59 protein-coding genes, 2 tRNA genes and 3 pseudogenes (2 of these 64 running past the window's edge) are annotated in these 55,758 nt (G+C 66.0%); 36 read left to right on the top strand and 28 right to left on the bottom strand.

Annotated elements, in window-relative coordinates; genetic code table 11:
- The 5 genes in view from GOAMR_RS05795 to GOAMR_RS05775 are tightly spaced (at most 42 nt apart) and all read left to right on the top strand, a layout consistent with a single transcriptional unit that may run on beyond the window.
- A protein-coding gene (locus GOAMR_RS05795; RefSeq protein WP_005184018.1) for a rhamnulokinase crosses the window boundary here: on the top strand, positions 1–974 show its 3' portion. The gene continues 511 nt to the left of window position 1, outside the view; the window shows 974 of its 1,485 coding nt (coding positions 512–1,485); its start codon lies off the left edge, out of view; the stop codon is at positions 972–974.
- Complete coding sequence (locus tag GOAMR_RS05790) at positions 974–2,227, top strand: alpha-hydroxy acid oxidase (protein WP_005184016.1); 1,254 nt, start codon at positions 974–976, stop codon at positions 2,225–2,227. The genes GOAMR_RS05795 and GOAMR_RS05790 overlap by 1 nt, the downstream gene beginning before the upstream one ends.
- 42 nt (positions 2,228–2,269) lie before the next feature.
- Entirely contained in the window at positions 2,270–3,346 is a 1,077-nt protein-coding gene (locus tag GOAMR_RS05785) for a LacI family DNA-binding transcriptional regulator (RefSeq protein ID WP_083836864.1), read from the top strand.
- Positions 3,303–4,769: a flavin-containing monooxygenase gene (locus GOAMR_RS05780; RefSeq protein ID WP_005184013.1), complete on the top strand. Its 1,467-nt coding sequence runs from the start codon at positions 3,303–3,305 to the stop codon at positions 4,767–4,769. The genes GOAMR_RS05785 and GOAMR_RS05780 overlap by 44 nt, the downstream gene beginning before the upstream one ends.
- A gap of 21 nt (positions 4,770–4,790) precedes the next feature.
- Positions 4,791–4,991: a hypothetical protein gene (locus tag GOAMR_RS05775; protein WP_040514479.1), complete on the top strand. Its 201-nt coding sequence runs from the start codon at positions 4,791–4,793 to the stop codon at positions 4,989–4,991.
- A 4-nt stretch (positions 4,992–4,995) separates the two neighbouring features.
- Here GOAMR_RS05775 and GOAMR_RS05770 read toward each other — a convergent pair whose 3' ends face one another.
- Positions 4,996–5,568: an HD domain-containing protein gene (locus tag GOAMR_RS05770; protein ID WP_005184009.1), complete on the bottom strand. Its 573-nt coding sequence runs from the start codon at positions 5,566–5,568 to the stop codon at positions 4,996–4,998.
- Positions 5,569–5,699: 131 nt separating this feature from the next.
- Between GOAMR_RS05770 and GOAMR_RS05765 the strand changes: the two genes are divergently transcribed.
- Genes GOAMR_RS05765 through GOAMR_RS05755 form a run of 3 tightly spaced genes read left to right on the top strand, consistent with a single transcriptional unit; the run spans position 5,700 to position 7,740 of the window.
- Positions 5,700–6,083 (top strand): GntR family transcriptional regulator, encoded by a 384-nt coding sequence (locus GOAMR_RS05765; RefSeq protein WP_005184008.1) that lies wholly within the window; start codon positions 5,700–5,702, stop codon positions 6,081–6,083.
- A gap of 5 nt (positions 6,084–6,088) precedes the next feature.
- Positions 6,089–6,988: an ABC transporter ATP-binding protein gene (locus GOAMR_RS05760; protein ID WP_005183998.1), complete on the top strand. Its 900-nt coding sequence runs from the start codon at positions 6,089–6,091 to the stop codon at positions 6,986–6,988.
- The gene (locus GOAMR_RS05755; protein ID WP_005183996.1) at positions 6,985–7,740 is read left to right on the top strand and encodes a hypothetical protein; all 756 of its coding nucleotides are present in this window, start codon (positions 6,985–6,987) and stop codon (positions 7,738–7,740) included. The genes GOAMR_RS05760 and GOAMR_RS05755 overlap by 4 nt, the downstream gene beginning before the upstream one ends.
- A gap of 99 nt (positions 7,741–7,839) precedes the next feature.
- Here the strand turns inward: GOAMR_RS05755 and GOAMR_RS05750 are convergent, their stop codons facing one another.
- The 7 genes from GOAMR_RS05750 to GOAMR_RS05720 form a co-directional block, all read right to left on the bottom strand.
- Positions 7,840–8,889: an NADH:ubiquinone reductase (Na(+)-transporting) subunit F gene (locus tag GOAMR_RS05750; RefSeq protein ID WP_244427275.1), complete on the bottom strand. Its 1,050-nt coding sequence runs from the start codon at positions 8,887–8,889 to the stop codon at positions 7,840–7,842.
- A gap of 24 nt (positions 8,890–8,913) precedes the next feature.
- Positions 8,914–9,240 (bottom strand): phenol hydroxylase subunit P4, encoded by a 327-nt coding sequence (locus tag GOAMR_RS05745; protein WP_005183991.1) that lies wholly within the window; start codon positions 9,238–9,240, stop codon positions 8,914–8,916.
- 3 nt (positions 9,241–9,243) lie between these two features.
- Positions 9,244–10,809: a YHS domain-containing protein gene (locus GOAMR_RS05740; protein ID WP_005183989.1), complete on the bottom strand. Its 1,566-nt coding sequence runs from the start codon at positions 10,807–10,809 to the stop codon at positions 9,244–9,246.
- Between the two features lie 40 nt (positions 10,810–10,849).
- Entirely contained in the window at positions 10,850–11,137 is a 288-nt protein-coding gene (locus GOAMR_RS05735) for an MmoB/DmpM family protein (RefSeq protein ID WP_005183987.1), read from the bottom strand.
- Positions 11,134–12,120 (bottom strand): ferritin family protein, encoded by a 987-nt coding sequence (locus tag GOAMR_RS05730; protein ID WP_005183985.1) that lies wholly within the window; start codon positions 12,118–12,120, stop codon positions 11,134–11,136. Before GOAMR_RS05730 ends, GOAMR_RS05735 begins: the two co-directional genes overlap by 4 nt.
- Before the next feature lie 41 nt (positions 12,121–12,161).
- A complete protein-coding gene (locus GOAMR_RS05725) occupies positions 12,162–12,557 on the bottom strand; it encodes a hypothetical protein (protein WP_005183981.1) in 396 nt (131 codons plus the stop codon).
- A gap of 163 nt (positions 12,558–12,720) precedes the next feature.
- Complete coding sequence (locus GOAMR_RS05720) at positions 12,721–14,013, bottom strand: MFS transporter (RefSeq protein ID WP_005183979.1); 1,293 nt, start codon at positions 14,011–14,013, stop codon at positions 12,721–12,723.
- 84 nt (positions 14,014–14,097) lie between these two features.
- Here GOAMR_RS05720 and GOAMR_RS05715 point away from each other — a divergent pair, with 84 nt between their 5' ends.
- Positions 14,098–14,682, top strand: coding sequence for a TetR/AcrR family transcriptional regulator (locus tag GOAMR_RS05715; RefSeq protein ID WP_005183978.1), 585 nt, complete (start codon positions 14,098–14,100; stop codon positions 14,680–14,682).
- A 47-nt stretch (positions 14,683–14,729) separates the two neighbouring features.
- On the opposite strand, the gene GOAMR_RS25065 is transcribed toward GOAMR_RS05715, so the two are convergent.
- From GOAMR_RS25065 to GOAMR_RS05690, 6 genes are all read right to left on the bottom strand, one after another.
- A complete protein-coding gene (locus GOAMR_RS25065; RefSeq protein ID WP_005183964.1) occupies positions 14,730–14,885 on the bottom strand; it encodes a hypothetical protein in 156 nt (51 codons plus the stop codon).
- 54 nt (positions 14,886–14,939) lie between these two features.
- Entirely contained in the window at positions 14,940–15,167 is a 228-nt protein-coding gene (locus GOAMR_RS05710) for a hypothetical protein (protein WP_425323644.1), read from the bottom strand.
- A gap of 127 nt (positions 15,168–15,294) precedes the next feature.
- On the bottom strand, positions 15,295–17,022 hold the full coding sequence (locus GOAMR_RS05705) for an ABC transporter ATP-binding protein (RefSeq protein ID WP_005183957.1): 1,728 nt from the start codon (positions 17,020–17,022) through the stop codon (positions 15,295–15,297).
- Positions 17,022–18,017 (bottom strand): ABC transporter permease, encoded by a 996-nt coding sequence (locus GOAMR_RS05700; protein WP_005183954.1) that lies wholly within the window; start codon positions 18,015–18,017, stop codon positions 17,022–17,024. The genes GOAMR_RS05705 and GOAMR_RS05700 overlap by 1 nt, the downstream gene beginning before the upstream one ends.
- Positions 18,010–18,936 carry an ABC transporter permease gene (locus GOAMR_RS05695; RefSeq protein ID WP_005183949.1) on the bottom strand — a complete coding sequence of 309 codons (927 nt, stop codon included), beginning with the start codon at positions 18,934–18,936 and terminating at the stop codon, positions 18,010–18,012. The genes GOAMR_RS05700 and GOAMR_RS05695 overlap by 8 nt, the downstream gene beginning before the upstream one ends.
- Before the next feature lie 84 nt (positions 18,937–19,020).
- On the bottom strand, positions 19,021–20,625 hold the full coding sequence (locus GOAMR_RS05690; protein WP_005183947.1) for a peptide ABC transporter substrate-binding protein: 1,605 nt from the start codon (positions 20,623–20,625) through the stop codon (positions 19,021–19,023).
- Positions 20,626–21,007: 382 nt separating this feature from the next.
- On the opposite strand from GOAMR_RS05690, the gene GOAMR_RS05685 reads away from it, so the two are divergent.
- The 3 genes from GOAMR_RS05685 (at position 21,008) to GOAMR_RS05675 (ending at position 24,252) form a co-directional block, all read left to right on the top strand.
- Positions 21,008–21,796, top strand: a complete 789-nt coding sequence (locus GOAMR_RS05685; RefSeq protein ID WP_005183944.1) for a hypothetical protein — start codon at positions 21,008–21,010, stop codon at positions 21,794–21,796.
- 98 nt (positions 21,797–21,894) lie between these two features.
- The gene (locus GOAMR_RS05680) at positions 21,895–23,025 is read left to right on the top strand and encodes an NAD(P)/FAD-dependent oxidoreductase (RefSeq protein ID WP_005183942.1); all 1,131 of its coding nucleotides are present in this window, start codon (positions 21,895–21,897) and stop codon (positions 23,023–23,025) included.
- A gap of 75 nt (positions 23,026–23,100) precedes the next feature.
- Positions 23,101–24,252 (top strand): YncE family protein, encoded by a 1,152-nt coding sequence (locus GOAMR_RS05675; protein WP_005183939.1) that lies wholly within the window; start codon positions 23,101–23,103, stop codon positions 24,250–24,252.
- 83 nt (positions 24,253–24,335) lie between these two features.
- On the opposite strand, the gene GOAMR_RS23520 is transcribed toward GOAMR_RS05675, so the two are convergent.
- The 4 genes from GOAMR_RS23520 to GOAMR_RS05655 form a co-directional block, all read right to left on the bottom strand.
- The gene (locus GOAMR_RS23520; protein ID WP_138943608.1) at positions 24,336–25,547 is read right to left on the bottom strand and encodes a phospholipase D-like domain-containing protein; all 1,212 of its coding nucleotides are present in this window, start codon (positions 25,545–25,547) and stop codon (positions 24,336–24,338) included.
- Between the two features lie 175 nt (positions 25,548–25,722).
- The gene (locus GOAMR_RS05665; protein WP_005183935.1) at positions 25,723–26,280 is read right to left on the bottom strand and encodes a hypothetical protein; all 558 of its coding nucleotides are present in this window, start codon (positions 26,278–26,280) and stop codon (positions 25,723–25,725) included.
- A 134-nt stretch (positions 26,281–26,414) separates the two neighbouring features.
- Entirely contained in the window at positions 26,415–26,885 is a 471-nt protein-coding gene (locus tag GOAMR_RS05660) for a tellurite resistance/C4-dicarboxylate transporter family protein (RefSeq protein WP_050942598.1), read from the bottom strand.
- 192 nt (positions 26,886–27,077) lie between these two features.
- Positions 27,078–27,755: a TetR family transcriptional regulator gene (locus GOAMR_RS05655; protein WP_005183930.1), complete on the bottom strand. Its 678-nt coding sequence runs from the start codon at positions 27,753–27,755 to the stop codon at positions 27,078–27,080.
- Positions 27,756–27,785: 30 nt separating this feature from the next.
- Between GOAMR_RS05655 and GOAMR_RS05650 the strand changes: the two genes are divergently transcribed.
- The 4 genes from GOAMR_RS05650 (at position 27,786) to cysC (ending at position 32,920) form a co-directional block, all read left to right on the top strand.
- Positions 27,786–28,880 (top strand): DUF1214 domain-containing protein, encoded by a 1,095-nt coding sequence (locus GOAMR_RS05650; protein ID WP_040514472.1) that lies wholly within the window; start codon positions 27,786–27,788, stop codon positions 28,878–28,880.
- Positions 28,880–30,052 (top strand): sulfotransferase family protein, encoded by a 1,173-nt coding sequence (locus tag GOAMR_RS05645; protein ID WP_005183918.1) that lies wholly within the window; start codon positions 28,880–28,882, stop codon positions 30,050–30,052. Before GOAMR_RS05650 ends, GOAMR_RS05645 begins: the two co-directional genes overlap by 1 nt.
- Before the next feature lie 103 nt (positions 30,053–30,155).
- Positions 30,156–31,070 carry a sulfate adenylyltransferase subunit CysD gene (cysD, locus tag GOAMR_RS05640; RefSeq protein ID WP_005183913.1) on the top strand — a complete coding sequence of 305 codons (915 nt, stop codon included), beginning with the start codon at positions 30,156–30,158 and terminating at the stop codon, positions 31,068–31,070.
- Positions 31,070–32,920: an adenylyl-sulfate kinase gene (cysC, locus tag GOAMR_RS05635; protein ID WP_005183910.1), complete on the top strand. Its 1,851-nt coding sequence runs from the start codon at positions 31,070–31,072 to the stop codon at positions 32,918–32,920. The genes cysD and cysC overlap by 1 nt, the downstream gene beginning before the upstream one ends.
- A 140-nt stretch (positions 32,921–33,060) precedes the next feature.
- Here the strand turns inward: cysC and GOAMR_RS25060 are convergent.
- Together GOAMR_RS25060 and GOAMR_RS05630 are read right to left on the bottom strand one after the other, a co-directional pair.
- Positions 33,061–33,153: transfer RNA gene (locus GOAMR_RS25060), tRNA-Ser, on the bottom strand.
- 58 nt (positions 33,154–33,211) lie between these two features.
- Entirely contained in the window at positions 33,212–33,865 is a 654-nt protein-coding gene (locus GOAMR_RS05630; RefSeq protein ID WP_040514471.1) for a hypothetical protein, read from the bottom strand.
- Between the two features lie 138 nt (positions 33,866–34,003).
- Here GOAMR_RS05630 and GOAMR_RS05625 point away from each other — a divergent pair, with 138 nt between their 5' ends.
- The 8 genes and pseudogenes from GOAMR_RS05625 to GOAMR_RS05605 all read left to right on the top strand — a co-directional run.
- Entirely contained in the window at positions 34,004–34,264 is a 261-nt protein-coding gene (locus GOAMR_RS05625; protein WP_005183894.1) for a hypothetical protein, read from the top strand.
- 5 nt (positions 34,265–34,269) lie between these two features.
- On the top strand, positions 34,270–34,449 hold the full coding sequence (locus tag GOAMR_RS24725; protein WP_138943607.1) for a hypothetical protein: 180 nt from the start codon (positions 34,270–34,272) through the stop codon (positions 34,447–34,449).
- A 106-nt stretch (positions 34,450–34,555) separates the two neighbouring features.
- On the top strand, positions 34,556–35,140 hold the full coding sequence (locus tag GOAMR_RS05620; RefSeq protein ID WP_005183892.1) for an antirestriction protein ArdA: 585 nt from the start codon (positions 34,556–34,558) through the stop codon (positions 35,138–35,140).
- Positions 35,140–35,451, top strand: a complete 312-nt coding sequence (locus GOAMR_RS05615) for a hypothetical protein (protein WP_005183891.1) — start codon at positions 35,140–35,142, stop codon at positions 35,449–35,451. Before GOAMR_RS05620 ends, GOAMR_RS05615 begins: the two co-directional genes overlap by 1 nt.
- Before the next feature lie 15 nt (positions 35,452–35,466).
- Positions 35,467–35,634 (top strand): hypothetical protein, encoded by a 168-nt coding sequence (locus GOAMR_RS25055; RefSeq protein WP_005183890.1) that lies wholly within the window; start codon positions 35,467–35,469, stop codon positions 35,632–35,634.
- A 129-nt stretch (positions 35,635–35,763) separates the two neighbouring features.
- Positions 35,764–36,219 (top strand): hypothetical protein, encoded by a 456-nt coding sequence (locus tag GOAMR_RS05610; RefSeq protein WP_005183888.1) that lies wholly within the window; start codon positions 35,764–35,766, stop codon positions 36,217–36,219.
- A gap of 41 nt (positions 36,220–36,260) precedes the next feature.
- Positions 36,261–36,395 carry a hypothetical protein gene (locus GOAMR_RS25730; protein ID WP_259061670.1) on the top strand — a complete coding sequence of 45 codons (135 nt, stop codon included), beginning with the start codon at positions 36,261–36,263 and terminating at the stop codon, positions 36,393–36,395.
- Between the two features lie 149 nt (positions 36,396–36,544).
- Positions 36,545–37,297, top strand: a pseudogene (locus GOAMR_RS05605) (adenine-specific methyltransferase EcoRI family protein); the annotation flags it as partial.
- A gap of 45 nt (positions 37,298–37,342) precedes the next feature.
- On the opposite strand, the pseudogene GOAMR_RS24075 reads toward GOAMR_RS05605, so the two are convergent.
- From GOAMR_RS24075 to GOAMR_RS05595, 3 genes and pseudogenes are all read right to left on the bottom strand, one after another.
- Positions 37,343–38,032, bottom strand: a pseudogene (locus GOAMR_RS24075) (class I adenylate-forming enzyme family protein); the annotation flags it as partial.
- A gap of 145 nt (positions 38,033–38,177) precedes the next feature.
- Complete coding sequence (locus tag GOAMR_RS05600) at positions 38,178–39,824, bottom strand: hypothetical protein (RefSeq protein WP_005183883.1); 1,647 nt, start codon at positions 39,822–39,824, stop codon at positions 38,178–38,180.
- A 98-nt stretch (positions 39,825–39,922) separates the two neighbouring features.
- Positions 39,923–40,876, bottom strand: coding sequence for a DUF7064 domain-containing protein (locus GOAMR_RS05595; protein ID WP_083836863.1), 954 nt, complete (start codon positions 40,874–40,876; stop codon positions 39,923–39,925).
- A gap of 104 nt (positions 40,877–40,980) precedes the next feature.
- Here GOAMR_RS05595 and GOAMR_RS23515 point away from each other — a divergent pair, with 104 nt between their 5' ends.
- The 5 genes from GOAMR_RS23515 to GOAMR_RS05570 are packed head-to-tail and all read left to right on the top strand — an operon-like array spanning position 40,981 to position 46,868.
- Complete coding sequence (locus GOAMR_RS23515; RefSeq protein ID WP_170319114.1) at positions 40,981–41,556, top strand: TetR/AcrR family transcriptional regulator; 576 nt, start codon at positions 40,981–40,983, stop codon at positions 41,554–41,556.
- Positions 41,543–43,741, top strand: coding sequence for a molybdopterin-containing oxidoreductase family protein (locus GOAMR_RS05585; protein ID WP_040514468.1), 2,199 nt, complete (start codon positions 41,543–41,545; stop codon positions 43,739–43,741). The genes GOAMR_RS23515 and GOAMR_RS05585 overlap by 14 nt, the downstream gene beginning before the upstream one ends.
- A complete protein-coding gene (locus GOAMR_RS25795) occupies positions 43,742–44,002 on the top strand; it encodes a 4Fe-4S dicluster domain-containing protein (RefSeq protein ID WP_005183874.1) in 261 nt (86 codons plus the stop codon).
- On the top strand, positions 43,999–45,360 hold the full coding sequence (locus GOAMR_RS05575; RefSeq protein WP_005183871.1) for an FAD-dependent oxidoreductase: 1,362 nt from the start codon (positions 43,999–44,001) through the stop codon (positions 45,358–45,360). Before GOAMR_RS25795 ends, GOAMR_RS05575 begins: the two co-directional genes overlap by 4 nt.
- 23 nt (positions 45,361–45,383) lie before the next feature.
- The gene (locus GOAMR_RS05570) at positions 45,384–46,868 is read left to right on the top strand and encodes a bifunctional phosphatase PAP2/diacylglycerol kinase family protein (RefSeq protein WP_040514518.1); all 1,485 of its coding nucleotides are present in this window, start codon (positions 45,384–45,386) and stop codon (positions 46,866–46,868) included.
- A gap of 167 nt (positions 46,869–47,035) precedes the next feature.
- Here the strand turns inward: GOAMR_RS05570 and GOAMR_RS05565 are convergent, their stop codons facing one another.
- Positions 47,036–47,695 (bottom strand): TetR/AcrR family transcriptional regulator, encoded by a 660-nt coding sequence (locus GOAMR_RS05565; protein ID WP_040514467.1) that lies wholly within the window; start codon positions 47,693–47,695, stop codon positions 47,036–47,038.
- 101 nt (positions 47,696–47,796) lie between these two features.
- Here GOAMR_RS05565 and GOAMR_RS05560 point away from each other — a divergent pair, with 101 nt between their 5' ends.
- Positions 47,797–48,708 carry an oxidoreductase gene (locus tag GOAMR_RS05560; protein ID WP_005183859.1) on the top strand — a complete coding sequence of 304 codons (912 nt, stop codon included), beginning with the start codon at positions 47,797–47,799 and terminating at the stop codon, positions 48,706–48,708.
- Positions 48,709–48,839: 131 nt separating this feature from the next.
- Here the strand turns inward: GOAMR_RS05560 and GOAMR_RS05555 are convergent.
- A tRNA-Ser gene (locus tag GOAMR_RS05555) sits at positions 48,840–48,924 on the bottom strand.
- Positions 48,925–48,995: 71 nt separating this feature from the next.
- Here GOAMR_RS05555 and GOAMR_RS05550 point away from each other — a divergent pair.
- On the top strand, positions 48,996–49,964 hold the full coding sequence (locus GOAMR_RS05550; RefSeq protein WP_040514517.1) for an NAD(P)H-quinone oxidoreductase: 969 nt from the start codon (positions 48,996–48,998) through the stop codon (positions 49,962–49,964).
- A gap of 22 nt (positions 49,965–49,986) precedes the next feature.
- On the opposite strand, the gene GOAMR_RS05545 is transcribed toward GOAMR_RS05550, so the two are convergent.
- Positions 49,987–51,183 (bottom strand): aminotransferase class V-fold PLP-dependent enzyme, encoded by a 1,197-nt coding sequence (locus tag GOAMR_RS05545; protein ID WP_005183852.1) that lies wholly within the window; start codon positions 51,181–51,183, stop codon positions 49,987–49,989.
- Positions 51,184–51,256: 73 nt separating this feature from the next.
- Between GOAMR_RS05545 and GOAMR_RS05540 the strand changes: the two genes are divergently transcribed.
- The 4 genes from GOAMR_RS05540 to glfT1 are packed head-to-tail and all read left to right on the top strand — an operon-like array spanning position 51,257 to position 54,461.
- Positions 51,257–51,787: a bacterial proteasome activator family protein gene (locus tag GOAMR_RS05540; protein WP_005183850.1), complete on the top strand. Its 531-nt coding sequence runs from the start codon at positions 51,257–51,259 to the stop codon at positions 51,785–51,787.
- Positions 51,788–51,841: 54 nt separating this feature from the next.
- Entirely contained in the window at positions 51,842–52,702 is an 861-nt protein-coding gene (gene wzm / locus GOAMR_RS05535) for a galactan export ABC transporter permease subunit Wzm/RfbD (protein WP_005183849.1), read from the top strand.
- 8 nt (positions 52,703–52,710) lie between these two features.
- Positions 52,711–53,556: a galactan export ABC transporter ATP-binding subunit Wzt/RfbE gene (gene wzt, locus GOAMR_RS05530; protein WP_005183847.1), complete on the top strand. Its 846-nt coding sequence runs from the start codon at positions 52,711–52,713 to the stop codon at positions 53,554–53,556.
- Complete coding sequence (glfT1, locus tag GOAMR_RS05525; protein WP_005183845.1) at positions 53,553–54,461, top strand: galactofuranosyltransferase GlfT1; 909 nt, start codon at positions 53,553–53,555, stop codon at positions 54,459–54,461. Before wzt ends, glfT1 begins: the two co-directional genes overlap by 4 nt.
- Positions 54,462–54,485: 24 nt before the next feature.
- Here the strand turns inward: glfT1 and GOAMR_RS05520 are convergent.
- Positions 54,486–54,674: pseudogene (locus GOAMR_RS05520) on the bottom strand (IS1634 family transposase); the annotation flags it as partial.
- Between the two features lie 166 nt (positions 54,675–54,840).
- On the opposite strand from GOAMR_RS05520, the gene GOAMR_RS23510 reads away from it, so the two are divergent.
- Entirely contained in the window at positions 54,841–55,653 is an 813-nt protein-coding gene (locus GOAMR_RS23510) for an NAD(P)-dependent oxidoreductase (protein ID WP_138943606.1), read from the top strand.
- A gap of 101 nt (positions 55,654–55,754) precedes the next feature.
- On the opposite strand, the gene GOAMR_RS05505 is transcribed toward GOAMR_RS23510, so the two are convergent.
- Positions 55,755–55,758, bottom strand: partial view of a hydroxyquinol 1,2-dioxygenase gene (locus tag GOAMR_RS05505; RefSeq protein ID WP_005183839.1) — the 3' portion only. The gene runs 941 nt beyond the window's last position; the window shows 4 of its 945 coding nt (coding positions 942–945); its start codon lies off the right edge, out of view — the gene reads right to left on this strand; it ends in the stop codon at positions 55,755–55,757.

Here is a 55,758-nt window from a genome sequence, read left to right as displayed (position 1 = left end):
TGACCGGGAACCGCGGCACCGAACGCACCAACGCGTCGACCACCGGGCTGCTCGGCGTCAACGGCGAGTGGGATATCGCACTCATGAGGCGACTGGGCCTGCCGCACAACCTGTTCGGCGACCTTGCCGAGCCCGGCACCGACCGCGGCCGGGTGCTGCCCGAGCTGTCAGACAGGATGGGGCTGCCCGGATCAACCCGGGTCACCGCCGTTGCCTCCCACGACACCGCCTCCGCCGTCGCGGCCATCCCCATGGACGCCGACACCGCCGCCTACATCTCCTGCGGCACCTGGGGACTCGTCGGCGTCGAACTCGATTCGCCGAACCTGACCCGCGCCGGCTGGAAGGCCAACTTCACCAACGAGGTCGGCGCCGACGGCCGGATCCGCTACCTGCACAACGTGATGGGCCTGTGGCTGCTCAGCGAGACGATCCGCGAGTACCGGCGCGCCGGCTACCGCGCCGACCTCGGCGAACTGCTCGCCCAGGCCGCCGAGGCGGAGCCCGCCTTCGACGTGTTCGACACCGACGACCCGCGTTTCCTGCCGCCCGGTGACATGCCCGGACGCATCCGCGACTGGTATCTCGAACGCGGCCTGCCCGCGCCGATGACCCGGCCCGAGATGATCCGCGCGATCGTCGAAAGCCTCGCCGCGGCCTTCGCCGGCAGCGTGCGGCAGGCCGCTGAGCTGACCGGAAAATCCGTGGAGACAGTGCACTTGGTGGGTGGCGGCTGCCAGAACCGGCTGCTGTGCCAGCTCACCGCCGACCGACTCGGGCTGCCCGTCCTCGCCGGACCGGTGGAGGCGACCGCCCTGGGCAATGTGCTGATCACCGCGCGTGCCCACAACCTCCTCGACGGCGATCTTGAGGCGATGAGAACTATTGTCGCCAAACATTTCCCGCCCCAACTGTATGCACCCCGCACCCGTGCGCGCCGTCGCACGGTGGTGGGTGCCGGAAAGGCCTGCTGATGACCACACTGCGCAATCCCGCCGCCCGCCGGGTACCGCGGCCGCGTGACCTGGCACCGCTCATGCGGTTCAAGAAGCCCCAATTCGACGCCAGGAAGCGGCGTCTGGACGCCGCGCTCACCATCGAGGATCTGCGGACCATCGCCAAACGGCGCACCCCGAAGGCCGCGTTCGACTACACCGACGGGTCCGCCGAGGCCGAACTGTCCCTGGCACGGGCCCGACAGGCATTCTCCGACATCGAGTTCCGGCCGTCGATCCTGCGGGATGTAGCGAAGGTCGACACCTCGTGCACCATCCTCGGCGGGCGTTCGGAGCTGCCGTTCGGCATCGCGCCCACCGGTTTCACCCGGATGATGCACACCGAAGGCGAATACGCCGGATCCCGGGCCGCGGGCCGCGCCGGCATCCCGTTCTCGCTGTCGACGATGGGCACCGCCTCGATCGAAGACGTGAAGATCGCGAATCCACATGGACGCAACTGGTTTCAGCTGTACATGTGGAAAGACCGGGAACGGTCGATGGCGCTGGTCGACCGGGCGGCCAAGGCCGGATACGACACGCTGCTGGTGACCGTCGACGTGCCCGTCGCCGGGGCCCGCCTGCGCGACAAACGCAACGGCATGTCGATCCCGCCCGCCCTGACCGCCAAGACCGTGCTCAACGCGCTGCCCCGGCCGCACTGGTGGATCGACTTCCTCACCACCGAACCGCTCGCGTTCGCGTCACTGGACCGCTGGTCGGGGACGGTCGCCGAACTGCTGGACACCATGTTCGACCCGACCGTCACCTTCGACGACCTGGCCTGGATCAAGAGCCAGTGGCCCGGCAAGGTCGTCGTCAAGGGCATCCAGACCGTCGACGACGCGGTAGCCGTCACCGAGCTGGGCGTCGACGGGATCGTGCTGTCCAACCACGGCGGCCGCCAGCTCGACCGGGCACCGATCCCGTTCCACCTGCTGCCCGACGTGGCACGCGAGGTGGGTGAGCACTCCGAGATCATCCTCGACACCGGCATCACCTCCGGCGCCGACATCGTCGCCGCCGTCGCGCTCGGCGCACGGTTCACCCTCATCGGACGGGCGTACCTGTACGGCCTGATGGCCGGCGGCGAGGCGGGTGTCGACCGGGCCATCGCGATCCTGTCCGAGCAGATCGAGCGCACCATGCGCCTGCTCGGCGTGGCCTCGCTCGACGAACTCACCCCCGGCCACGTCGTCCAGCTCGAACGGCTGGTGCCCCGGGCACGCTGACCGGTCACGCCGCCCCTGGGGCTGGTCTGGTCCAATGAAGGCATGGGAGCGAGCATGCGTGACGTCGCCGCCGCCGCGTCGGTGTCGGTGGGCACCGTGTCCAACGTGCTCAACTCCCCCGACAAGGTGGCGCCGGCGACGGTCGCGCGGGTTCTCGCGGCCATCGAGAAGCTGGGGTTCGTGCGCAACGACGCCGCGCGGCAGCTGCGCGCCGGGCGGTCCCGCTGCGTGGGTCTGGTGGTGCTCGACGTCGGCAACCCGTTCTTCACCGACATCGCCCGCGCCGCAGAGAAGCGGGCAGGCGACCATGACCTGACGGTACTGCTGGGTACTTCCGACGACGATGTGTCGCGGGAGCAGGCCTATATCGACACGTTCGATGAGCAGCGGGTGTTCGGGCTGCTGGTCACCCCCATCGGCGACGACCTGAGCCGCCTCCACGCGCTGCGCCGCCGCGGCACGCCGGTGATCCTCGTCGACCGAGACGGTACCGGCACACCGTTCGACTCCGTCGCCGTCGATGACATCGCGGGCGGGCGTCTTGCCGTGTCGCATCTGTGCGAGATCGGGCGGCGGCGCATCGCGTACGTCGGCGGCCCGTCGACGCTGCGGCAGGTCGCCGACCGTCGCCGGGGGGCCGAGGGTGCCGTCGCCGAGGTTCCGGGGGCGACGCTCGAGGTGATCGACACGGCCGCGCCGAGCGTGCTTGCCGGACGGGAGGCCGGAGCCGCATTGTTGCGACGCGATCGCGCCGACCGGCCCGATGCGGTGTTCTGCGCCAACGACCTGTTGGCCCTCGGCGTCCTGCAGGCGTTCACCACGGGCGGCGCGTCGGTGCGGGTTCCCGAGGAGATCGCCCTCATCGGATACGACGACATCGCCTTCACCGACTCGGCCGTCGTACCGCTGTCGTCGATCCGGCAGCCCACCGCCCGGATCGGTTCCACCGCAATCGATCTGCTGATAGCCGCCAATACCGCACCGGCCAAGCATGTTCCGTCGAATCCGGTGTTCCAGCCCGAACTCGTGGCCCGGGCATCAACGCTGGGTGACATCTGGGACACAATGTCCCACCATGGAGACCCCCAACGTGGAATTCCCCAAGGCCGAAACCTTTGACGTCCTGATCGTCGGCGCCGGGCTGTCGGGTATCGACGCGGCGTACCGGCTGCGTGAGAAGAACCCCGGCCTGAGCTATGTGATCCTGGAGAACCGCGAACGGATCGGCGGCACCTGGGACCTGTTCACCTACCCGGGCATCCGCAGCGACTCGGACATCTTCACGCTCAGCTTCCCGTGGAATCCGTGGCGGGGGAACCGGCTGATCGCGCAGGGCCACGAGATCCGGCAGTACCTGGAGGACTCGGCCCGCGACTTCGGGATCGCGCCGCACATCCGGTTCCGCACCGAGGTGGTGGCCGCGAACTTCGACACCGGCACCGACTTGTGGACCGTCGACGTGCGCATCGACGGCGAACCGGCCACCTATCAGGCCCGGTTCCTGTACAGCTGCACCGGCTACTTCCGGTACGACGCCGGCTACCTGCCCGAGTTTCCCGGCAGGGCCGACTTCACCGGCACCGTGGTGCACCCGCAGTTCTGGCCGGCCGACCTCGACTACGCCGGCAAGAGGGTGGTGGTGATCGGCAGCGGTGCCACCGCGGTCACACTCATCCCGTCGATGGCCCCGACCGCCGGGCACGTGACCATGCTGCAGCGTTCACCCACCTATCTGTTCCCGTACCCGTGGACCGACCCCATCACCACCGGGCTGCAGAAGGTGTTGCCACGGCAGTGGTCGCACGACATCACCCGCTACCGGAACATGCTGATCACGCTGGGCATCTTCCTGTTCTGCCGTGGTTTCCCGAAGGCGGCGCGGCGGCTGTTCCGCGCGATCGCCCGGCGTCACCTGCCCGAGGGCTATCCGGTGGACACCCACTTCAAGCCCGCCTACCAGCCGTGGGACCAGCGTCTGTGCATCATCCCGGACGCCGACTTCTACAAGGCGATCGCCGACGGGTCGGCCGAGGTGGTCACCGACACCATCGAGACCTTCACCCCGACCGGTATCCGGCTCACCTCCGGCAAGCAGCTCGACGCCGACATCATCGTCACCGCGACCGGCCTGGACCTGATCGCGTTCGGCGGCGTCGACCTGAGTGTCGACGGCGAGGCCGTGCAGCCGGGTGAGAGGTACGCCTATCGCGGCTACATGCTCAACGACGTCCCGAACTTCGCGTGGTCGGTGGGCTACACCAACGCCTCATGGACGCTGCGCGTCGACCTCACCAGCAAGGCCGTCGCCGAGTTGATCGGGCATATGCGAGCGCACGGCTACACCCGCGCCTACCCGACCCTCGACGGCGCGAAGCCGCCGACGCATCCGCTGCTCGAACTCGATTCGAGCTACGTACAGCGGGCCGGGTCGCGGCTGCCGAAGGCCGCCGACACCGCGCCCTGGCAGGTCCGGCACAACGCGATCATCGACGCCGTCGACGCCCGCCGCTACGACGTCACCGAGAAGATGGTCTTCGCCTGAGACACTGCCTACGATGACCGTGTGGTCGATTCGGATGATCCCGTGGAGACGCTGCGGCGCTGGACCGACGTCGGTGGCACCTGGCGGGTGCACGGACGTCGCCGGGACACCCTGATCATCGGGCTGTACCGGTGCGACGGCGGCGAGGAGGTGGACCGGCTGATCTCGGCCGACCCGGACCTCCTGCGTTACGTCGGAGACCGCACCGACAGCGAGGCCTGAGCGCCTACCGCAGTTCCCCGATCTCGCGTTCGATGTTGGCCCGGGCCACCGACTCCCACCTTTGGTTGGCCGGTGCAGATACGAAAATTCTTGGGCGACTCAGGAACTCGGTGAGCAGTTCGGCGCGCTTGGTCCGGAAGATCTCCGCCGGAACCTGACTGAACTCGGCCTGGATGTTCGCGGCGTACTCGTCGTACCGGACGGCATCGGCCCCCAGCACCGCGAAGTCGGCATCCGACAGCGCGACCCCGTTGCGGTCGTCGGCGGCCGGTTCGTGGGTCTTGGTCAGTTCCACGAGACGGGCCACCTCGTCGCGGTCCGGGTCGCCTGCGAGCAGCTCGCGGGCCAGGTCCGCGGAGTCCTCCTCGTTGGTCGCGCTGAACGGCTCGTAGACGGCGTCGTGGAACCATGCGGCCAGGACCACCGGCCGCTCATCGAAGGCGACGCCCGCCTCGCGCAGCACCCCGAGCGCGGCGAGGACCTCGTCGAGATGCCGCTGATTGTGGTGATGCCGGTGCGGCTCGTTCCACCGTGCTGTCAGCTCGGTCCTGATGGCGTGGGAAATCTCGACATCCATGTCCGGATGCTAGCGGCAGCGTCAACCTCGTTGTCTTTCGGCTGCGGACAGGTCAGTTCGGTGTTGACAGCCGCCCGAACCGGTGCCATGGTTAATTAGTCAAGTAACTAACCAACGAACGGAGTGGGACGATGATCGACGATGGGCGGGCGATCTTCCAGCAGATCGCCGATCACGTCGCCGATTCGATCATCGACGGCACCCTCGAGGAGGACACGAAAGCGCCGTCGACGAATGAGCTGGCCGCCTTCTACCGGATCAATCCGGCCACCGCCGCCAAAGGCATCAATCTGCTGGTGGACAAGGGCGTACTGACCAAAAGGCGCGGGATCGGCATGTTCGTCGCCGTCGGCGCCAGAGAACTTCTGCGCAGGGAAAGGCAAGACGTGTTCGCCGATCGCTACCTCAAACCGTTGCTCATCGAAGCCCGCCGCCTGGGCCTGAGTCCCGACGACGTCATCGCCCTGATCGGTCAACAGACCGCCACCGCCGCAGCATCGACCGCAAGGAGTTGAGCGACATGAAATCCACCGCAGTCCCGGCGATCAGCGTCAGCGGGCTCACCAAGCGCTACGGCAGGAATGTGGTCCTCGACGGCGTCGACTTCACCCTCGACGAGGGCGTGATCTGCGGATTGTTCGGCCGCAACGGCTCGGGCAAGACCACCATCATGTCGATCCTGACCGCGCAGAACTTCCCGTCCGGCGGGCAGATCCGGATCTTCGGGGAGGACCCGTACGAGAATCCGCGGGTGCTGCCGCGCATGTGCTTCGTCCGGGAGAACCAGAAATATCCCGACGACGCGCGCCCACACCATGCGTTCGAGATGGCCCGGCTGTTCTACCCGAACTGGAACGACGAGTTGGCCAACGAACTCGTCGACGCGTTCAACCTGCCGAGGTGCACCCGGATCAAGAAATTCTCCCGTGGCCAGTTGTCGGCGGTGGGGGTGATCATCGGCCTCGCCTCACGCGCCGACATCACCTTCTTCGACGAGCCCTACCTCGGCCTGGACGCGATCGCCCGGCAGACCTTCTACGACCGGTTGCTCGCCGACTACGCCGAACACCCGCGCACCATTCTGCTGTCGAGCCACCTGATCGACGAGATCGCCGACCTCATCGAACGGGTACTCGTGGTCGACGGCAAGCGAATCGTCGTCGACACCGAGGCCGACGAACTGCGCGCGCAGGCCTTCTCGATCGTCGGCAAGGAGTCCGCCGTCGACGAGTTCGCCGCAGGCCGTGAGGAATTGCACCGGGAGCGGCTCGGTCCGGTGGCGTCGGCGACGATCCGCGGCCACATCACCGACGACGACCAGGCCCGCATCGCCGCATTGGGCCTGACCTCGGGTCCGGTCTCCATGCAGGAGCTGATCGTCCGGATGACCCAGCACTACAGCGAAGGAGCACTCCGATGACCATCACCCACGCGGCCGTACCCACACTGACAGCCGAACCGGCGATGCCGAACAGGACCCTGACGGTGATCCGGATGCAGCTGATCAACCGGATGACCTTCATCTGGATGCCGGCGGCGATCCTGTGGTCGTCGTTCGCGGTGTCGATGGCGGTGTACGGGATCGTGATCGGAGCGGCGGGCGACGGCGCGGCCCCGATCTACGGCGGCGGATCGCAGGCCCCGCTCTGGTATTTCGCCGCCGTAGGTGTGCAGGCGATGACGCTGACATTCCCCTTCTCACAGGCGATGAGTGTGTCCCGGCGCGAGTTCTACGCGGGCACGCTGCTGACGGCGGGGATGTCGGCGCTGGGACTGTCCGTCATCTACCTCATCGGTGGACTGATCGAAAAGGCCACCGACGGATGGGGTTTCGAAGGGTACTTCTTCTACCTGCCGTGGATCTGGGAACAGGGTCCGGTGGTCGCGATGATGCTGTTCCTCGTCACGTCGATGCTCGCCTTCATCCTGGGATTCTGGGCGGCCACCATCTACAAGCGGTTCGGATTCCCCGCCGTGATCGTCGCGCTCATCGGATTGCTCGTCCTGGCGATTCTCGTTTCCGGGGCCATCACGATGGCTGACGGCTGGCCGTCCGTCGGTCGGTGGCTGTCCGACGTCCGGCCGCTGACCGTCACCGGTATCGCGGCGGCAGCCTGTGTCCTGTTCGGGGGCGTCTCCTACCTGACACTCCGGCGGGCCACGCCGTCGTAGCGCCACCCCTGCCCAAAACCCCACGTATAAGGGTTGGCATCGCAATTATGTTGATGCCGACCGTTATACGTGGGGTTTTGGGCAGGGGATGGCGGAGTGCTACCGCTTGATGAGCGGACTCCGGACGACGTGACCGCCCTCGGCGCGGTCGGCGGAGTCGAAGAAGTCCTCGCGGTAGATGTCGCGGGGGAACAGCCGCGCCTGCATGAGTGCCTTCATCGTGTCCTCGACCATGGCCGGGTTGCCGCAGATGTAGGCGGAATTGCCGCCGGCCCGGGGGAAGTCCTCGGCGAGCAGTTGCGGCACCCTGCCCTGCCGGCCGTCGAACTCCTCGCGAGAGACCGCGGGCCGGTAGGAGAACCAGTCCCGCTCGTCGGCGAACTCGGTGAGCCAGTCGTGTTCATAGAGATCGGCACCGGTGGCGACGCCGTGGAACAAGACGACGTCGTGCTCCCACTCGCCCTCGTCATCGAGTTCGGCGACGTGCTGCAGGATCGACTTCAACGGCGCCAGGCCGGTCCCACTGCCGAGCAGGATGAGCGGTTTGTCCTTGGTCGGGTGAAAGAAGAACTGCCCGTACGGGCCGGACAGGGTGACGGCGTCCCCGGCCGCGAGATCCTTGAAGATCCAGCCGTCGGTGGCGGCCCCTCCCTCGGATCGCTTGATGTGCAGTTCGATTCGCGACGGGTCGCTCGGCGTGCTCGCGATGGAGTACGGCCGGTTGTCACCGCCGGGAAGGTTCAGCTGCACATACTGTCCCGGGTTGAACGGCATCGGCTCGGTCAGCTCGATGACCAGCCGCTTGACGTTCGGGGCGGGCTCGTCGAGGACGGTGACGGTGCCGGAGAAGTCGCGCACCGGATAGATCTCGATGCCCTCCTCCAGCTCGATGTCACCCTCGATGACGATGTCCTCCTTGGGTTTTGCCACACACATCAGCGCGAAACCGTCGTCGCGATCGCTCTCGAGCAGTGCGTACGGTGAGGCGTCACCGAAGTCAACCTCGCCGTCGAGCACCTCCGCCTTACAGGTGCCGCACGTTCCGTGGGTGCAGGCGTGTGGCAGCCACACACCGTTGCGCAGGCAGGCGTCGAGGACGGTCTGGTCGGCGCGGCAGTTCAGTTCGGTGCCGAGGGGTTCCACTGTCACAGTGAAGGTTTCGGACATGGTCGCTCAGCTCGCGGTGGTGAACTTCAGCAGCGACTTGTGTCCCACACCGGCATCGGTCAGTGAGGTGCCGTCGTCCGGGGCGAACGCCTCCCCGCCGAGCGTCCACCCGGTGATCGTCCCGGGGTCGAAGTCGGGATCGGTTGCCGCCCAGGGATGTACCACGTCGGTGACGAAGGTTCCCCACGGCATGCCCTGGGGTACCCGGACCGCCGCCGCGGAACAGAACAACAGGTTGCCGATCCAGTGGACGTACACGATCTGGTCGTCGCCGAACAGTTCGGCGCGGTCGGCGGCCGGATAGTCGTACTCGTACAGTGCCTTGACAGTCATCTCTCATGCCCCTGTCTCTGCTGCGGCCGCTTGCGCGGGTGTATCCGCGGGTTCGCCGCCATGCCATTCGATCCACGACCGGTGATCGCGGGAGCCCTTGTACTCGCCGTTGTCACCTTCCTGGACGCCATACCATTCGAGGACCTCGGGAACGGTCGGACCACCGCAATTGCCTTGCAGGATCTGATGAACCGGCAGCCACGCCTGAATGTACTTCTCGGGCTCACGCTCGAAGATCCACAGGCAGCCGTCGCTGCAGCAGTGGTAGGTCTCGCCCTTGAATTCGGTGCTGCGGAAGGAGATCGTGGTGGGGTCGTCGGGCTCGGTGAAGGCCATCGGCACCTGGCACACCTGGCACAGTTGCGGCAGTCCCTGGAAGAAGACGCGGCCACCGTTCTCCTCGATGCGGCGATGCTTCTCCCAGGTGGGTGCGTAGTACTCGTCGAAGGTCTGCCCGTACTGCTCGGACAGCCACGCCATCTTCTCCTCGCTGGGCGTCTGGGTGGTGAATGACGCGGCGAACGAGAAGTTGTGCAGGATCTTGTACACCTCGTGCGAGAGCTTGTCCTTCTCGGCGACGGCGTCGGCGACGTGGCGTGGCGGTTTGATGCCGTAGAACTCCAGGTCGGGGAACAGCCCGCCGAGCATCTGCTGCTCGAAGTACAGCTCGAACGCCTCCTTCCAGCTCATCACCGGCTTGGGCAGCATATAGTCCATCATCCCGGCCACCAGCGCCGACATCCGGTACGCCCGCCAGAACCACTTGTCGACCCATTCCTGGATGATCGGCACGTTGCCCTCGTCCTGTTCGAGCAGGAACTTGATCGCCTCGAGACCGAGCGTCATGTGCCGGCTCTCGTCGGACTGCGCCGAGAATCCGAAACTCATCGTCGGCATGTCGCCGTTGAAGCTGGCGCCCGACATGAACGGCACGAACAGCAGGTTGGTCAGCAGGTATTCGAAGCTGAACGAGATCGAGATGAGGAATTCGAACGGGCCCGCGGTCATCGCATCGTCGAACAGCGACTTGGGCACCGACAGGTACCAGACGCGGTCGTGCATCTGCGAGAAGGAGTGGAAACCGTCGTAGTACTTGTTGTAGTTGCTGATCGTGTGGATCTGCGTCTGGCAGTGGCGCAGTTCGTCGACGCTCTGGCACAGCGCCGCGAACCGGGGGGCCGGGCCCTCCAGGTACCGTGCAAGATAGGCGAAGTGGCGGTGCGCCTGGTATTCGAGCGGGGTGACGCCCTGAATGAACAGCTTGATCGCGTTCAGGTATGAGGCGTCGGAGAGCGACAGGTGCCCCTGGCTCTGCGCGAACGAATCAAGCACCGCGTACAGGCGCTTGTCCTTCTCGGCCTGGTATTTGAAGTAGGCATCGACGGTCAGCCGGAACGGATCCTCCCAGCCGTCCCAGTCGTGGACCTTGATGCCCTCGTAGGAGGTGTAGGGGTACAGCTTGTCGCGGTCGACGTACGACGGTTCCCAGTCGAGGTCTCGGGTGAGCAGCGAATACCGCTGCTTCATGGGGAGTTTCTTGGCGCGGCGGGGTGCTTTCGCGGTGGTCATCAGTGAATCTCGCTTCGGTGTCTCGGGTGGCGGCCGCGGGTCAGTGATCCCAGGCGACGATGATCTGGTCGTCGTCCCATTCGGCGAAGTTGCCGGTGTAGGTGACAATGGCGAGCTGGAATTCGCCTGTCTCCCATTCCCGTCCGAGCCGGTCCTCGATGGTTTCGCGGTTGATCTCGATGCGTCCCGGTGCGGAGAGCTTCATCAGACCGGGAAGGTGGCGGACCGTCATCTCCGGATTGTCGAGGGCGATGGCGTCGACCAGTGCCCGGTTGTCGTCGGACTCCTGGATGTCGATGCCGACGGGACGCGTGTGGGCGGTGGTCATGCTGTCTCCCCTGCGTTGTTGTCGGTGAGGTTGTTGTCGGGGGGGCCGATGTCGATGTGTTCCGCTGCGACCGCGATGAGCGCGTCGACGGCCTCCTGGGCGCGGGCGCCCCACTCACGACCGATACGGTCGAGGATCTCGGAGTTGGCCCCGCCGTGGGTGTCGTCGGCCCGCCAGCAGTTGATCAGGGCGTCGAGCCATTTGCGCTGATCGGTGAACCAGGTGCTCAGATGCTGCGCGAACAGGCTGTACGCACCGGCCCCACCGAGCAGGGCCGCCTCGTCGGGACCCGAATAGAACGCCGGATACAGACGCTTGTCGATCTCGTCGACTGCGAGCAGACCCTCGGCCCAGTCGTCGACGATCATGATCTCCTCGATCAGCCGGCGCATCGGCTGCAGGTGTGCGCCATCGAGCCATTCGGTCTTGGCCAGTGCCAGCCGGTCGGCGGTGCCGCTGCCGAGGGCGATACCGACACGAGAAAGCATCTGCGCATTGCCGATCCGGTCGAAGGCGGCGAAGCTCGCGCACTGGGAGAGCGACGAACCGTACGCGAAACGTGCGCCGGCCACACTCACCAGCTGCGCTCCCGACTCGTAATGCCGCAGCGGCAGGACAACGGTGCCCAGCACCGTCTGCCAACCGTCGGGCATCTTCGCGAGCAGGTCGCGGGACTCCAAGTAGCCGAGGGTCTTTCCGAATTCATCGTGGAAACCGGCGCGGTTGGTGACGTACGGGGTGTAGTAGTACTGGCGCGGATCGGCGAACGTGTACGGATCGGTCAGCCGCAGAGCGGAATAGCGCTCGTCGTACAGTTCACGTTCGGCGTCCCAGGTCGGGCGGTAGTGGAAGTTCTCGCGGGGTTCGATGTCGAGGGTGGCCTCCTGATACCGGGAGGCGGGCTGGTCACCGAAGCGGTCGATGATGTTCTGGTAGGTGTGCCGTTTGGGTTCGATGACCTTGTACTTGAGTTCGTACTGCATCGGCGTCTTCCTCTGATGGGCTGGATCGGGAGTATGGGTGGTCAGTCGGCGATGAGTTCGAGGACCAGCGACTGCAACTGGTCCTCGTCGGCGAGGCGACGGGGTTCAGCGGTGGTGTCGGTGCCGATCAGCCGCGCCGTCGCGGTGTGGCCGGTGATCTGCGTTTCGATTCGGGCGCTGCGTTCGCCGCAGGCCAGCGTGAAGGCGAGCGTCCCCGGACCGGTGTCGTCGACGAGGGTCACCTCGCGCGGGTGTTCGCCGGCATGCCAGGCGAGGACCGCGTTGGCCTCGCAGACCAGTTGCTCGGCGAGGGACCGGACGATGACCTGGGTGTCGGCGCCTTCGGCGACCGAGACCTCGACGGACGGCTCGGTGTCCGGGTGTTCGGCGGTGTCGCCTTCGAGTAGTTCCTGCACTTTCCACATGAACGGTGTCACGGTGGTTCTCCTCCCGCCGAAGGGCTGTTCGGCGTCTGTAGAGAACCCTTCCGCATGGAGTGGCAGAGTTGAAGTACTCATTTTCGCGGCATTGAGATGCAGATCATATGAGTTGGATCACACCGGGCACAGGGTGTGCGCAGTCAGCGCACGAACGGGCGGGCTACGCGGGCCCTCGCAGTTCAGCAGTAGCTTGATCCACACATGTCCCGCCGCAGCTGATCAGATCACCACGTGAGCCGGTCTCAGCGGGGATATCCAGGCGCACCGCGGCCCTGGTGCGGCCCAGACTCAGGACACCTCCGATGAGGCTGACGGCCAGCACGTAACCGACATACCCGACCACCGTTTCCCGCAGCCCGAAGGTGCCGACGACCAGCCCGGCGATCACGGCCGGAACGCTGAACGCGATGTAGCTGAGGATGAAGACCGCCGAGAACACCTGGCCGCGCTGGGCGGGCGGCGCCACTGCCGAGACCTCGTCCAGGCCGCCGAGGAAGGTCATCGCGAATCCGGCACCGGCGATCACCGATCCGGCGATGTAGACCGGCAGCGCGTCGATCCACACCCCCACCAGGGATACGACGGCGCCGGCGGCCAGCGCCGGATACCCGTAGCGAACTTTGCCGGCGGAGGTGCGGCCGGTGGTGAGCAGCGAGGTGAGGGTGGCCGCACCGAAGAAGCAGGCCAGCACCAGCCCGACCAGGGCATGATTGCCGACCCCGAAAACCCGTGCCACCACCGAAGATCCAAGCGACAGGAACAGACCGCCCAGCGACCAGGTCGCCACGAAACCCGGTGCGGCCCGCCAGAATACGTGGCGCACCTCCGCGGGCAGCGACGCACTCGGCGCCACCGTGCGCAGCGCGTGGCGGCGGGAGGTGAACCCCCGCTGCTCCGAGGTCTCCGGAACGATCAGCAGGACGATCAGCAACACGGCGTAGGCGGCGAGTATGAGCTCGTAGATGAGGAAACGCGGCGCCGGCGCGTACTCGACCAGAATGCCGGCGACGAGCACCCCGGCGGCCAGCCCCGCACTGGGGCCCGCCCCGGAGATGGCCGAGCCGAGCCGGGGACTGGGCTGGGTGTCGATGACCGTGGCGGTCAACGTCCCGATCGCCGCTCCGGTCGCCAGGCCTTGAAGCGCCCGAGCTGCCATGAGCAGCGGCACCCCGTCGGCGACGAGGAACAGCACCATACTCGCGATGAGCAGAGTCAGCGCGATTGCGAGAACGGGCCGTCGGCCGATGTGATCGGAGAGGGACCCGACCGACAGCAGGCTGAGCAGCATCGTGACAACGTAGATCGCGAACACACCGGTCAGCGTGAACGACGAGAATCCCCAAAGCTGCTGGTAAACGGGATACAGCGGAGACGGGGCGGCCGATGAGAAGAGCACCGTGACCATCGTCGTGGCGACCACCCAGAAGGCGCGATGCGGATGCAGACGTGACATACGTCCCCCTTAAAGCAATACTCGTTGCATTAAGAGATACCCTCTTACGTGTCTTAACGCAAGTGGGTTTGCGATAATTTCCCCATGGGTACGGAGCACGACACCACCGACAAGCCTGCCGCCCGACGTCCGGGAGGGCGGAGCGCCCGGGTGCAGCAGTCGGTATACCGGGCGGTCGGTCACCTCGTCGCGCGTGGACATCGGGACACTATGACCATCCCGCAGGTCGCCGAGGAGGCGGACGTCAACCCGACGAGCATCTACCGGCGCTGGGGATCGATCACCCACCTGCTCGAAGAGGTGGCGGTCGCCGCGCTGACCCAGGGCGAGGACCTGCCCGACACCGGAGCCCTCGGCACCGACCTCGCCGAATGGGCACGCATCATCGCCGCCGACGTCGCCCAGACGAGCCGACGCGAATATCTGCGCGCCCTCGTCTTCGCCCGGGACGCCGTGATCGACGCGTGCCCCTGCTGGGAAACCCGCCGGGAACAGGCCACATCGATGATCGCCCGCGCCGCCGGCCGTGACGAAACGGTGCCGACCGTCGAGCAGATCCTCGACCACATCATCGCCCCGATCTACCACCACGCGGTGTTCGGGCTCCCCCTCGACGACGCCTACGCCACCCGGCTCGCCGAGGAGACGATGCGGTTGGCGGGCGCGTAGCCAACGTCGAAGGGGATTCGAATCCCCTTCGACGTTGCATACTGCGGTCAATACCAGACCTTTCGTCCGCCCATCGGCCGGCCGACTGCGCCGAGAACGAAGAAGACCGCTCCGATGACGAGGAGCACCACGCCGATGTATGTCAAGATCGCGAGTGAGAAAACCCAACCCAGGACCAGAAAAATCAATCCTGCGACAATCATTGTGCATTCCTTTCAACCAGTGACCTGGCAGGCCACAGTGATTCGCTTACCTAACTATTTGCTCGGCTCAGGGATCTCGACGTCGCAGTCGTCGACCTTGGGGTTGACACCCGCGTAGTTCAAGGGACCCGCGATAACCGTCACTGCGATGGTTCCCGCAGTCGCACAGTTCGCGTCAGATTCTTTGAAGTAGTCGCGCTGAAATGCTGCGATCACTCCGTTCACCAACCAGACGAACACGATTGTTCCGATGATTCCACTACTGGCCCATCGCACGGTCACCGCCACCTTCCCGCTTCTCATTTGTGGTCATCTCCGGGGAATACCCACCGACACGCCTACTCAAACCGGGCACCCCGAAGTGGGCGGTAAGGCGCTGCACCGCCCCAACCCGATCGGTGGATCGAGGCTAAGACCTGGCGAAGTCGATGGAGCCGCCCGGGATCGACTCGAGCAGGTTGCGGGTGTAGTCGGAGGTGGGGGTGGTGAAGATGTCGTCGGTGGGGCCGGCGTCGACGACCTGGCCCTTCTTCATCACCAGGACGTCGTCGGCGATCTGGCGGACCACCGCCAGGTCGTGGGTGATGAAGACATAACTCAGCCCGAACTCCTGCTGCAGGGCACTGAGCAGGTTGAGGATCTGGGCCTGCACGAGTACGTCGAGAGCCGAGACGGCCTCGTCGCACACGACGACCTCGGGGTTGAGGGCCAGCGCCCGGGCGATCGCGACGCGCTGTCGCTGACCACCGGACAGCTCCGACGGGAAGCGTTCCATGGTGTTTCGTGGCAGGGCGACCAGGTCGAGCAGTTCCCTGACCCGTTGGGTCCGGGAGGCGGAGTCGCCGATGTTGTGGATCTTCAGCGGCTCGGCGATGAGCCGGAACACTGAATACATCGGATCCAGTGAGCCGTAAGGGTTCTGGAAGATCGGCTGCACCCTACGGCGGAACTCCTTCTCCTGTGCGGAGTTCATCCCGGTGACGGCGGCACCGTCGAATTCGACCGAACCGGACGTCGGCCGTTCCAGGCCGAGCAGCATCCGGGCCACCGTCGATTTGCCGGACCCGGATTCGCCGACGATCGCGGTTGTCGTGCCGCGCCGCAGGGCAAACGACACATCGTCCACGGCCCGGAACGCGGTGGACCGGAACGGGACCCGACCCCGGATCTTGAAGTCCTTCACCAGGTTCCGAGCGACGATCACGTTGCGTGCACCGTCGGATCCGACGTCCTGCAGTTCCTGGGCGACGGTCGAATCCGCCGCGACCTTCACCTCGAGGTCGGCCTCGGGGCTGCCGAGCCGCCGCGACGCCAGCGAAGGTGCCGCGTTCACAAGGCGTTTGGTGTACTCGTGCCGGGGATCCTGCAGGATCTCCAGTGCCGGACCGGATTCGACGATCTGACCCTTGTACATCACCACCAGGTGACTCGCCCGCTCGGCCGCGAGCCCGAGGTCGTGCGTGATGAGCAGGACGGCGGTGCCGAGTTCACCGGTCAGCGATTCGAGGTGGTCCAGAATCTGCCGCTGGACAGTCACATCCAGCGCCGACGTCGGTTCGTCGGCGATGAGCAACTTGGGCCGGCAGGCGAGCCCGATCGCGATCAGCGCACGCTGACGCATGCCGCCGGAGTACTCGTGCGGATACTGGTTGACGCGGCGTTCGGCGTCGGCCATCCCGGCTTCGCGCAGTAGTTCGATCGCCCGGGCGCGGGCCTCTCCGCCATTCGCCGCGCCGTTGGCCTCCAGGGTTTCCTTAATCTGAAAACCTACTCGCCACAATGGGTTCAGGTTCGACATCGGGTCCTGCGGAACCAGGCCGATGCCGCTGCCGCGGACATTCTCGAACTGCCTGGACGAGGCGGTGGCGAGGTCCTGGCCATCGAACCAGATCTCGCCGCCGGTGACCCGGCCATTGCCGGGCAGCAGGCCGAGCACCGCGGCGGCCGTCGTCGACTTGCCCGAACCCGACTCGCCGACGATCGCTACCGTCTGGCCCGGGTACACCGTCAGACTCGCGCCCTGCACGGCCGTGACATCACGTCCCTGCGAGCGGAACGCCACCTGAAGGTCCCGAATGTCGAGCAGCGGCTTCGGTGTGCCGGCCTGCGCCGGTTCTGCCTTGTTGAGGTCGGTCATCAGCGCGTCCTCGCCTTCGGGTCGAGCGCGTCCCGCAGGGCATCACCGAGCATCATGAACGAGAGCACGGTGATCGCGAGGGCGGTGGCGGGATAGAACAGGATCGGTGAGCCGCTGCGCAATTCGACCTGTGCGGCGGAGATGTCGATGCCCCACGAGACCGACGTCGACGGCAGCCCGATGCCCAGATAGGACAGCGTCGCCTCGGTGACGATGAAGGTGCCGAGCGAGATCGTCGCGACGACGATGACCGGGCCGATCGCGTTGGGGATGACGTGGGTGAATATCGTCCGGAACCGGGACGCACCCAGAGACTTGGCGGCCGTGATGAATTCGTCCCCGCGGACAGCGATGGCCGAGGACCGCGCGATCCGCGCGATCTGCGGCCAGCTGAACACGGACAGCACCGCGACGACGGTGAAGATGTTGCGGTTCGGGAAGGCCTGCAACACAACCACTGCCGCCAGGATCAGCGGAATCCCGAAGAAGATGTCGGCGATCCGGGACAGGATCGCGTCGACCCAGCTGCCGAAGAATCCGGCGACCGTCCCGACGATCCCGCCGATCAGCACGACGATGATCGTCGTCAGGACACCCACGAGCACCGACGCGCGAGCCCCATAGATCATCCGCGCATAGATGTCGTAACCCTGCTTGTCGGTGCCGAAGATGTGCTCGGAGCTCGGCGATTGCAGAGACCGGGACAGTTCCGCGTAGTGCGGGTCCTGATGGGCGAACAGCCCCGGGAACAGGACGACGAGCAGAATCAGGAAGATCAGCGCGGCCGAGATGAGAAAGGTCGGCTTCGTGCGCAGTTCCCGCCACGCCGACCGCCAGAAACCGGCCGGCTCGACATCGAGATCCACCGCGTCGACGACACCGACCGTGACCTCGGCGGGCGGCGCGACGAAGCGCTCCTGACCGGGCAAGGCAGTTGCCGGAGTCGTCTTGTCTGCCGGAGGCGTCTTGTCTGGGGGAAAAGTCTTGTCAGGCATATCGAATCCTTGGATCGAGCACCGCGTACAACAGGTCGACGACCAGATTGCAGACGAGGTAGACGAGCACCAGCACGGTCACGAACGACACCACCGTGGGAGCCTCACCCCGGATGAGCGCCTGGTAGATCGTGCCGCCGACGCCGGGCACGTTGAAGATGCCCTCGGTGACCACCGCACCACCCATCAGCATGCCGAGATCGGCACCAAGGAAGGTGATGACGGGAATGAGCGAGTTGCGCAGGACGTGCACGGTGACGACGCGGCGCCGGGACAGTCCCTTGGCCGTCGCCGTCCGCACATGGTCGGCACTGAGATTCTCGGCCACCGACGATCGGGTCAGCCGCACCACGTAGGCGAAAGACACAGCGCCGAGCACGAATCCGGGGAGCAGCAGGTGATACAGGTCGAGGTTGCCGCCGACGGTGACCGGGAAGATCCCCCACTTGACGCCCAGCACGAACTGGGCGAGGAAGCCGATCACGAAGATCGGGACGGCGATGACGATGAGCGAGACGAACAGGATCGTGCTGTCGAACCAGGATCCCTTCTTCAGGCCCGAGATGACACCGAAGACGACCCCGAACACGGCCTCGACGGTGAGCGCGATCAGGGCGATGTCGATGGTGACGGGCCACGCGCGCCGCATCACATCACTCACCGGCTGCCCGGAGAACGATTTCCCGAAATCAAGCGTGAAGACACCCTTGATGTAATGCCAGTACTGCACCTGGAACGGTTGGTCGAGAAGGTACTGGGCCCGCAGGTTGGCAATCACCGCGGGGGACAGTGGTTTTCCTCCGGACAGCGCCGCGATGGGGTCGCCGGGAAGGGTGAACACGGCGAGGTAGATGAGCAGGGTCGCACCGAAGAACACGATGACCGCTTGCCCCAGCCGCCTCAGCAGGTAACTGAACATGTGGGCTCCTAGAGACCACGCGGTGACGGCGCCGCCTGCGTTCTCCGCGGCGCCGTCACCGTGGTGTGGTCAAACCGGTGGGGGCTAGCTCTTCGCGATGCCGGTGTAGTAGGGCAGTCCCTGCCAGCCGATCTCGGCGGTGACGCCCTCGGCCTCGCCCGCCGCGTTCGTGTAGTCCCACAGCGGCAGAACCGGCAGATCCTTCAGGAGGATCGCCTGCGCCTGGGCGGTGAGCTTGTACGAGGTAGCCGGATCAGTGGCCGCCAGAGCCTCGTTCAGCTTCTTGTCGAACGCCGGGTTGGTGTAATCCTCGTCGTTCGCCCCGGCGCCGGTGATGAACTGCGGCTGCAGGAACTCCAGGATCGACGGGTAGTCGCCCTGCCAGCCACTGCGGAACGCGGTCTTGATCGTGCGCTGGGTCACCTGATCGCGGATCTGCTTGAACGTCGGGGCCGGAGCTCCGTGGGCGTCGATGCCGAGGGTGTTCTTGATCTGGTTGCACACCGCGTCGATCCATTCCTGGTGGCCGCCGTCGGAGTTGTAGGCGATCTGGAAACTGCCCGACCACTTGGAGATGGCATCGGCCTTGGCCCACAGTTCCTTCGCCTTGGCGGCGTCGAACCCGAGCACCTCACTGCCCGGCAGGCCGGCGTCGTATCCCGGCAGCGACTTGGCCGAGAAGTCCTTGGCCGGATTGCGCAGGCCGTCGAAGATCGTCTTGGTGATCTCGTCACGGTTGATCGCCAGCGACAGGGCCTGCCGCCGCAGCTTGCCCTCTTCCCCGCCGAAGTGCGGAAGGTATTCGCCGATGCCGATCTGCTGGTTCTGGGCGGTCGGGGTCTTGAGCGCCCGGTCGCCGAGGTCCTTCTCGAAGGTCTTGAACGCGCTCGGCGGGATCGTGTCGAGCACGTCGAGGTTACCGGCCTGCAGGTCGGAGTAGGCGGTGTCGAGGCTGCTGTAGAAGACGAAGCTGATGCCGCCGTTCTTGGGCTGGTCGGGGCCCTTGTAGTCGGGATTCTTCACGACGTTGAGCTTGACGTTGTGCTCCCAGGCGTTGCCGTCGGCGAGCTTGTACGCGCCGTTACCGACCGGGTTCTGGCCGAACTTCTCGGCGCCCTCGGTGAAGAAGACGTCCGGCAGCGGCTTGAACGGAGTGAACCCGAGGCCGAGTTTGAAGTCGATGTTGGGCTGGGTCAGCTTGACGGTGAAGGTGTAGTCGTCGACGACCTTCAGGCCCGACATCTCATGCGTGGTGGGCTTTTCGCCGGCGACGGCCTCGTATCCCTCGATCGGGGCGAAGAAGCTCTGCTGCAGTTGGGCATTGGTGCTGTCGGCGCCGAAGTTCCATGCCTTGACGTAGTTCTGGGCCTTGACCGGGGTGCCGTCGGTGAACGTCCAGTCCTTCTTCAGGTGGATCGTATAGTTCTGGTTGTCCTTCGTGTCCACGGACTCGGCGTTGGCCAGTTCGGGCGTGCCGTCGGCCTTGTAGGCGTAGAGACCGGTGAAAAGGGCGTCGACGACGCGGCCGCCGCCGTTCTCGTTGGTGTTGGTGGTGACCAGACCGTTCTGGGGCTCGGTGCCGTTGACGGTGATGATCGCGTCGGCACCGGTGCCCCCGCCCCCACCGGAGTCGGAGGTACTGCACGCGCTGAGCGAGATCGCGACAGCGGCCACGAGTGCCGCGCCCAATCGAGCGTGTCTGAATCGGTTCGACTTCACGGGGAGCACCCTTCGACATCGATGCGGGGGTGCCGGCGTCACTGCGGACGCCCCCGCGTCCGGGCCGTACGGATCGTGCACGGCACCATCGGTTCACAGATGGTTCACAGCACCGTACCGAGAAGTAATTAGTTCCGCAGAAGAAAGAATGGATAGGAACAGAACCGCTGACATCCTTCCCGCCCAGCCTGATTCGTCTATTCCCGACATTATGGACATGCTCGACGGCGCCTCGGCGCGAGCGTGACACGACACACACTTGCCGCCGAACTGCCGGGCGCTCGGGTAGGTCACGGCGTACGTTTTGGGGAGTCGACAGTTCCTGAAATCGACGACGAGGATGTGGAGAGACGTGCCCGAACCACCCTGGTACATGAGCCCTGCGGGCTGGCTGACGGAACTCGGTTCGTCAATGCACGGCCGCGAGATTCCGCCGCGTCTGGCCACGCTGCCCGGGGTCAACGCGCCGCGGCTCGGGCCCCCGCTGTCGATCGAGCGGCTTTTCGACACGCTGCGCACGCAGGTCGTCGGCAAGCGGATCGAGACGACGCTCGCCGACAAGCCGGTGGCGTTCACCATCGACGACCTCGATGCCGATTTCGATCCCTTCGGAGCCGCGATGGGGCAGGTCAACGACCTGTCGTTCGCCGCCGTCGAGCCGGTGTTCGACGGGCTGGGCGCGCAGCGTTTCACCGTCACCGCGCGCAATGTGCACACGCGGCCGGCGATCAACCCCGTCCTGGTCGCCGCGCCACTGGAGGTGGTAGTGGTGGCGGACTGGCCGCAGACCACCGCTTTCCTCAAGCAGTACGTCGACAAGCTGGAGATCGAACCGCTCGGCACACAGCAACTCCGGGTGCGCTACAACGGCCGGCGATCGCGCAGCGGATGGGTCGACGCCCGGCTGGTGGTCGACGGCGGGCGCATCGAACTGCGCCCCCTCGCGGCCGGGTGGGGGCAGTGGCTGCGGCGCGACCGGCTGTCGGCGATCTCGTCGATACCGATCGCCACCGCCGTGGGTGAGGGCGTGCGGGTGGTGGACCTGACGGTGGACCGCAAGGAGGTGACCGCCGTGCTCCGCATCGACGAGATGTCGATCCCCTACGGCAAACTCCTGTCGTTCTCGCCGGGGAGCCGCTGACGTCCCGGGGATCGGTGCGTGTCAACACCGCACGCCGCCACGTCCCAGCCCGCACAATGTTCTCGGACGGACTTACCGAACAATCGTGAGAGGACACCGTGGCCCAGATCGACAGTGATGTGGTGGTGATCGGCGGCGGGATCGCGGGGGTGTCCATCGGCTACGAACTCGCATCCGATTGTGCGGTAACGCTTCTGGAGGCCGAGCCGACGCTCGCCTACCACACCACCGGACGTTCGGCCGCGACATTTCTGGAGACCTTCGGTGACATCGACATCCGGGCGCTGACCACCGCGGGCCGCGATTTCCTCACCACACCGCCGGATTGTTTTCATTCACCGCTGATGACGCCCGGGCCACAACTGACCTACGCCGCCCCCGGTAACGAGGCCGAACTCGAGGAGCATTACCGCGAGGTGGTGTCGTTGGTACCGGCCGTCGAGCTGGTCTCCGCCGCCGACATCGCGACGCTGGTCCCCTACGTCCGCGACGGCGCCGCCACCCTCGGCCTGTACGACCCGAGTTCGATGGCGGTCGACGTCGACGCGCTGCACAGCGGATTCGTGCGGGGAATGACCGCCCGGGGCGGCCGGGTGTACCGGGATTCGCGGGTTGTCGGCTGTGCGCGCCGCGACGGACTCTGGCAGGTCAGCACCTCCGACAGCGGCGAGTATCGGGCGCCGATCGTCGTCAATGCGGCCGGAGCCTGGGCCGATGCCGTCGGCGCGCTGGCCGGGGCCGTGCCGATCGGCCTGCAGCCCAAGCGGCGGACCGCGTTCATGGTGGCCTGCCCCGACGGCCTCGACACCGCCACGCTCCCGTTGTTCGGCGACCTCGACTACAGCTTCTACATCAAACCCGAAGCGACACAGCTACTCTGCTCACCGGGCGACGAAACACCGGTGCCGCCGCACGACGCCAAACCCGACGAACTCGCGATCGCCCAAGCGATCGAGCAGATCAACGAAACCACCACCCTGAACATCCGGTCGATCCGCAGCCCGTGGGCGGGACTGCGCAGTTTCACCGCCGACCATCGTTTCGTCGTCGGCGAGGACCCGCGCCGACCCGGCTTCTTCTGGTGCGCCGGGCAAGGCGGCTACGGCATCCAGACCTCACCGGCCACCGCCCGCCTCGGCGCGAGTCTCGTCCGCGGCGAACCGGTGCCCGCCGACATCGCCGCCCGCGGCCTCGATGCCGCGATGGTGTCACCGCAACGCTTCGCCTGATCGGAGGAGCCCGGTGTGGCGGAGGTCGCAGCGAGCGGCCCGATAATCAAAACTTTATAGGTTAGCCTAATCATCATGGCTTCCCGATTCTCGAATGTGCGCACCGCCGCGCTCGCCGTCACCGCTGCCGTCGCTCTCGGCCTGACCGCCGCACCTGCCGCCGACGCCGCACCCGCCGCCCCGGCTCCCGCGGTGCCGCAGCCGGCCGGCTACAGCATTCACGGCTACAACTTCACCCAGGGCAACTACCGCGGCGCCATCGACGCGCAGAGCGGTGACCTGTGGCTGACCACCGTATCCCCGATGAACGGGCCCACCAAGTCGATCATCTACCGACTCAACCCGGACACGATGTCGGTCAAGAGCCGGATCAACGTGACCCAGCGGGCCGAAACCGAAGGTCACGGCGGTATCGCAGCCCAGTACGAGATCGGCATCCCCAAGACCGGCAACACCGTGTGGACCACCGCCGCCGCCGCCAACGGTGGCGAAGCCAACGTGTGGGACAAGAACACCGGCCGACGGCTGGCCAACCTGGGCAACCTGTCACATTCGCATTCCATCGTCTTCGCCGAAGACCTGCGCATCGCCATCATCTCCGTCACCCAAGGCCTGGTGTTCTTCGACATGGACACCTACAAGCGGCTCGGCGAGGTCAAGTTCTCGGGCGGCGGCAAGAAACTGGGTGCCGGTGTCGTGGTCACCGACCAGGGTCCCGGCGGTGCCACCGTCACCGTCACCTCGTACTACACCGACCTCACCCAGGTCCGGGTGACGCGCAACGGTGACAAAGTGCAGACGAAGGTCCGGTGGAACACCCGTCAGGCGATCACCGAAGGGCACGGCAGCGTTGCCGCCGACACCACCACCAACCGCCTGTACGTCAACAACCTGTACAACGGACTGTCGGTGTTCGACCTGCGTACCGGCAAGCACATCGGTGATGTGACCACCGGCCCGGGCACCAACTCGATGCTGATCTTCCACGGAAAGCTGTACGCCGCCAACTACTTCCTCGGCTTCATCTCGGTGATCGACCAGAAGACCCTGGGCGTCACCAAGCTGATCACCACCGGCCTGCTGCCGAACCAGCTGCTGGCCTGGAAGAAGAACACCTTCCTGGTGATCGACAAGGCCTCGTCGATCACCGAACTGCCGTCCGGCATGGTGAAGATGCCGCTACCCCCGCTCGGCGGCGACCACATCTACAAGGTCACCAAACGCTGAGATACCACACGCTGATCTGTTGAACATCCTCCCGGTCCTTCAGGGCCGGGAGGATGTCACTTTTCACAGACTCCGCGGACTCGTCATTCGAAGACGAGGTCACCCCACAGCCCGATGATCGCGGTGATCGCTCCCGGCCGGAACACCTTGGCCGGATCCTCGGATGCCAGATTCACCGTGCGGCCGGCACCACCGGCCGCCGCCTGCAGGTCGGTGTACGTGACGTCCGTGCCGGAATGCCGAACCACGCCGTAGTAGTAGGTTCGTTCGGCCTGGTGGTCACGGAACGTCGACATGATGCGCATCGGGGGAGAGACGGAGCAGGTCTTGGTGAGCTGCCCGCGCTCGTTCCTGAACGTGGCCACGACGGTCGCGCCCTCGGGGAAGGGATCGCCGTAGTAGTCCCTGTCGAAATCGAGCCAGAAGTAGTCCAGGTACTCCCGGCCGGGCGTGAGCACGGTGGCGGTGTCGGCGATGGCCAGATCGTTGTCCCTGGCCAGGACCTCGGCCTCGTACTTCGCCTCCTCGGACGGGGTGTCCTCGCGCACCGAGGTGAGGATGAGGTTCCTCGGTCGCGGTGCCGGTGTCGTGTCGGCGGGCGGCACGTCCGCGGCGGTGTCGTCCGTCTCGACGGCGTCGTCGGTCGCTGCGACATGGTCATCCGGATCGTCGTCGTCCGGGACACCGTGGGCGTCGCTGTCCGGGATGTCGCTGTTCGGGATGTCGCGGTCCGGGTCATCTGCGGCCCGGTCATCTGCGGGATCGTCGCCGGCCACTGTCCGATACAGGGCGGCCAACGCGACCAGGTCCTCGCGGGAAAGCGGCTCCCCCGCCCGCAGTTTCCACGCGGTCAGTGCCTCGAACGCCTCGCGCAGCGTGGTGAGATCGTCGGTCAGCAAGGCACATTCATCGAGGCGCCGGGCGGAATTGGCCGACACATTCGCCGACCCGACGATCAGGAAGGGGTCCGGATCGGGATTCCCGTGGGTCGGTTTGCGCTCGCACACGATCGTCTTCGCATGCAGCCCGGGCAGCGAATAGATCACCGCACCAGCATCCTTCCAGGCGAGCAGGGCAATCGGTGCTGTACTCCCCTGTGCCACAGCCTTTTCCGAGGCATCCACGATGATCGACGACCCGCTCCGCAACGGCAGCAACTCGGCCGCATCCTCGCCGACGTAGGCGACCGCCGCCGTCACCCGCCGCGCACCGGCGAGTAGCCCGGTGATCTCATCCCATACCCGACCGCTGATCATCCGCACGGTGCGTTCGTTACCCAAACCCAGATCTTGCACCCGGAAAGCATAGGCAACCGACCGTCGGCCGCGACCGGTGACCACACGTTGGGTCAGCAGGTGGACATCACGGTCGGGCGTGCCGGTTTACCTTCCAGAGTCAGCTCCCAGCACGTGCCCGTGCGCTGGTCGAGGAACGATCTCTGCGCCCACGAGTTCGACGCGATGTGCCTCTCTACAGGCGAGTGGACGGGATATCGTCACCACTGTTCGGGAAGCGGAAGCCCAACGGACCGTCGGTGGTCCATCCGGAGATTCGGCTCTTACCGATCTTCGCCAGCTTCGGTGTCTGTGCGACGTAAGTGGTGACAGCACCGTGTTCGGTGACCTTCACCGGAATCTTCTTCTGCTCCACACCGGGCACGGAAAGCAGACCGCTGCCGTACGGCGCACCGAAAGGCTGCCGTCCCACCGACAGGTAGATGCCGTTCGTGGCCGGGGATCCGTTGGAAATCGCCACCGTCTCCTCATAGAACCGGAACCCGAGTTCCTGCGGAGGACGAGGCGCGCGGTGCCTGACGGTGACCGTCAACCGGTTGTTCGCCGGATTGAAGGCGACCGTGGCACCGACGCTGTCGAGATAGGCGGGAAGATGCCTGTTGACCGGCAGCGACACCGTCTTGTGCAGCGGAGCGGCTGCGGACGGCGCCACACCGATGGTCGCGGCCAGCCCCAGGGTGCCGGCCACGCCGGCAAGGGAGAGCAGTACGGGTCGTCGAAAATTCTTCGTCATTGTCAGTTCCCCTCTCTGAAGGTCTGCGCTCAGCCACCACACTGCTACGACTGATCGGTGAACTGTTCCCGAAACGCCGGGATGGATCACATCGGCCGATCCGTGCCAGATTGTGACCGTTCGCGCCGGAGCGGTCAGCGCCAGAGAACCCGGACCATCCCGCGCAGCATGGCAATGAAGACGAGTGTCCACACCATCAGCGCGATGTAGATCGTCACCGTGCCGATGTTCTCGACGATCGGCAACGCGTCCACCCGGCCCAGCTGGATGGAGGCGACGGCGAACATGCCGATCGGGAAGACCATCGACCAGAGTGTCGGCATATAGGTCAGCGGCACGCGATGCACCACGTGCCGCCAGACGCCGCCGCCGATCAGCATCGGGATGAGCCACAGGCAGAAGGTCCAGAAGACGGCGATGGTGCCACCGATCAGTCCACGGGTGGCGTCGACCATCGGTGTGGAATCGATGGCGACGATATTGCTGCCGGCCACCACCGCGATCGCCATCGCGCCCATGGCCACCCAATAGTGCGGCTCGAACTGCTGGGGCGTGAGCCCGAAGTGCACGACCCGCAGCAGCACGAGCATGCTGGTGCCGACCACCCGGAGGTGCCGCCGGGCGCGAGCGTGATCTCGCGGACCTCGACGTGCACGCCGTCAGGGCACTGTGAACGGCCTTCGGTGGAAGAACATCCGCTGACCCGGCGGTGGCCCACTACTTGACCAGGCCTCGGTGGGTGTGCATGCCCAGTCGAAGGCGGCGACCCCAGCGCGCGAACCGCCACACAGGCGTATTCAATCACGCGGCCGAACTCGTGGCCGAGAAGTTCGCGATCCGGATTCGCGCAGCACGCCGGTGTCGACGACGGTGATTGATCGCAATGCCTGCTGAACCCGATCGGGCAGTGAGCCGCCGTGGGCGAGCCAGTCGTCGAGGGCGATCCGCACCGACGACATGGCCAGCGCGCCGATCAGGCGTGGCCGGGGGTCTGGTTGCCGCAGGTCGCGGATCCGTGGACTGATCAGGCCGGCGATGACGCCCTCGTAGTGGGCGTACACGCCGAGGCCCCAGGCGCGCAGGGCTGGCGACGACCGTTCCATCGTCGCCAGCTCCCGGATCTGGCCCGAGATGTCGTCGAAGTCGTGGGCGAGTTCGGCGAAGGCGGCCACCACCGCCTCGGCGGCGGCGTAGTCGGCCGGCTGATGATCCAGCGCGGCCACGATCCGGTTGAGCCAACGGGCATTCATGCCTTCGGCCACGGCATGCTCCTTCGAGGAGAAGTAGCGGAAGAACGTCGCCCGGCCCACCTCGGCGGCGGCGGCGATCTGGTCGGCGCCGGTGTTCTCCAGGCCGTCGGCCGTGGCGAGTTCGGCCGCGGCCGCGGCGATCCGCGACCGGGTGGCCATCCGTTTCTGTTCACGTAGACCGGCGGCGGGGTCGAGGGGCAAATGAAAATCTGAATTCTGATACATAGTCTCAATTGAGATTATATCTTGTCGTTCATGACCACGCTTCAACTCGATCAGTCCATGCCTGCCTGGGAGTTCGTCCGGAAAGCCCTCGCCGACGCCACCGAGGTCGTCACCGGGGACGCCATCAACACCCGTGAGGCTCTCGAAGGCCTGCGCGTCATCGCCCGGGTGTCGTCGTTGTGCGCGCAACTGTCGGTGGAGGCCGACCCGGTGCGGCCGGTCTTCTTCGATATGTGCTCACCCACCCGTCAGATCGGTGGCCCCAACCCCGACGGCAACTACTACCTGGGCATGATCCGCGGAGACGCCCGCTACCGGATCACCGGGCACCGTGGCAGCAGCGCCTACCTCGGGCTGCAGATCCTCGCCGGGACCGGCCTCACGCCGCGACGGATGGCGGGCTACCTCAGCGACACCGATCTCGAACTCGATGAGGAGGGCGGGTTCGAGCTGCTCCTCGCACCCGATGAGCCTGCCGATTGCGGTGGTGCCCAGTGGATTCAGATCCCCGATGATGCGTCGGCCATCGTGGTTCGCGAGTACATCGGGGACTTCTCCGACGAGGAGCCGGCCGCATTGCGGATCGTCAACCTGGACCCGCCGCCTCCGGCGCCGCTGACGGATGCCGAACTGGCCGAGCAGTTCACCGCGATGGGCTGGACCCTGCTGAAACTCACCACGCTGCACCGAACCATCAAGCCCGAGCTCCTCGACAATCCCAACACGCTGCTCACCGCCGCGGCCGACGACCTCGGTGCCGCCGACACCACACCCGACAACCTCTACATGATCGGGACGTTCCGACTCTCACCGGACGAGGCGCTGGTCCTCGACATCGAACCACCGGAAACCCGCTACTGGAACGTCACGCTGGAAAACATCTGGCATGAATGTCTCGAACCCCGCAGCCGGCACAGCTCGGTGACCAACCGTGCCGTGACGCCCGACGACGACGGGCGCGTCCGCATCGCCATCGGCGCGCGCGATCCCGGGCTGGGGCATTGGCTCGACACCGGTGGCCGTGAGCGGGGATTCGTCGTGTTGCGCTGGCTGGACAACCCGGAGCCACCCGCGGTGATCACCTCGGTGCACCGGGCGGCCACGACCGAATCGGAGGACAAGTGATGAACCTGGAGCAACGGTTCGAGCCGCAGGCCCTGATCGACGCGGCCTGTGAACAGGTCGGTGCCGACGACTTCGGTGCCGACGGCTGGCAGAACGGCCTGCAACGGGTCACTGAGGCGCTGGTCACCGAGGCACGATTGTCGGAGATCGGCGTGGAGGTCGCATACGCCGACATGATGCGCGCCCTGAAGAATCGCCTCGGCGTGATCGCCTGGCGCAACCAGAATCCGCGCATCGCCGAGGAAAAGATCTCGCGTCCGATCTTCATCGTCGGACAGCCGCGGACGGGGACGACGATCCTCTACGACCTGCTCGCGCAGGACCCGGCACTGCGCACCCCACTGACCTGGGAGGTCGATGAGCCGTGTCCCGTGCCGCGGCCGGAGACCTACGAGACCGATCCGCGGATCGCCCAGGTCCAGGCCTCGATCGAGATGTCCGAACACATCATTCCCGGCTTCCTCAAACATCATCCGATGGATGCGCGGGTCGGTCAGGAATGTGTGCGGATCACCGCGAGCGAATTCAACAGCATGATCTTCTCTGTGCAGTACCGCATCCCGAGCTATCAGCGGTGGTGGGTGCATGAGGCCGACCAGGCCGGCGCCTACGCCTACCATCGTGGGTTCCTGCAGCATCTGCAGTCCGGTGTGCCCGGCGACTGGCTGCTCAAGTCACCGGCGCACCTGTGGCACCTCGATGCCCTGCTGGCCGAGTACCCGGACGCACTGATCGTGCAGACCCACCGCGATCCGCTCAACGTGATGTCGTCGGTGGCGGCATTGACCCACCATCTCCGGCGGATGAGTAGCGACGAGTCGTCGATCACCGATTGCGCAGCGCAGGCATACGAGGAGATCACCGTCGGACTGGATCGCGAAATAGCCTGGCGCTCAAGTGGTCTGATTCCAGAAGTACAGGTCGTCGACGTCCGGTTCGCCGACTTCATGGCCGACCCCTGGGCCACCATCAAAGGCATCTACGAGCGCCTCGACCGGGACCTGACCGACGATGCCGACGCCCGGATGCGCCGGTTCCTCGCCGAGCATCCGGGGGACGGTGGCGCGAAGCGCTACACCTGGTCGGACACCGGCCTCGATGCGCAGCAGGTGCGGGCACGTGTGACCGGCTACCAGGAACGCTACGGCGTCCCCACCGAGGAACTGCGCTGACCGGGACACCGGTGCGTTACGCCGGTGGACCCTGGCGAAATCTGTGACGGCCGGCACCGCCACCCCGGGCAGTGTCGATAAACGATCGGTTGAGGGAGGTTGGATGGAAGCGCACGGCTACGAGCTGTCGCACCTGGATGCGTTGGAAGCGGAGTCGGTACATATCTTCCGGGAGGTCGGCGCGACCTTCGAGCGGCCCGGGCTGCTGTTCTCCGGCGGCAAGGACTCGGTGGTGATGTTCCACCTGGCGCGCAAGGCGTTCTGGCCGGCGCCGGTCCCGTTCCCGTTGCTGCACGTCGACACCGGTCACAACTTCGACGAGGTGATCGAGTACCGGGACCGGATCGTCGCCGAGACCGGAGTGCGGTTGCTGGTGAGTTCGGTGCAGGACGACATCGACGCCGGGCGGGTCGTCGAACAGACCGGCCCCGGGGCCAGCCGCAACCGGCTGCAGACCACCGCGCTGCTGCGGGGGATCACCGAGCACAAGTTCGATGCCGTGTTCGGTGGTGCGCGCCGCGACGAGGAGAAGGCGCGCGCCAAGGAACGGGTGTTCAGCTTCCGCGACGAATTCGGGGCCTGGAACCCGCGGGCGCAGCGTCCCGAGCTCTGGCATCTGTACAACGGACGGCACCACCGGGGCGAGCATATCCGTGTGTTCCCGCTCTCCAACTGGACCGAACTCGACATCTGGGAATACATCGCGCGCGAGAGCATCGAACTGCCGCCCATCTACTACGCGCACCAGCGCGAAGTGATCCCGCGCGACGGCATGCTGCTCGCCAAAACCCGATTCCTGCATCCTCTTCCGACGGAGACCATGCAGACCGAGACGGTGCGCTTCCGGACGGTCGGCGACGCGACCTGCACCGGCTGCGTACTCTCCGACGCCGACACCGTCGACAAGGTCATCGCCGAGATCGAGGTGACCCGGCTGACCGAGCGGGGAGCCACCCGCGCCGACGACCGGATCAGTGAATCCGGCATGGAAGACCGCAAGAAGGAAGGCTACTTCTGATGAGCGGCACACCACGGAACGAGATGCTGCGACTGGCGACGGCGGGATCGGTCGACGACGGGAAGTCGACCCTGATCGGGCGTCTCCTGTACGACTCGAAATCGATCTTCTCCGATCAGCTCGAGTCGATCGAACGGACCAGCGCCGAACGCGGCGACGAGTATGCGAATCTCGCCCTGCTGACCGACGGTTTGCGCGCCGAACGTGAGCAGGGCATCACCATCGACGTCGCCTACCGGTACTTCTCCACGCCCAAACGGAAATTCATCATCGCCGACACCCCCGGGCACGTGCAGTACACCCGCAACATGGTGACCGGAGCGTCGACGGCCGACCTCGCGATCATCCTCATCGACGCCCGCAAAGGCGTCCTGGAACAGACCCGTCGGCACGCGTTCCTCTCCACACTCCTCGGGATCCCGCACCTGACGATCTGCGTGAACAAGATGGACCTGGTCGGCTGGTCGCAGCAGCGGTTCGACGAGATCTGTTCGGAATTCGTCGATTTCGCGACCAAACTCAACGTCACCGATGTCACATTCATCCCGGTGTCGGCGCTCGCCGGGGACAATGTCGTCGACGCCTCGTCGAACATGCCGTGGTATGAGGGGCGTTCGCTGCTGTCCCATCTGGAAAGCGTCTACATCGCCTCCGACCGCAACCTCATCGACGCGCGGATGCCGGTCCAATACGTGATCCGGCCCCAGCGCGGCGATGGCGCCGACCACCGCGCCTTCGCCGGCACAGTGGCCGGGGGCGTGTTTGCACCCGGAGACGAGATCGTCGTGCTGCCAAGTGGATTCACGACGACCATCACCACGATCTGGGGTCCGGGCGGGGCGAAAGTCGACGAGGCGTTCGCGTCGATGGCCGTGTCGTTCGAGCTGGCCGACGAGATCGACATCGCCCGTGGCGATATGCTGGCACGGCCGAACAACCGGCCCTGGGTGGGACGGGACATCGACGCCATGGTGTGCTGGTTCGCCGAGGACGCCGAGCTGACCGCCGGGACGCGGTACCGCGTGCTGTGTGGCACGCGCGAGTCGCGCGCGGAGATCACCGGGCTGCGATACCGGCTCGATGTGAACACCCTGCACCGTGACGAGACGGTCGAGGCGTTGCGGCTCAACGAGATAGCCCGAGTGGCCCTGCAGACGCAGGAGCCGTTGATGTTCGACGCCTATCGCCGCAACCGGGAGACCGGTTCCTTCATCCTGATCGACGAGGCCACCAACAACACCGTCGGGGCCGGCATGATCACCGCACCGGTCGCGAAGGACCCCAACATCGTCTGGCAGACCACCAAGGTGTCCCGCGAACAGCGGCCGCATCAGGGTGCGACGCTGTGGCTCACCGGTCTGTCCGGTGCCGGAAAGTCAGCCCTGGCAATCGAATTGGAACGACGGCTCGTCGCATCGGGACGACCCGCGTACCTGATGGACGGTGACAATCTGCGTCATGGACTCAACTCCGACCTGGGATTCTCCGACGACGACCGCCGCGAGAACATCCGCCGCACCGGCGAGGTCGCGGCATTGTTCGCCGATTCCGGTGCGGTGTCGGTGGTATCGCTGATCAGTCCGTTCGCGGCCGAGCGTCGTCTTGCCCGGGAGATCCACGAGGAGCAGGGGCTGCCGTTCTACGAGGTGTTCATGGATACCCCGCTCGAAGAGTGCGAACGCCGCGACCCCAAGGGACTGTATGCGCGCGCCCGGGCCGGTGAGATCACACACTTCACCGGCATCGACTCGCCCTACGAGGCACCCGAGAACCCCGAAGCGGTGGTGGCTCCGGCAGACGGCACACCCGCCGAGGTGGCCGAGTCCATCATCCGGAACCTGGGACTGTAGAAGGGGAGAGAAAATCGGGAGCGGGACACCGATGTGAGGTTGCCGTGAACGCCAATCACACGGCATCGGGTCCTGAGGTCCGGTCCGTAGACGTGTCAGGGGCGGCTTCCGGATCACCCGGAAACCGCCCCTGAACTGTGCGGAAGCGGAGGGATTTGAACCCCCGGTGCTGTTTAGGCACGCTCGCTTTCAAGGCGAGTGCATTGAGGGTTTCACCAGGCCCAGAACTTTCCTGTCGACAAACGTCAGAGGCACTTTCTGGGCCTTCGGCCTGGCGTTCGTGTCAATGTGTCAACTCTGTGTCAACTCCATCCTGATCGCCGATTCGGCACACTGGAACCCCCACACGAAGGAGCCACCATCCTCGAACGCACCCCCGAACAGGTCGAGGCTCTTCTCGCACACATCGACCGACGCGGCCACTACATGCGCGGCCGCAACGCCCCCCACGCCCACACCCTCGCCGACCCTCGTGCCCGGGAACTCATGCGGCAGTATTTCGCCGACGAACTCACCGAGCCCTGGTACGAAGTGGCGGAGCAGCTCGAAGCCCTGGGCCTCGACGAACAAACAACCCGAGCCTTGCAAGCCTGGGTCCGCTCCCTCAGACGCACCCGTGTGGTCTGGGCCGACCAGATGCCCGAGGCATGCCAGGAACCCCTCGACCCGTCGATCACCCCGATTGACGCGCCGCCCGGCGATGTCCGTTTCGGCGTCATCTCCGTACCCGCCGGATGGGTCCCGGTGGCCAACGAGCTCCACCGATCTATCGTCGATCTCGTCGGCCCCTACGAAGTGATCCAAGGTGGCCAGAAACACTTCGGCCTCCGATGGTTGACGACTTTCGACGATCACCCTGGCGTCCGCGAACTGATCAAAGCTGCCCACGAGAAAACCGAGAATATCTGTGGCGTCTGCGGTGCCCCGCGGGCCGCTGAACAGCACAATCCGCCCCGGTGCCCGGCACACCGGTTCGGCACCACGCCGCACGTGTGCGCCCGGCCACCCCGCCGCGCCCCTTGATCCCGGCGGCGCAGCCGCCGCCGGAAGCCCTCCTCAACCCACTGAGGAGAGGACTTCCCCATGACCATCGCCACCATCCCGCTCACCATCCGCGTCCAGAGCACCTACATCACCGGCGATTTCTTCAACCGCACCATCGACGTGACCGTCCCGCCGCCGACTCCCGGCGCTGACCTCGACGAATGGGCCACTGACGAGTTGCTCACCTACACGGGAGAAGGCGACCAGTACAGCGGCGTAGAAGCGATCTACCAGGCGACCGTCGTCGCCAGCCCGGCCCGTCCCGACCTCATCGGCATCACCGCGTCAGGGCAGGGGTAGACGACGTGACCGACATCGACGTAGACCCGACGCTGAAATCCCAGTCAGGACAACAACTTCACGTCACCACTGATGCCAGCGGCATGATCGTGGTCACCGCCGACGGTGCCGAGGTGCTGATCCTGCGTCCCAATGTGGCTCTTGGACTCGCCGACGCGCTGGAAAACGCCTGCTACCGACGCTGACCTCCCGACCTCGCACCGTTCCGACCGGTGCGGGGTCTGCTTTCGCACCCGTCGGCACAGCCGCCGGCCAGCCCTCCTCGACATCCCGACGCCGAGGAGGCACACCATGACCGAGACCACCGCCCGACGCCGGACCAACGCCGACGAACCCGCTATCTGGCTGGGCTGCTTGCATTGCTACAACTCCGGTCGGCTCGTCGGCCACTGGTTCGCCGCGTCCGGCGCCGACGAGGTCACTCTCGCCGATGTGCACCGCGGCAGCCGGGTCGACTTCGCCAGCGAGGGCTGCGAGGAGATTTGGGGGCTCGATGTGGAGAACATCGCGGTCCACCGCGAGATGGACGCGATAGAGGCCGCTCAGTGGGGCGCGCTCTACGACGAGGTCGACGACGCCGACGAGTGGCAGGCCATCAGCGCGTGGGTGCGATCCGGCGACTACATCGCCGAGGGTGACAGTGACATCCCCTGCTTGTCCGACTTCCGCGAGCGCTATTGCGGCACTTGGGATTCAATGGAGGACTACGCCTACTCCTACGTCGAGGACATGGGTCTGTTCGAGGGCATTCCCGACGACAGCCCGCTGGTCACGTACTTTGACCATTCGGCGTTTGCACGTGATCTCCGGCTGTCCGGCGAGTACAGCACGACACCAAACCCCGACGGCGGTGTCTACATCTTCCGGTGCTTCTGATGACGACCGACGACGAGTTGCTCGACGCCGCCGTCGATCTGTTGCCCGAGGCATGGCACGACGACATCCTCGCCGACGCCCAATCCCAGGACTGCACCGTGCGCTACGTCGCTGCACCCGACGGCCCAAACGCCGCGACCATCGCCCGCGTTCTGGACCACTTCGACGACCGCGACGACGACCCCGACTGGTGGGCGATGAGCGAGGGCCAACGTCTCGACGAGTGCTTCCCGCCGCACGGTGTTGGCTCATGGGAGCTGCTCGACGCCCTGGGCATCGCCGCCGCGTACGTCGCGCTGTCGGACCCCTGATGGATGATCCCAGCAATGACCGACGACGATGAGGATCTGATCGACATCTTGTGGCTCAGTCGTGGTGAATCCATCGACGTCGACGCCACCATCTCCGACATTCTCGACGACAACGCATGGACCGATCCCGTACCGGCCTACGAGGATCTAGTCAGGATGTGGCCGAATCACCCTGACTTGTAACCGCCCTGCCGGGGGCACCCATGGCAGGCGCAAGCGCCGGCCATGGACTTGGAGATAGCACTGACCCCGCACCGACGAATCGGTGCGGGGTCAGCATCACACCCTGAGAACAAGGAAGATACTACCACCATGACCAGCGATAACACCGACGATTACGACCACCGAGCCGCCGACGTGGCCGCCCGCCTCGAATCCATCGCCGACGAACTCGCCGCGACCGTCGGCACTGGCGACGGCATCGTCCCGCCGCCCGGGAGCCCCGAAGACCTGGCCATCGAGGCCGCGTTCGACGAGGCGTTCCCCAATACCCGCCGCCGCAGCGACGAGGAGACTGACGCCGCCATGCAGTTCGCCGACGGCGTTCTCGGTGCCGCCGGGCGCACCCTCGACCCGTCCGTCCGCCCCATCGCCCGCGACTTCGCCGCGGGCCGAATCACCCACGACGAGTACCGGCGACAAGCTGGTCTTGTCGATCCCGACGAGGTGGAGCGGCAGCAGCGGCAGCGGCGCCTCAGCGACGACTACAAGGCCGGCCTGATCGACGAGGAGACGTTCCTCAGACGATTCCTCTACGGCGACGACTGAACCATCAACATCGTTATCCCGCTTGCGATCTACTTGGCCACATGGATGACGACAACGAGGACATGACCCCCGAAGAAATCGACGCAGCGTTCGAAGCCACACAGCACATCGGCAACGCGCTGAACGCGCTGTATCGAGCCGAGGCCATCGTCGCCGCCGTCGACCTCGATCTCTGAAGACCCCGTGGGCAGCGCGCTCGCGGGGTCTTCACTTGCTCCCTGCCCGCCGCGACCGGAGAACCCCTCATGGGGTTCTCCTTCTTTTTCTCTCGACAAACCCGAGGTCGCTCACCGGCGTTGTCGGTCCCGCTGACTACGATCAGAACATGACAGTGACCACCCCGACGACCAAGCGGAACAGCGGCAACAGCAGCCTCGTCGCCGCGAAGAACGCGGCTTTCGATGAGTATTACACCCTGTGGACCACCATCGAGAACGAGGTCAACGCCTATCGCGACTACGACCCGGATGTCTTCCGCGACAAGGTGGTCCTGCTCCCGTGCGACGATCCCGAGTGGTCGAACTTCGCCAAGTTCTTTGCCTTGAACTTCAGCAGGTTCGGCCTCAAGAAGCTGATCTCCACTAGCTACGCACCCGACAGCAACCTCGACCTGGTCTCGTACCAGCCCACGCTGTTCGAGGCCGAGTCGCCGCAGTTCGACGAGTCCAAGACCCGCATCAACGGCAAGAAGTTCGTACTGACCAGAGAGGACACTAACGGCGACGGCGTCATCAACATCGACGACCTCAGATGGGAGTACCTTGACGGCGACGGCGACTTTCGTTCCGCCGAGGTCTCCGCGCTCCGCGACGAGGCCGATGTGATTCTGACGAATCCCCCCTTCTCCCTTGGGCGAGAGTTCATCCGATGGGTCCTCGACGCCGGCAAGAAGTTCGCGATCATCGGTCCGAACAGCTTTCCGACCACCAAGGAGATCTTCCCACTCTTCCAGAGCAACCAGCTCTGGTTCGGATCCACTGGCAATACCAGCGACATGGTCTTCGCCGTACCCAAGGGCACACCGATCGCCCCTGCCGACGCTGATAAGGCCGCCAGACTGGGCCACCCTGCCGATGAGAACTACGACTACACCCGCATGGGGAACTCCTGCTGGTACACCAACCTCGAGGATCGGAAGGCCGAGTACCTCCTCGGCACGGGCGAGCAGCTCCCGCGAGATCGGTGCAGCACCGCAGATCGCGAAGCGCAGCGACGACGTGTCGGTGTCATCGGGTTTGGACGACACCAGCAGTGCGTAGATGGTGGGGACGGCCGAGAAGTAGGTGGGCCGCAGCGTCGCGACGTCGTCGAAGAATCGGGTGACCGAGAACGCTCCGGTGATACTGAGCTGACCGCCGGCCAGGATCGGCGCCAGGAAACTTACCGCGATCGCGTTGACGTGGAACAACGGCAGGATCAGCAGGGCGTGGTCGGTCGACGACAGGTCGGAGTTCAGTCCGATCGCGCTGCCCATGTATTGGAGGTTCGCGTGCGCCAGGCGGACACCCTTGGGTCGGCCGGTCGAGCCGGAGGTGTAGATCAGCAGCGCGTTGTCGTCGGTAGCGGGCTGCGCGGGCGGCTGCCACGACGGGTTGCGGGTGGTGTCGAGATCATCGACGAGCAGCTGGGGCCGATTGATGTCGAGCTCATATCGTTCGACGACGACGAGTGCGGCGTCGCAGTCATCGAGCTGGCGTTGCGCCTCCGGGATGAGGAACTGGGGATTGACCGGTGTGGCGATCGCCCCGAGCCGCCACGCCGCCATCATGGCGACGAGGAGTTCGACGCGGTTCGGCAGCCAGATCGCGACGACGCCGAGGGTTTCGAGGAGTTCGAACTCCTCCGGCCGGTCGAGGGCGAGGACCGGTACTTCGTGATCCAGGCCACGATTCTTATGTCAGGCCCCGGAAGTTTCCGTAGCCTGACATAGTTTTGGTGGCCTGAGCCGCTCGATGGACCTATCCGGCGAAGCACTCCCCCGGGTCGCGCCCGTCGTTCACGATCTGCGACAGCCGACCTGCGAGCTGCCCCACGTCGACCTGCGAGAGGACGTCGGCGCGCGGCGGTTTCCCGTCCAGGGTCAGTTCCCAGCACGGACCGAGGAAGCGTAAACGCGTGGCCGTCGCCGATACCGGGCTGACGGTGAATCGTCCGGTCAGGTTCGCCCTGACCCACGCCCGCACCCTCGGATCGGCGTGATCGAGCTCATCCCACGTGGACTCAGGGACCTCAAGGGCCGCGTTGTACTCGCGCGGCTCGTCGTTCAGTCCGCGGGCACGCGGGGCCTGCCGCATGCCATCGTAGGCGTGCAGCAGCAGGGTCAACTCGGCGCCCTTCCCGATCCGCACCTGAACCCTGGTAGGTGTGCACGCCCAGTCGAAGGCGGCGATCTCGGCGCGCGCACCGCCCATGGCGCCGAGGTAACGGCGGGGTTTGCGGTCGATCGGGGTGGTCGCAACCGGCAGCGATTGCCCGGTCAGGGCGGCGCCGGTTTCGACGAACCGCCACTGTGCGGCGTCGATCTGCTTCACCCACACACCGGTGACACCGCCGGCGCGCCCTTCTACCCGCAGCTCCCGGTCACCGGCATCCGGTCCGGTCGACACGATCGTCACCCGGTCGGTGAACTCGCCGGGCGGAGTCGGTTGTCGCTTCCAGTCGGGGATCGGCAACTGCCACGCCGCGGAATCGGCGGGCAGGCCGGTCTCCCAGGTGTACTTGCCGAAAACGGCGTTGGCGCCGGTCAGGTCGAAGTCGTACATCCGGGTGAAGATCGCCCCGGACCGGGCCGCGACGATCAGCGTCGAGCCGGTGGCGTCCATGCCCGCCAACTGTGAGGTGCCGGCGTCGGGCAGGCACACCTCGCGACTGCCGTCCGTCGGCAACCACGGATCGAGATAGGTAATACGACGCCCCTGATCGCGCAGCAGAAACAGGGTGGCCACGCCGATCGGTTCGTGGCGGCGGCCGGCGCCGTCGGTAAACGTGTCCGGTGTGGACAGGTCCGAGGTGGCGAACCCGTTCAGATCCGCCGGCAACCGGGCCCCTGAACCCATCCAGAAGTACGGGCCCCAACGCCACGTCCACCGGCCGGGATTCAGGTCGCCGTCCGGCATGCTGTGGCTGTACACCTGCCGGCCCGGGCCGACGGCGAGCAGCAGATTCCGGTCGGCGGAGATTCCGGTGAGCTTGCCGTCGAGGCACTCCGGCAGATTCACTTCACGCCACGTCGACCCCTGATCAGGAATCCCGTGTGTCGAACGCCGCGCGAACAGCCGGCCCTCGCGGAGTGCGAACGAATAGGTCTCCGACACCGCGTGCCGGGCGTCTTTGAGTAGGACTCGCGACGGCAACTTCAGTGCGGCGGGTGCGGGTGCACCCCACGTACCCTGCCCGGTGACCGCGGACAGTGGCGGCGGCTCGTCACCGACGCCCAGGACACCGGTTGTACCGAAGAACAGCGGCTGACAGGCCGGGTCGGCGGGAGGCCCGGCCTCGATGTGCGCTGAGCCGGGTGCGGCATGTGCCGGTACGACACCCGCCACCAGAAGCGCGGCAAGTCCACACAGTGCGAGTCCGAATGCGCGCTTCCCGAGTCGATACACGGGCGTATTGAATCACGCCGCCGAGGTAGGTGAGTCCGGTTCGTCCGCCGCCGGACGTCGAGTCACGACCAAGTCGACTGCCGCAGTCCGACGAGGATTCACAGCCTTCGTAGCGACGTGAGCAGTTTCAGATGACGTGGAATGTGGGCACATCGGTCGCAGAAGCCGGGGTGATAGAGGTAGTCGGAGATTCCCACGCCGGTGTAGTCACGGTCGCCGATGGTGGCGACCCAGGTGGATGGTGATTGCTGGAGCATCGCACCTTTGACAAGCAACGGCGCCTGCGCGTGGGCGGTCCCGAATGTCTCAATGGTGAATCCCGACATGTCGGTGGCGGTGACGCGAACTGCCGAGGCAACACGGCGATTGGCCCACACCGGCTCCACCCGCAGATCCCGAATCGGGTGATTTGCGCCGTCCCGCCAGATGTAGCCGCCCACGTTGGTGATCCCGTCCATCGTGACGCGCGTTGCACACAACGCCAGGTCGTCGTCGAACAGCACCGGTATCCAGTTCCACCTCTGCAGGCCGGCCCAGTCTCGAAGGCCCCACGATTTGTCCCGCTGGCCGTAGCCGCGGATGAGCGTCGTCGTGCCGCCCACCCGCACCGTGCCCTCGACGCGGCCGGACTGCTCGAAATGGCGGTCCGCGGTACCGGTCAGCAGTGCCGACCCGGCCGGACCGTCGGCGAAATCGAAGGCGCCGTTGAGGGCGGTGAATGTGAGATCGAGCCCGTCACGCCCATCGATCACGAGGCGCCAGCTGGAGAGCGGCTCGACCATCCGAAAACTCAGTCGGCCAACCGTGAGCGCCCGCGGGTCCTGTGGGCCGCCCCGCTGCTTCGACCTGACCAACAGCCGCCGCACCCCCGAGGATCCCACGATCAGCGCACCCGCATTCCATTCGTGCGATCCCGGCAGGTATCCGATCCGCGCCAGACCGGCCGCACTCGAGGCCGTGTCGAACCAGGAGAAGTACCAGCTCTCCTGCCACCGCGGGTCCGGGCCGGACTCGTGCACGTACTCGTCGGATGGCTCGATCGCAGTTGACATGGACACGGTCACCCCCATCGGGTACGGCCTGCGGCGGGCTATATGCGACATCGACTATCGCAGATAGTGTTGTTATCTGCAACACAATGTGTTGCACTTGCCACGTGACGCTACCCAACCCCTCACGTTCGGACGGACGTCGGAACGTCCAGCGCATCATGGAGGCCGCAACCTCCGTCTGGGCGGTGAATCCCGACGCCCCTCTGCAGGAGGTGGCGAAGGCAGCCGGTGTCGACCGCGCGACCCTCTATCGCCACTTTCCTACGCGCGCGGCCCTGTTTCAGACGGTCGCGCCGCCCGCATTCGACGAGATCGGCGGCCTTCTCGTCGACCTGCCCACCGAGGGACCCGCCTTGCCGGTGCTCACCTCGCTGATCGAGCCGTTCATCGGGCTCGGGAACCGCTACGCATTCGTGGTGACCCACGCAACCGCGGCCACCCAGGATCGCGCGGTGGATGTCGCACTCTCGGAGTCGCTCGAGGCCCTGATCATCCGGGCCCAACAACAGCGCGAGATCGACCCGGGCTACCACCCCGCCTACGTCGCCGGAATGTACACCAGCGTCATCAAGAACGCGGTCATCCTCGTCGCCCGAGGAATCCTCGATCCCGAGACCGGGATCGCCCAGGCCCAGCGAGCTTTCACCAAGGCAATGGAGGTAACCGATGACGACACGTGAGCAGACGACCTTTTGCAGAATCTGCGAGCCGTACTGCGGCTTGATCGCGACGGTGGAGGACGATCGACTGATCGGATTGAGGCCGGACCCCGACCACGTGGCATCACGAGGATTTGCATGCGCCAAAGGGCTCGCGTATCCGGGGGTTCAAAACGATCCCGATCGGGTGCTCCACCCGCTCAAGCGCCAACCCGACGGCTCGTTCGCCCGTGTGAGCTGGGATGAAGCAATCGGGGACATCGTCTCGCGCCTGAAGCGAATCATCGCCGTCCACGGCGGCGAGTCGGTTGCCTGGTACAACGGCAACCCCTCCGCCGGCAGCTACAGCCACTCGATGTGGGCGCTGGGTCTCATCGGCGCCCTCGGTTCCAAACACTCGTACGGCGCCGGTTCACAGGACACCAACAGCAGGTGGGCGGCCAGCGCCCTGCTGTACGGCACGTGCCCGGCGGTGCCCGTCCCCGATCTCGACCGAACGGAGATGGCGTTGATCATCGGCGCGAATCCCGTTGTGTCACATGGCAGCCTGGCCACAATCCCGACCTTCGCAGAGAAACTCCACGCAGTAGTAGGCAAAGGCGGGCGGGTGGTGGTCGTTGATCCCCGTCGAACCGAAACCGCACAGGAGTTCGAGTGGCTTCCGATCGCCTCGGACGCCGACGCCTATCTGCTGCTCTCCCTGATCCACGTGCTGTTCGCCGAAAACCTCGTAGACCGCGAACGGGCAGACGCACAGGCCAGCGGGGTCGACGGTCTTGAGCAACTCGCCGCCGCCTTCCCGCCCGCCTCCACCGAGGCGCAGACCGGCATCCCCGCCGAGCGGGTCCACCGACTCGCCCGCGACCTGGCCACGAAGCGATCGGTGGCCTACGGGCGACTCGGAACGTGCCTGGGAGCGACCCCGACACTGGTGAACTACCTCCTCGACTCGGTGAACTTCCTCGCCGGCAACCTCGACGCCGCCGGCGGTGCCGTGTTCAGCAGCCCCGGGATACCCATCCGGGAGATGCTGGCCCAGTCCGGCACGGCGACCTATGACACGTGGCGCAGCCGCGTCGGCGGATTTCCCGAGGTGATGGGCATGGCACCCGCCGCGATCATGGCGGCCGAGATCAGGACTCCCGGCCCGGGACAGATCCGCGCGATGTTCGTATCCGCCGGCAACCCCGTCGTATCCACCCCGGGTGGGGACAGGCTCGAAGACGCGCTCGACGAACTCGATCTGATGGTGTCGTTCGATCTGTACGTCAACGAAACCGGGGCGCACGCGGACTACATCCTGCCGGGCGCGGCGATGTATGAGCGCGACGACTTTCCCTACTTCGGCACCATGCACATGGCCGTGCCGTGGGCACAGGCAACACTGCCCGTGGTTCCGACGCCGGGAGAGGTTCGCCCCGAATGGGAGGTAATCGACTCGATCGCCCGCGCCCTCGGCACCCGCGCCCTGCCCACACTCCCCGCCCGAATCGCCGCCCGGGCAGCCGATTTCGCCCGTCGCCCGCTGACCCCACACACCCTTTTCGACCTCCTGATCAGGATCAGCTCGTATGGCGACCTCTTCGGTTTGCGTCGTCGGGGTTACAACTTCCGCTCGCTCGCCGAGAAGGCCCCGCACGGCCTGGCAGTACGGGACCACGCGGCGACCGGCCAGCTGCGCAAGGTGATCACACACCGTGACAAGAAGATTCATTTCGACCAGCCCGCGATGCGCCGTGAGGTGCAGCGGCTCACGGCTCGCACCGAGGATCCGGCATTTCCACTGCGCCTCATCGGAATGCGTGAACCACGGTCAGAGAATTCGTGGCTTCACAACGTGCCGAGACTTCGTGCGGCTCGACCAAGGCACGCCGTGCGGATGCATCCGGGCGACGCGGAGACGCTCGGCATCGTCAACGGCGGCCCGGTGCGGCTGGTCTCCCTATGGGGGTCGATCGAGATACCCGCGCTCATCACCGATGACATCAAGCCGGGTGTCGTGGCCGTTCCGCATGGCTGGGGCCACCGCGGTCGCGGACAGTGGTCGATCGCCAATCATGAAGGAGGAGTGAGTATCAACGACCTGATGAGCACCGAACCCGAGAACCTCGATCCGTTGTCGGGGATGTCGCACCTCAACGGTGTCCGCGTGCGTGCCGAGGCCGTCGTGCCGAACGCGGCGCCCGGCCCGACGGCGGTGGTCTGAATGGCATACGTCGTCGGCCCGGCCTGTGTGGCCGACTATTCATGCCTCGAGGTCTGTCCTGCGGACTGTATCCGTCCACGCCCGGACGACCCGGAGTTCACAACCACCGAACAGCTCTACATCGACCCGCGCTCATGCGTCAACTGCGAGGCATGCGTACCGGCCTGCCCGGTCGATGCGATTCATCATGAACTCCGCCTACCTCCCGAACATGCCGAGTACGCCTCGATCAACGTCGCCTGGTTCGAGGAGTCGCGGTGACAGAATCGGAACGGCCTACCCGCGTCGCCGTCGTCGGCGCCGGTCCGGCAGGCATGTATGCGGCGGGACATCTGCTGGAGGCCCCCGGCGGAACCTACCTCGACGGCCGCCTCCAACAACTGGTCTCCCACGACGTCGAGGTCGATGTACTCGACCGGCTACCCACCCCCTGGGGACTGGTGCGTCACGGCGTGGCACCCGATCATCCGGACAAGAAACTGGTCCAGCGCGTGTTCGAGGAGACCGCGGGCCGACGCGGATATCGATTCTTCGGGAACGTGGAGCTCGGTCGGGATGTATCAGCCGCGGAGCTGTCCGAGTGGTATGACGCCGTTGTCTTCGCCACCGGAGCCGCCGGGGATACCCGACTGCGAATCCCCGGCGAGGATCTCCCCGGCAGTATCTCCGCGAGGGCCTTTGTCGCCTGGTACAACGGCCACCCGGATGCCACCGACCTCGATCCCGACCTGTCCGGCGAGCGGGTCGTACTCATCGGCAACGGCAACGTCGCACTCGACATCGCCCGTATCCTCACCCTCCCGGTCGCGGAGCTCGCCCGGACGGACATCGCCGATCACGCCCTGTCCGCGTTGTCCCGCAGCCGGATACGCGAGGTTGTCATCGTGGCTCGTCGAGCCCACCTTCACGCATCGTTCAACAATCCGGAATTGGAGGAACTCGGGCGACTGCCCGGCGTCGACGTCGTGGTCGAACACGATGATCTCTCCTATGGTCTCCGCGACGCGCTCGACGCCACGGTACGACGCAAGGTGACGACCTTGCAGAGGTACGCCACCAAGCCGCAGCACGGTCACGAACGTCGAATAGTGCTTCGGTTCCTCAGCTCCCCGGTTCGGGTCCTCGGGGATGACCGGGTCACCGGTATCCGACTCGGCACCAACAGGGCGGTCCTCGACGGTGACACCGTGCGCACCGAACCCACCGGCGTCGAGGAGGATCTCGCAACAGGTCTGCTGCTGCGGTCGATCGGCTATTTCGGCACCCCGATGCCCGGGCTGCCCTTCGACGACCACCGCGGCGTGATTCCCAACGCCGCCGGCCGGATCATCGAGAACGGCACCCCGATGCCGGGCCGCTACGTCACCGGCTGGGCCAAGCGAGGACCGCGCGGCATCATCGGCACCAACAAGGTCTGCGCCCGCGACACCGTGCGATCCCTCCTCGACGACCTGGAGCGGCTTCCGACCGCCAGAACACTGACCGCCGCCGACGTCGAGTCGGTGATCCGCTCACGCTGCCCGTCCGTGGTGGACCAACAGAGCTGGCTGATCCGCGATGCGCAGGAGCGGCGTGCCGGACGCGCAGCGGGACGACCCCGAGTCAAGATCCTCACGTGAGGTCCGCGGGTACGTTCGAGACCATGTCGCGTTCACGCTCTTACCCGCTGCGGACCCTCGACAAGGGACTCAACGACCTCGACCGTCGGTTGTTCGACGCCGTCGCCGAGTCACCGAGCCCACTGCTCGACCTCACCATGCGCCCGTTGTCCTCGGCCGCGGACCACTCCAAGCTGTGGGTGCTGATCGCCGCAGGGCTGGGATCGTCGGGAAATCTGTCGATGCGGCGCGGTGCGGTGCGCGGCCTGGCGACACTTGCAGTCGCCAGCCTGGTGGTCAATCAGGGATTCAAGCGGCTCTACCCACGCAACCGTCCGCTATACGAAGGTGTGCCGCTCTCCCGGCTGCGGCGTCAGCCCACATCCAACTCCTTCCCGTCCGGTCATTCCGCCAGCGCGGCCGCGTTCGCGATCGGCGTCGGCCTGGAGAACCGCACCGCCGGTTATCTGCTGGCAGGTCTGGCCGGAGCCGTCGGGCTCTCCCGTATCGCGACGGGTGCGCACTTTCCCGGTGATGTGCTCGCCGGGCTCGCGGTGGGCGCTGGCGTCGCGGTCGCCGGTGCCCGGGTGGTCCCACCTGTCGACGACAGCCGGACCCTCATCCCCGCCCCGAACGTCGAAGACCTGGGTCCGAATCCCGATGGTGCCGGGCTGGTCGTCGTGCTCAATCCGGCCTCCGGCGACGGGTCGGGTGCGCGCATCGTCGACGAGCTACGGGGGAGTCTCCCCGCGGCCGAAATCGTAGACCTGGACGAGGATTCCGATATCGACGCGATCGCCGCCGATGCCGCCGGCCGCGCCGAATTCCTCGGCGTCGCGGGCGGTGACGGCACAGTCGCGACCATCGCCCGGCACGCTATCGAAGCGGGCAAACCGCTGGCGGTGTTTCCCGCCGGAACGTTCAATCATTTCGCGAAGGACATCGAGGCACCGGACGTCGCCGCAGCCATCAGTTCGTTTCAGGCCGGCCGGGTGACGCGGGTCGACGTGGTGTGGCTAAACGACGAAACGCTCCTGCTGAACACGGCCGGCATCGGCGCTTACCCGGAGTTCGTGCGTGCGCGAACTCGCTACCAGCGCCTGCGTATCGGGCGGCCCACGGCGACCATGCGCGCGGTACTGAAGGTGCTGCGCGACTCGTCGCCGAAAAAGGTGCGCATCGAAGGCCGCGCGGCCACAGTCTCCTTCTTCTTTCTGGGTAACTCGGTCTACGGGTCGCCGAGCTTTCTTCCGGGTCGGCGCTCCCGTCTCGACGACGGCGTACTCGACGTCCGCTACCTCGAAGACGGGCACCGCAACGCGACGGTTCGGCTGCTCACTTCGTGGATCAGCGGCCGGCTCCGGAACTCCAAGATCTACCGCGAGCTACAGGCGCCGGTCGTGACCATCGAATCCGACGCCCCCTTCCGCGTCGCCCACGACGGTGAGGAGGGCGACCTACACACCCGTGCCCACTTCCGCGTCGCCTACCGCGAACTACGAGTATTCGGCAGCTCGGTCTATGAATAGCTGTGACGAATGAAAAGCCACCTCACCTGCATAAAGTGCCGATCATCACGGAGTCGGCAGAAGAGCTGTCCGTCTTCAACTTTCAGTCCGAGTATGAGGCCGGCCTCGAACTGCTGCGTTCGCGGCATCGGGGAGTGAGGGCACCGGTCCGCGCGGTCTTCTGGTGGTTACGCTGAGGCCAGTAGCCCGGTGATCGTGACGCGAATCAGATCGCGAAGAGTTTCGGTGAAGTCCATCTGGCCGGCGGCAAGATCCGGTTCGAGGTCGTATGCGGCCTGGATGGCGGGCGCCGGCCGAGACTGCGGCCAGGCTCCGGCAGTGAGCAGGATGGTGTAGGCGACCACTTGCCACGCCTGCTCGTTGGAGAGCTCGGGAAGCGCGCGCACCATCGCCCGCGTGATCGTCTCCACCTCGCCGGCGATCGCGTACTTGTGCTGCACTGCCACCTCGGTAGAAATGTTGCGTTCGAGGACGGCCGACTGCGCACTGATCAGGTCACACATCACCGGGCGCTCGGCAATCGAGCTCGCCACCACGTCGGCGACCTGCGCAATCCGCTCGAGGCAATCCGCGGGGGATTCGACAAGCCAAGCGTCAACCTGTGCTGCCCACTCGTGGAGCTCGGCATCGAGCAATTGAAGCAGCACTGCTTCGCGCGATTCGAAGTACCGCAACACATTCGACTTTGCGAGACCGACGCGGCGACTCAGCTCGTTGAGACTGACCTTGGCCACCGGCATTTCCTCGAGCATCTCGCTGGTGACAGCAAGGATGCGGGCGCGCCGCATCTCCCGCTGTTCATTGCTGCGTGCACGTTGGAAATCCATAGGGCGAATATTACAGACCGGCAGACCTATTGACAAGAGACCGGCGGTTCATTAGTGTCGATCGCATACAACAGACCGCCAGATCTATTAAGGAGAATCTCGTGGCAACCACCATTCCAAGCCAAGCCGACAAGCTCGCCGTCGTAACCGGATCCAACAGTGGTACCGGAAAGGAAGCCGCCCGCGCTCTCGCCGCCGCCGGAGCCAGCGTGATCATGGCAGTGCGCACCGTGGAGAAGGGCGAGGCCGCCCGCGCCGACATCCTCAAGACGGCCCCGAATGCCGACATTGAGGTCCGCCGCGTCGACCTCGCGAACCTGAACAGCATCAAAGAGTTCGCCGAGCAGTTGATCAAGGAAGGGCGGCCGCTGGACCTGCTCCTGAATAACGCCGGCGTCATGATGCTGCCCGAGCGGCACGAGACCATCGATGGTTTCGAGACCCAGTTCGGCACCAACTTCCTCGGGCACTTCGCGCTGACATTGCGCCTGCTGCCCTTGCTGCTGAAGGCTAAGGCGCCGCGCGTGGTCACCATGTCCAGCGGCAATCAGGCGCCGATCGACTTCGACGACCTCAACTGGGAAAAGAGATACTCGGCGAACGGCGCCTACGGCCGCTCCAAGCTCGCCGACCTGCTCTTCAGCCGCCAGCTGGCGCGGGTCGCCGAGGCCAAGGGGCTCAACCTGATCTCGCTCGGCGCGCACCCGGGCAACGCGGCGACCAGCATCTACGACAACGGCACCCAGTACGGCGGCAAGCCGATCCTGGTTCTGCGGATCGCCTGGAAGATCACCCCGCGCCACTCGGCGGCCGCCGGTGCCGCTCCCATGCTGATGGCCGCAACCTCTACCGGCGTCGAACAAGCCGGCTACTACGGTCCCCGCTTCGGGCTCATCGGTGCGCCTGCAGTCGCCAAAGTATCCAAGGCCGGCCAGGATCCCGAGGTCGCCGCGCAGCTATGGGCCGAGGCGGAGCGACTGACCGGCGTCACCCTCGAATCGCAGCTGGCCTGACCCGAGCATCCGACTCGAACAAGGTCGTCGGGTCCTACCAGTACGACGCCACCCGCTGACGCAGGTCAGGGACAGCCAAGGGACGACTCCCGAACTCCCCAGAGACCGGCCCTGACCTGCAATTTTAAGTGCGGAAGCGGAGGGATTTGAACCCCCGGTCGCTCTCACGACGCTCGCTTTCAAGGCGAGTGCATTCGGCCGCTCTGCCACGCTTCCTTCGGTCAAGAGGCTACAAGACGCCGGCATCCGGCCACAAAGCGAATACGGGTTCTGCCAGAGTGGAGGATGTGCGCGCCGTAGCCGATACCGAGTCCCTGTCCGTGTCCGAGGTTCCCGATCCGATTGCCGGGCCGGGTGAGGTGGTGATCGACGTCGTCGCCGCCGGGGTCAACCGGGCTGACCTGCTGCAACGGCGCGGGGCGTATCCGCCGCCGAAAGGGGCGTCGGAGATCCTGGGGCTGGAGGTGTCGGGGCGGATCAGTGCGGTCGGCCCGGATGCCGGGGGTTGGCGGGTCGGCGACGAGGTGTGTGCGCTGCTCGCCGGCGGGGGTTACGCGGAGAAGGTGGCGGTGCCCGCGGCGCAGGTGCTGCCGGTCCCGGCGGGCGTCGACCTGCAGACCGCCGCCGCGCTGCCGGAGGTGGCGTGCACAGTCGTATCCAACCTGATTCTCACCGCGAATCTGCGCGCCGGGGAACTGCTGCTGATCCACGGTGGGTCCAGCGGGATCGGCACCCACGCCATCCAGCTCGCCTCCGCGCTCGGCGCCCGGATCGCGGTCACCGCCCGCAACCAGGCCAAATTGGACCGCTGCGCCGAACTCGGCGCCGGCATTCTCATCGACTACACCACCGACGACTTCGCGCAGGTGATGAAGGACAACGGCGGCGCCGACGTCATCCTCGACATCATGGGCGCCAAGTACCTGCCCGGCAACATCGCCGCGCTGCGCACCGGGGGCCGGATGGTCACCATCGGGCTGCAAGGCGGGGTGAAGGGTGAGCTGAACATGGGTGTGCTGCTGGCCAAACGGCTGTCGGTGTTCGGGACGACGCTGCGGTCGCGGCCCGTCGACGGGCCCGGCGGCAAGGGCGAGGCCGTTACCAAAACGCTCGAAGTCACCTGGCCGCTGATCGAGGCCGGCCGGATCGTGCCGATCGTCGACTCGGTGTTCGGGTTCGATGACGCGGCCGCCGCGCATGCGCGCCTCGACAGCGGGGATGCCGTGGGGAAGGTGCTGCTGCGCGTCGGTGCGTGAGTGTTTCGGGGTGGTGTGGTGGTCAGCCGAGGGAGGCGAGGGTGCGGACGAGGTGGTCGACCTCGACGGGAGTGGAGTAGGGGCCGAGGCCGATGGTGACGGCACCGCCGAAGTCGTTGACACCCATCACGTCGAAGGCGCGGCTGGGGATCCCGGTGAGGGCGCGGACGCCGTTGTCGGCGAGGCGGCGGACCACCTTGTCGGCGCCGACATTGGCGACGGTGAAGCTGAGCAGCGGGACGCGGTTGGCGGATTCGCCGATCACGTGCACCTGGTTGAGATTCTCCAGCGTCGAACGCAGGTAAGTGAGCAGCCGGTCGAGGTATTCGGACTGCCCTTTGATGGCGGTGGTGAGGCGCTGTCGGCGTTTGCCTTTGGCCTCCTCGTCGAGGTTCGCCAGGTATTCCACCGACGCGACGGTGCCGGCGAGCAGCGCGCCGGAGACCCGTTCGGGTTCGAGGCGGGCGGGGCCGGTGGCCGACGGGTCGAGGCTGACGGATTCGAGGGCGTTCAGACGGTCGGGGTCGGCGAACACCATCGCCGCCACCGGCGGCCCGCCCCAGCGCTGCGCCGACACGACCATCACGTCGGCACCGATCTCGTTGATGTCGAGGGTGTCGAAAGGTGCCGCACTCGTGGCGTCGACGACGAGCAGCGCACGCGCGTGCACGGCGCCGTCGACGATGGGTTCGAGGTCGGTGATCACACCGGTCACCGACGACGCCATCGACACCGTCACCACCGACACCGGGCCGGTCAGGAGCTTCTCGAACTGCCACGCCGGCAGCTCACCGGTCTCGACGTCGATCTCCGCCCACCGGGGGCTCCAGCCGCTGCGTTTGGCCAGCCGCAGCCACGGGACGATGTTCTCCTCGTCGTCGGTGCGGGAGACCACCACATCACCGACGGACTTGTGGGAGGCGAGCAGCGACTCGGTGAGCGCCGACATCAGTGAGAACCGCGAGTTGCCGAGGACGACACCGGCCGGGTCGCCGCCCACGAGGTCGGCGATGGCCCGGCGGGCCCGGTCGGTCACGTCGGCCGAAGCCCGGCCCGACGGGTAGAGCGGGTTCGGAGGGGCCGCGAACTGGCGGAATCCCGTCGACACAGCCGTGGACACCGAGTTGGGAATCAGCATCCCGGCCTGTGGATCGAAGTGGATCCAGCCGTCGCCCAGTGAGGGGAACAGCCCACGCACATACGCGACATCGAACGACATGGCCACCACCCTAACGCGCACCCCACACCAAACCCACGCAAAGCCACCCCAAGCACCCCCTAAGCTCGAACCCATGATTCCTAATCCGTTCAGCAGTGACGCGTCGTCGGCGGCCGGGGCCGGTGACGACGAACAGATCGTGGTCGTCGACTCCGATGCAGACGGCGAGTCGCAGAGTGTGGCCGCGATGGTGGAACAGCCGGCGAAGGTGATGCGGATCGGCACGATGATCAAGCAGTTGCTGGAGGAGGTGCGGGCGGCACCTCTCGACGATGCGAGCCGCAACCGGCTGCGTGACATCCATCAGACGTCGATCCGGGAGCTGGAGAGCGGGCTGGCACCGGAGTTGCGGGAGGAGCTGGAGCGGCTGGCGTTGCCGTTCTCCGACGACGCGACGCCGTCGGATGCGGAGCTGCGGATCGCGCAGGCGCAGCTCGTCGGCTGGCTCGAAGGGCTGTTCCACGGGATCCAGACGGCGTTGTTCGCGCAGCAGATGGCGGCGCGGGCGCAGTTGGAGCAGATGCGGCAGGGTGCGTTGCCGCCGGGACTGGGTGGTCCGGGCGGGCCGGGTCACGGTCACGACAGCACCGGACAGTATCTATAGCCGCCTGAGCGGGCCACACCGGTCAAGGGTGTTCCGCTTGTATGCTGAGTCTCCGTGTCGATAGTTGTCGGTGACGACGTTCCCCCCGCCCCCGAGGTGTCGGATTCGCGTACGCTGCGGCGTGGTCTCGCCGACCTGGTGGCGGGGTTGCGCAATCAGGAGCTGTGGCTGCATCTGGGCTGGCAGGACATCCGGCAGCGGTACCGGCGGTCGGTGCTGGGCCCGCTGTGGATCACCATCGCCACCGGTGTGACCGCGCTGGCGATGGGTCTGCTGTACGGCGAACTGTTCGACCAGGACATCAAGACGTTCCTGCCGTATGTGACGCTCGGCTTCATCTTCTGGAACTTCATCCAGATGTCGATCCTCGACGGCGCCGAGGTGTTCAGCAAGAACGAGGGCCTGATCAAGCAGATCCCGGCGCCGGTGAGCGTGCACGTGTACCGGGTGGTGTGGCGGCAGCTGATCATCTTCGCCCACAACCTGGTGATCTTCGTGATCGTGCTGATCGTGTTCCCGCAGGATCCGGGGTGGGGTGTACTGCTCGTTTTTCCGGCGTTCGCGCTGTACATCCTCAATTCGGTGTGGGTGGCGATCGTGTTCGGCATCCTGTCGACCCGTTTCCGCGACATCGGCCAGTTGCTGACGACGTCGGTGCAGCTGGTGTTCTTCATGACGCCGATCATCTGGTCCGCCGACAGCCTGAGCAGCACGACGCACGAGTCGTCGAGCAGGCTCAAGATCGTCGAGATCAACCCGATGTTCCACTACCTTGAGGTGGCTCGTGGGCCGCTGCTGGGCCATCACGTCGAGCTCTATCACTGGCTGGTGGTCCTGGGCTGCACCGCTTTCGGCTGGCTGCTGGCCCTGTTCGTGATGCGTAACTACCGGGCCCGCGTGCCCTACTGGGTGTAGGAGAACTGATGGGAACCTCGGATGTGCGGGTGGACACCTGGAACGCGGGTGTCGATTTCCCGATCTTCGACGCGAAGACGCGGTCGATCAAGAAGTCGGTGATCGGTGCCGCGGGCGGCGTGATCGGGTCGACGGGGTCGAAGGTGATGGTCGTCGAGGCCCTCAAGGACATCAACCTTCATCTCAAGCACGGCGACCGGGTCGGCCTGGTGGGCCACAACGGCGCCGGCAAGTCGACACTGCTGCGGTTGCTGGCCGGCATCTACGAGCCGACGAGCGGGTCGTGCCGGGTACAGGGCCGGGTGGCGCCGGTATTCGACCTGGGCGTCGGCATGGATCCGGAGATCTCCGGCTACGAGAACATCCTGGTGCGCGGCATGTTCCTGGGCATGAGCCGCAAGGAGATGCTGCGCAAGGTCGACGACATCGCGGAGTTCACCGAGCTCGGCGACTACCTGGAGATGCCGCTGCGCACCTACTCCGCGGGTATGCGGGTGCGGGTGGCGCTCGGCGTGGTCACCAGCACCGACCCGGAGATCCTGATCCTCGACGAGGGCATCGGCAATGTCGACGCCGCGTTCATGAAAAAGTCCCGCAAGCGGCTGCAGGAGCTGGTGGAACGCTCGGGCATCCTGGTGTTCGCGAGCCACTCCAACGAGTTCCTGGCGCAGCTGTGTGACCGGGCGCTGTGGATCGATCACGGCCGGATCCGGCAGGAGGGCGGGATCGAGGAGGTCGTGGAGGCGTACGAGGGCCCGGAGGCCGCGGCGAGTGTGCGCCGGGTGCTGGCCGACATGGAGAAGGACAGCAACGCCGACGATGCTGTTAATGCCGAGGGTGAGGACAGCGAGTGAGCGAACGTATCGTCGCGGTCGTCGTCACCCACAAGCGGGCTGAGCTGCTGGCCGAGTCACTGAAAGCTGTTGCCGCCCAGGATCGTCCGGTCGATCACCTGGTGGTGGTCGACAACGCCGACGAGTCCGTGGCCGCGGATCTTGTTGCCGGACAGCCTATTCCGACCACCTACATCGGTTCCAAACGCAACCTCGGTGGCGCGGGCGGTTTCGCCCTGGGCATGTTGCAGGCGCTCGCGCTGGGCGCGGACTGGGTGTGGTGCGCCGACGACGACGGCCGCCCCGACGGCCCGTCGGTGCTCTCGACGCTGCTGGCGTGCGCGCACAAGCACGGGCTCGACGAGGTGTCGCCGGTGGTGGCGCGCATCGACGACCCCGACACCCTCGCCTTCCCGCTGCGCCGCGGGCTGGTGTGGCGGCGCAAACGGTCGGAACTGTTCACCGATGACGAGACCACCGACGACGACCTGCTGCCCGGCATCGCGTCGCTGTTCAACGGGGCGCTGTTCTCAGCGCACGCGCTGGAGGTGGTCGGTGTGCCCGACCTGCGGCTGTTCTTCCGGGGCGACGAGGTGGAGATCCACCGTCGGCTGCAGCGTTCGGGCCTGGCCTTCGGCACCTGCCTGACCACCGGGTATCTGCACCCGGACGGCGCCGACGAGTTCCGGCCGATCCTGGGCGGGCGGATGCACACCCAGTACCCCGACAACGAGGTGAAACGGTTCTTCACCTACCGCAACCGCGGCTACCTGATGAGCCAGCCCGGCATGCGCAAGCTGCTGCCGCAGGAGTACGCCCGGTTCGGCTGGTACTTCCTGATCCAGCAGCACGACCCGAAGGGTTTCGCCGAATGGGTGCGGCTACGACGGCTCGGCCGGCGGGAACGGTTCATCCGGCCCGAATAGCGTCATCGCCGGTTCCTCCTCGGGCAGTCCGAGGTCGAGCTGCCCCTGCCCCTCGCTGAGCCGCTGCGCGGCGACCCGCTTGAGGATGTCGAGTTCCTTCTCCGAGTGCGCCGACCCGAGATGCTCGATCTGCCGGGATCCGCGCCGGTTGGCGTACACGATCTGCACAGCAGTCGCCCCCGAAGCCGTCTTCACCGTCCGCACGTACGCCACGGGGGTCCAGGTTACCCGCGCCCGGCGAGCAACCGCTCCTCATGTCGCAAACGCATGGGAGCACCCACATTTCGGCTGTTTCCACCGACCTCGTCACGGCGAAGGATTGTGGTGTACGTCTCAGTCCGCAAGAGGCGGGCTGGGGGTGAACCTCAAGGAGGACGCAGTGCGGGTAGCAGTCATAGGCCACACCGGGATGGGTGGCAAAGCCATCACCGAAGAACTCGTCAGGCGCGGCCACCAGGTCACCGGGCTCGCGCGAAACGCCGACAAGGCCCCACAGATCGATGGCCTGACCAACGTCGGCATCGACATCTTCGACCCCGCGTCGCTGCGTGATGCGCTACGGGGCCACGACGTGGTCGTATCGGCATTCGCCGCGGGCCACGACCTTTCCCCCGACACCTTCTACCGGCAAGCGGAGGGCACACGCCGGATCATCGGTGCGTTCAAGGAGTCAGGCGCCGGGTACCTACTGTACATCGGCGGCGTCGCGAGTCTCTATACCGAACCGGGCGTACAGGTCTACGACTCCCCCGGCTTTCCGGGAACGTACTTCGGTACCGCGCCCGCGCCGTTCCTGCACTGGCTGGGCGAGATCACAGGCGTCGGGCTCTTTCACGAGTCCGCGGAACGCCGCGAGCGGGGTGAACTCGGCCCGCGCGAGTCGGACCCGGTCATCGTCGGCGTGGTCGACTCATGGGAGGCGATTCCCCTGCTGGAGGGATGCCGGATCGCGCTCGACCTGTTCGCGCACCGCACCGACATCGACTGGAGCTTCCTGTCGCCGCCGTGGCTGTACCGGCCCGGAAAGGGTTCGGGGAGTTACCACCTCGGCATCGACTACGTGCCGATGGAGAACGGTCACCCGGCCGGCATCGACGTCCCCGACCTGGCGCTGGCCGTCTGCGACGAGACCGAACGCAGGGCCTTGATCCACCGGCACTGGACGGTATCGGGGGCGCAGGAGAACTTCTGACGGTCCGGAAACGGTAAGCGGCCCGGGCACTATGCCCGGGCCGCTACCTGTCTCTGTCAGATCACCTGTGACACAGTATGGTTGAGTTCAGGCTGTCGTGTTCAG

The sequence above is a fragment of the Gordonia amarae NBRC 15530 genome (genome assembly GCF_000241345.1).
In the GTDB taxonomy this organism is placed as follows: Bacteria; Actinomycetota; Actinomycetes; order Mycobacteriales; family Mycobacteriaceae; genus Gordonia; species Gordonia amarae.
Note: the sequence above shows the minus strand (reverse complement) of the source record. Positions and strands in the feature narration are given on the sequence as shown.

Excerpts from the sequence above, each read along its gene's own strand:
- GOAMR_RS05650 (WP_040514472.1), top strand. The coding sequence starts at position 27,786 with ATGACCACGCTTCAACTCGATCAGTCCATGCCTGCCTGGGAGTTCGTC.
- GOAMR_RS05615 (WP_005183891.1), top strand. The coding sequence starts at position 35,140 with ATGACGACCGACGACGAGTTGCTCGACGCCGCCGTCGATCTGTTGCCC.
- GOAMR_RS05745 (WP_005183991.1), bottom strand. The coding sequence starts at position 9,240 with ATGACTGTCAAGGCACTGTACGAGTACGACTATCCGGCCGCCGACCGC.
- GOAMR_RS05570 (WP_040514518.1), top strand. The coding sequence starts at position 45,384 with ATGTCGCGTTCACGCTCTTACCCGCTGCGGACCCTCGACAAGGGACTC.
- GOAMR_RS05790 (WP_005184016.1), top strand. The coding sequence starts at position 974 with ATGACCACACTGCGCAATCCCGCCGCCCGCCGGGTACCGCGGCCGCGT.
- GOAMR_RS05665 (WP_005183935.1), bottom strand. The coding sequence starts at position 26,280 with ATGACGAAGAATTTTCGACGACCCGTACTGCTCTCCCTTGCCGGCGTG.
- GOAMR_RS05695 (WP_005183949.1), bottom strand. The coding sequence starts at position 18,936 with ATGTTCAGTTACCTGCTGAGGCGGCTGGGGCAAGCGGTCATCGTGTTC.
- cysD (WP_005183913.1), top strand. The coding sequence starts at position 30,156 with ATGGAAGCGCACGGCTACGAGCTGTCGCACCTGGATGCGTTGGAAGCG.
- GOAMR_RS05785 (WP_083836864.1), top strand. The coding sequence starts at position 2,270 with ATGGGAGCGAGCATGCGTGACGTCGCCGCCGCCGCGTCGGTGTCGGTG.
- GOAMR_RS05705 (WP_005183957.1), bottom strand. The coding sequence starts at position 17,022 with ATGACCGACCTCAACAAGGCAGAACCGGCGCAGGCCGGCACACCGAAG.
- GOAMR_RS05700 (WP_005183954.1), bottom strand. The coding sequence starts at position 18,017 with ATGCCTGACAAGACTTTTCCCCCAGACAAGACGCCTCCGGCAGACAAG.
- GOAMR_RS25065 (WP_005183964.1), bottom strand. The coding sequence starts at position 14,885 with ATGATTGTCGCAGGATTGATTTTTCTGGTCCTGGGTTGGGTTTTCTCA.
- GOAMR_RS05760 (WP_005183998.1), top strand. The coding sequence starts at position 6,089 with ATGAAATCCACCGCAGTCCCGGCGATCAGCGTCAGCGGGCTCACCAAG.
- GOAMR_RS05730 (WP_005183985.1), bottom strand. The coding sequence starts at position 12,120 with ATGCAGTACGAACTCAAGTACAAGGTCATCGAACCCAAACGGCACACC.
- GOAMR_RS05625 (WP_005183894.1), top strand. The coding sequence starts at position 34,004 with ATGACCATCGCCACCATCCCGCTCACCATCCGCGTCCAGAGCACCTAC.
- GOAMR_RS05765 (WP_005184008.1), top strand. The coding sequence starts at position 5,700 with ATGATCGACGATGGGCGGGCGATCTTCCAGCAGATCGCCGATCACGTC.
- GOAMR_RS05770 (WP_005184009.1), bottom strand. The coding sequence starts at position 5,568 with ATGGATGTCGAGATTTCCCACGCCATCAGGACCGAGCTGACAGCACGG.
- GOAMR_RS05620 (WP_005183892.1), top strand. The coding sequence starts at position 34,556 with ATGACCGAGACCACCGCCCGACGCCGGACCAACGCCGACGAACCCGCT.
- wzt (WP_005183847.1), top strand. The coding sequence starts at position 52,711 with ATGGGAACCTCGGATGTGCGGGTGGACACCTGGAACGCGGGTGTCGAT.
- GOAMR_RS05755 (WP_005183996.1), top strand. The coding sequence starts at position 6,985 with ATGACCATCACCCACGCGGCCGTACCCACACTGACAGCCGAACCGGCG.
- GOAMR_RS25730 (WP_259061670.1), top strand. The coding sequence starts at position 36,261 with ATGGATGACGACAACGAGGACATGACCCCCGAAGAAATCGACGCAGCG.
- GOAMR_RS05645 (WP_005183918.1), top strand. The coding sequence starts at position 28,880 with ATGAACCTGGAGCAACGGTTCGAGCCGCAGGCCCTGATCGACGCGGCC.
- GOAMR_RS05675 (WP_005183939.1), top strand. The coding sequence starts at position 23,101 with ATGGCTTCCCGATTCTCGAATGTGCGCACCGCCGCGCTCGCCGTCACC.
- cysC (WP_005183910.1), top strand. The coding sequence starts at position 31,070 with ATGAGCGGCACACCACGGAACGAGATGCTGCGACTGGCGACGGCGGGA.
- GOAMR_RS05735 (WP_005183987.1), bottom strand. The coding sequence starts at position 11,137 with ATGACCACCGCCCACACGCGTCCCGTCGGCATCGACATCCAGGAGTCC.
- GOAMR_RS05545 (WP_005183852.1), bottom strand. The coding sequence starts at position 51,183 with ATGTCGTTCGATGTCGCGTATGTGCGTGGGCTGTTCCCCTCACTGGGC.
- GOAMR_RS05565 (WP_040514467.1), bottom strand. The coding sequence starts at position 47,695 with ATGGATTTCCAACGTGCACGCAGCAATGAACAGCGGGAGATGCGGCGC.
- GOAMR_RS25055 (WP_005183890.1), top strand. The coding sequence starts at position 35,467 with ATGACCGACGACGATGAGGATCTGATCGACATCTTGTGGCTCAGTCGT.
- GOAMR_RS05715 (WP_005183978.1), top strand. The coding sequence starts at position 14,098 with ATGGGTACGGAGCACGACACCACCGACAAGCCTGCCGCCCGACGTCCG.
- GOAMR_RS05540 (WP_005183850.1), top strand. The coding sequence starts at position 51,257 with ATGATTCCTAATCCGTTCAGCAGTGACGCGTCGTCGGCGGCCGGGGCC.
- GOAMR_RS05780 (WP_005184013.1), top strand. The coding sequence starts at position 3,303 with ATGGAGACCCCCAACGTGGAATTCCCCAAGGCCGAAACCTTTGACGTC.
- GOAMR_RS05655 (WP_005183930.1), bottom strand. The coding sequence starts at position 27,755 with ATGTATCAGAATTCAGATTTTCATTTGCCCCTCGACCCCGCCGCCGGT.
- GOAMR_RS05610 (WP_005183888.1), top strand. The coding sequence starts at position 35,764 with ATGACCAGCGATAACACCGACGATTACGACCACCGAGCCGCCGACGTG.
- GOAMR_RS05595 (WP_083836863.1), bottom strand. The coding sequence starts at position 40,876 with ATGTCAACTGCGATCGAGCCATCCGACGAGTACGTGCACGAGTCCGGC.
- GOAMR_RS25795 (WP_005183874.1), top strand. The coding sequence starts at position 43,742 with ATGGCATACGTCGTCGGCCCGGCCTGTGTGGCCGACTATTCATGCCTC.
- GOAMR_RS05720 (WP_005183979.1), bottom strand. The coding sequence starts at position 14,013 with ATGTCACGTCTGCATCCGCATCGCGCCTTCTGGGTGGTCGCCACGACG.
- GOAMR_RS05585 (WP_040514468.1), top strand. The coding sequence starts at position 41,543 with ATGACGACACGTGAGCAGACGACCTTTTGCAGAATCTGCGAGCCGTAC.
- GOAMR_RS05740 (WP_005183989.1), bottom strand. The coding sequence starts at position 10,809 with ATGACCACCGCGAAAGCACCCCGCCGCGCCAAGAAACTCCCCATGAAG.